General features: G+C 45.3%; 54 protein-coding genes, 2 tRNA genes, 1 pseudogene and 1 other annotated feature (2 of these 58 cut by a window edge). Of the genes and pseudogenes, 38 read left to right on the forward strand and 19 right to left on the reverse strand.

Features of this window, described 5'->3' with window-relative positions:
* The 4 genes from ABEW32_RS15360 to ABEW32_RS15375 all read left to right on the forward strand — a co-directional run.
* Positions 1 to 3: the final stretch of an ABC transporter permease gene (locus tag ABEW32_RS15360; RefSeq protein ID WP_016822416.1), read on the forward strand. 888 nt of this gene lie to the left of the window's left edge; 3 of the gene's 891 nt are visible here — the last part of the coding sequence; its start codon lies off the left edge, out of view; it ends in the stop codon at positions 1 to 3.
* Positions 4 to 30: 27 nt separating this feature from the next.
* Positions 31 to 909, forward strand: coding sequence for a carbohydrate ABC transporter permease (locus ABEW32_RS15365; protein WP_430188929.1), 879 nt, complete (start codon positions 31 to 33; stop codon positions 907 to 909).
* Between the two features lie 28 nt (positions 910 to 937).
* Entirely contained in the window at positions 938 to 3025 is a 2088-nt protein-coding gene (locus tag ABEW32_RS15370; protein ID WP_430188932.1) for a beta-galactosidase, read from the forward strand.
* 96 nt (positions 3026 to 3121) lie between these two features.
* Positions 3122 to 4174, forward strand: coding sequence for a glycoside hydrolase family 53 protein (locus ABEW32_RS15375; RefSeq protein WP_430188935.1), 1053 nt, complete (start codon positions 3122 to 3124; stop codon positions 4172 to 4174).
* A 94-nt stretch (positions 4175 to 4268) separates the two neighbouring features.
* On the opposite strand, the gene ABEW32_RS15380 is transcribed toward ABEW32_RS15375, so the two are convergent.
* The 4 genes from ABEW32_RS15380 to ABEW32_RS15395 form a co-directional block, all read right to left on the reverse strand.
* Positions 4269 to 6032 (reverse strand): methyl-accepting chemotaxis protein, encoded by a 1764-nt coding sequence (locus tag ABEW32_RS15380; protein ID WP_430188937.1) that lies wholly within the window; start codon positions 6030 to 6032, stop codon positions 4269 to 4271.
* A 362-nt stretch (positions 6033 to 6394) separates the two neighbouring features.
* Positions 6395 to 7348 (reverse strand): AEC family transporter, encoded by a 954-nt coding sequence (locus tag ABEW32_RS15385; RefSeq protein WP_430188940.1) that lies wholly within the window; start codon positions 7346 to 7348, stop codon positions 6395 to 6397.
* A 100-nt stretch (positions 7349 to 7448) separates the two neighbouring features.
* A complete protein-coding gene (locus tag ABEW32_RS15390) occupies positions 7449 to 9167 on the reverse strand; it encodes an NAD-dependent malic enzyme (protein WP_430188942.1) in 1719 nt (572 codons plus the stop codon).
* Between the two features lie 377 nt (positions 9168 to 9544).
* Entirely contained in the window at positions 9545 to 10786 is a 1242-nt protein-coding gene (locus ABEW32_RS15395) for a nitrate/nitrite transporter (RefSeq protein WP_430188944.1), read from the reverse strand.
* 433 nt (positions 10787 to 11219) lie between these two features.
* Here ABEW32_RS15395 and nirB (ABEW32_RS15400) point away from each other — a divergent pair, with 433 nt between their 5' ends.
* Both nirB (ABEW32_RS15400) and nasC read left to right on the forward strand, forming a co-directional pair.
* Positions 11220 to 13394 (forward strand): nitrite reductase large subunit NirB, encoded by a 2175-nt coding sequence (gene nirB / locus ABEW32_RS15400; RefSeq protein ID WP_430188946.1) that lies wholly within the window; start codon positions 11220 to 11222, stop codon positions 13392 to 13394.
* Between the two features lie 89 nt (positions 13395 to 13483).
* The gene (gene nasC, locus ABEW32_RS15405) at positions 13484 to 15664 is read left to right on the forward strand and encodes an assimilatory nitrate reductase catalytic subunit NasC (protein WP_430188949.1); all 2181 of its coding nucleotides are present in this window, start codon (positions 13484 to 13486) and stop codon (positions 15662 to 15664) included.
* A gap of 23 nt (positions 15665 to 15687) precedes the next feature.
* On the opposite strand, the gene ABEW32_RS15410 is transcribed toward nasC, so the two are convergent.
* Both ABEW32_RS15410 and ABEW32_RS15415 read right to left on the reverse strand, forming a co-directional pair.
* Entirely contained in the window at positions 15688 to 16761 is a 1074-nt protein-coding gene (locus ABEW32_RS15410; protein WP_430188952.1) for an anthranilate phosphoribosyltransferase, read from the reverse strand.
* A 19-nt stretch (positions 16762 to 16780) separates the two neighbouring features.
* Positions 16781 to 17383, reverse strand: coding sequence for an ANTAR domain-containing response regulator (locus tag ABEW32_RS15415; protein ID WP_430188955.1), 603 nt, complete (start codon positions 17381 to 17383; stop codon positions 16781 to 16783).
* A 444-nt stretch (positions 17384 to 17827) separates the two neighbouring features.
* On the opposite strand from ABEW32_RS15415, the gene nirB (ABEW32_RS15420) reads away from it, so the two are divergent.
* Both nirB (ABEW32_RS15420) and nirD read left to right on the forward strand, forming a co-directional pair.
* The gene (gene nirB / locus ABEW32_RS15420) at positions 17828 to 20260 is read left to right on the forward strand and encodes a nitrite reductase large subunit NirB (RefSeq protein WP_430188958.1); all 2433 of its coding nucleotides are present in this window, start codon (positions 17828 to 17830) and stop codon (positions 20258 to 20260) included.
* 12 nt (positions 20261 to 20272) lie between these two features.
* Entirely contained in the window at positions 20273 to 20602 is a 330-nt protein-coding gene (gene nirD / locus ABEW32_RS15425; RefSeq protein ID WP_430188961.1) for a nitrite reductase small subunit NirD, read from the forward strand.
* A 422-nt stretch (positions 20603 to 21024) separates the two neighbouring features.
* Here the strand turns inward: nirD and ABEW32_RS15430 are convergent.
* The 3 genes and pseudogenes from ABEW32_RS15430 to ABEW32_RS15440 form a co-directional block, all read right to left on the reverse strand.
* A pseudogene (locus ABEW32_RS15430) lies at positions 21025 to 21285 on the reverse strand (tyrosine-type recombinase/integrase); the annotation flags it as partial.
* 15 nt (positions 21286 to 21300) lie between these two features.
* Positions 21301 to 22167, reverse strand: coding sequence for a site-specific integrase (locus ABEW32_RS15435; RefSeq protein WP_430188963.1), 867 nt, complete (start codon positions 22165 to 22167; stop codon positions 21301 to 21303).
* On the reverse strand, positions 22164 to 22379 hold the full coding sequence (locus ABEW32_RS15440; protein ID WP_430188965.1) for a helix-turn-helix domain-containing protein: 216 nt from the start codon (positions 22377 to 22379) through the stop codon (positions 22164 to 22166). The genes ABEW32_RS15435 and ABEW32_RS15440 overlap by 4 nt, the downstream gene beginning before the upstream one ends.
* Positions 22380 to 23145: 766 nt before the next feature.
* Between ABEW32_RS15440 and ABEW32_RS15445 the strand changes: the two genes are divergently transcribed.
* From ABEW32_RS15445 to ABEW32_RS15465, 5 genes are all read left to right on the forward strand, one after another.
* Complete coding sequence (locus ABEW32_RS15445; protein ID WP_430188967.1) at positions 23146 to 23688, forward strand: hypothetical protein; 543 nt, start codon at positions 23146 to 23148, stop codon at positions 23686 to 23688.
* 238 nt (positions 23689 to 23926) lie between these two features.
* Positions 23927 to 24451 carry a hypothetical protein gene (locus ABEW32_RS15450; protein ID WP_430188969.1) on the forward strand — a complete coding sequence of 175 codons (525 nt, stop codon included), beginning with the start codon at positions 23927 to 23929 and terminating at the stop codon, positions 24449 to 24451.
* Between the two features lie 82 nt (positions 24452 to 24533).
* Positions 24534 to 24615: transfer RNA gene (locus ABEW32_RS15455), tRNA-OTHER, on the forward strand.
* Positions 24616 to 24697: 82 nt separating this feature from the next.
* Positions 24698 to 24982, forward strand: coding sequence for a hypothetical protein (locus ABEW32_RS15460; protein WP_430188972.1), 285 nt, complete (start codon positions 24698 to 24700; stop codon positions 24980 to 24982).
* 102 nt (positions 24983 to 25084) lie between these two features.
* Entirely contained in the window at positions 25085 to 25513 is a 429-nt protein-coding gene (locus ABEW32_RS15465; protein WP_430188974.1) for a hypothetical protein, read from the forward strand.
* Between the two features lie 142 nt (positions 25514 to 25655).
* Here ABEW32_RS15465 and ABEW32_RS15470 read toward each other — a convergent pair whose 3' ends face one another.
* The gene (locus ABEW32_RS15470) at positions 25656 to 25793 is read right to left on the reverse strand and encodes a hypothetical protein (protein ID WP_155742240.1); all 138 of its coding nucleotides are present in this window, start codon (positions 25791 to 25793) and stop codon (positions 25656 to 25658) included.
* A gap of 136 nt (positions 25794 to 25929) precedes the next feature.
* Between ABEW32_RS15470 and ABEW32_RS15475 the strand changes: the two genes are divergently transcribed.
* The 7 genes from ABEW32_RS15475 (at position 25930) to ABEW32_RS15505 (ending at position 28832) form a co-directional block, all read left to right on the forward strand.
* On the forward strand, positions 25930 to 26382 hold the full coding sequence (locus tag ABEW32_RS15475) for a YfbU family protein (protein ID WP_430190372.1): 453 nt from the start codon (positions 25930 to 25932) through the stop codon (positions 26380 to 26382).
* 55 nt (positions 26383 to 26437) lie between these two features.
* Complete coding sequence (locus tag ABEW32_RS15480; protein WP_430188976.1) at positions 26438 to 27079, forward strand: hypothetical protein; 642 nt, start codon at positions 26438 to 26440, stop codon at positions 27077 to 27079.
* A 25-nt stretch (positions 27080 to 27104) separates the two neighbouring features.
* Positions 27105 to 27404, forward strand: coding sequence for a hypothetical protein (locus ABEW32_RS15485; RefSeq protein ID WP_430188979.1), 300 nt, complete (start codon positions 27105 to 27107; stop codon positions 27402 to 27404).
* Positions 27405 to 27590: 186 nt separating this feature from the next.
* Positions 27591 to 27875 (forward strand): hypothetical protein, encoded by a 285-nt coding sequence (locus ABEW32_RS15490; RefSeq protein ID WP_430188982.1) that lies wholly within the window; start codon positions 27591 to 27593, stop codon positions 27873 to 27875.
* A complete protein-coding gene (locus ABEW32_RS15495; RefSeq protein WP_430188984.1) occupies positions 27844 to 28104 on the forward strand; it encodes a hypothetical protein in 261 nt (86 codons plus the stop codon). Before ABEW32_RS15490 ends, ABEW32_RS15495 begins: the two co-directional genes overlap by 32 nt.
* An 81-nt stretch (positions 28105 to 28185) precedes the next feature.
* On the forward strand, positions 28186 to 28503 hold the full coding sequence (locus tag ABEW32_RS15500) for an ArpU family phage packaging/lysis transcriptional regulator (protein WP_430188986.1): 318 nt from the start codon (positions 28186 to 28188) through the stop codon (positions 28501 to 28503).
* Positions 28504 to 28649: 146 nt separating this feature from the next.
* Positions 28650 to 28832: a helix-turn-helix domain-containing protein gene (locus ABEW32_RS15505; protein ID WP_430188989.1), complete on the forward strand. Its 183-nt coding sequence runs from the start codon at positions 28650 to 28652 to the stop codon at positions 28830 to 28832.
* Between the two features lie 138 nt (positions 28833 to 28970).
* On the opposite strand, the gene ABEW32_RS15510 is transcribed toward ABEW32_RS15505, so the two are convergent.
* A tRNA-Val gene (locus ABEW32_RS15510) sits at positions 28971 to 29042 on the reverse strand.
* Positions 29043 to 29182: 140 nt separating this feature from the next.
* Here ABEW32_RS15510 and ABEW32_RS15515 point away from each other — a divergent pair.
* Entirely contained in the window at positions 29183 to 29626 is a 444-nt protein-coding gene (locus ABEW32_RS15515) for a GNAT family N-acetyltransferase (protein WP_430190375.1), read from the forward strand.
* 86 nt (positions 29627 to 29712) lie between these two features.
* Entirely contained in the window at positions 29713 to 29949 is a 237-nt protein-coding gene (locus ABEW32_RS15520; RefSeq protein ID WP_016822393.1) for a DUF3892 domain-containing protein, read from the forward strand.
* Positions 29950 to 30077: 128 nt separating this feature from the next.
* On the opposite strand, the gene ABEW32_RS15525 is transcribed toward ABEW32_RS15520, so the two are convergent.
* Positions 30078 to 30836 (reverse strand): MBL fold metallo-hydrolase, encoded by a 759-nt coding sequence (locus ABEW32_RS15525; protein WP_430188992.1) that lies wholly within the window; start codon positions 30834 to 30836, stop codon positions 30078 to 30080.
* Between the two features lie 200 nt (positions 30837 to 31036).
* On the opposite strand from ABEW32_RS15525, the gene ABEW32_RS15530 reads away from it, so the two are divergent.
* Both ABEW32_RS15530 and ABEW32_RS15535 read left to right on the forward strand, forming a co-directional pair.
* Positions 31037 to 31594: a hypothetical protein gene (locus ABEW32_RS15530; RefSeq protein ID WP_013371897.1), complete on the forward strand. Its 558-nt coding sequence runs from the start codon at positions 31037 to 31039 to the stop codon at positions 31592 to 31594.
* A gap of 79 nt (positions 31595 to 31673) precedes the next feature.
* Positions 31674 to 31979: a DUF1292 domain-containing protein gene (locus ABEW32_RS15535; RefSeq protein ID WP_007431055.1), complete on the forward strand. Its 306-nt coding sequence runs from the start codon at positions 31674 to 31676 to the stop codon at positions 31977 to 31979.
* Positions 31980 to 32093: 114 nt separating this feature from the next.
* On the opposite strand, the gene ABEW32_RS15540 is transcribed toward ABEW32_RS15535, so the two are convergent.
* Positions 32094 to 33569 (reverse strand): aminotransferase class I/II-fold pyridoxal phosphate-dependent enzyme, encoded by a 1476-nt coding sequence (locus tag ABEW32_RS15540; protein ID WP_430188995.1) that lies wholly within the window; start codon positions 33567 to 33569, stop codon positions 32094 to 32096.
* Positions 33570 to 33755: 186 nt separating this feature from the next.
* Here ABEW32_RS15540 and ABEW32_RS15545 point away from each other — a divergent pair, with 186 nt between their 5' ends.
* Entirely contained in the window at positions 33756 to 35042 is a 1287-nt protein-coding gene (locus ABEW32_RS15545; protein ID WP_430190377.1) for an MFS transporter, read from the forward strand.
* Between the two features lie 55 nt (positions 35043 to 35097).
* Here the strand turns inward: ABEW32_RS15545 and ABEW32_RS15550 are convergent, their stop codons facing one another.
* Positions 35098 to 35730, reverse strand: a complete 633-nt coding sequence (locus tag ABEW32_RS15550; RefSeq protein ID WP_430188998.1) for a DUF1054 domain-containing protein — start codon at positions 35728 to 35730, stop codon at positions 35098 to 35100.
* 278 nt (positions 35731 to 36008) lie between these two features.
* Here ABEW32_RS15550 and ABEW32_RS15555 point away from each other — a divergent pair, with 278 nt between their 5' ends.
* Both ABEW32_RS15555 and gndA read left to right on the forward strand, forming a co-directional pair.
* On the forward strand, positions 36009 to 36608 hold the full coding sequence (locus tag ABEW32_RS15555; protein WP_430189000.1) for a hypothetical protein: 600 nt from the start codon (positions 36009 to 36011) through the stop codon (positions 36606 to 36608).
* A 173-nt stretch (positions 36609 to 36781) separates the two neighbouring features.
* Positions 36782 to 38188: an NADP-dependent phosphogluconate dehydrogenase gene (gene gndA / locus ABEW32_RS15560; RefSeq protein WP_013371891.1), complete on the forward strand. Its 1407-nt coding sequence runs from the start codon at positions 36782 to 36784 to the stop codon at positions 38186 to 38188.
* Between the two features lie 236 nt (positions 38189 to 38424).
* On the opposite strand, the gene ABEW32_RS15565 is transcribed toward gndA, so the two are convergent.
* On the reverse strand, positions 38425 to 38739 hold the full coding sequence (locus ABEW32_RS15565; protein ID WP_430189003.1) for a rhodanese-like domain-containing protein: 315 nt from the start codon (positions 38737 to 38739) through the stop codon (positions 38425 to 38427).
* A gap of 267 nt (positions 38740 to 39006) precedes the next feature.
* On the opposite strand from ABEW32_RS15565, the gene aroA reads away from it, so the two are divergent.
* The 4 genes from aroA to ptsP all read left to right on the forward strand — a co-directional run bounded on the left by aroA (position 39007) and on the right by ptsP (position 44690).
* Entirely contained in the window at positions 39007 to 40299 is a 1293-nt protein-coding gene (aroA, locus tag ABEW32_RS15570) for a 3-phosphoshikimate 1-carboxyvinyltransferase (protein ID WP_430189005.1), read from the forward strand.
* A 33-nt stretch (positions 40300 to 40332) separates the two neighbouring features.
* Positions 40333 to 40767: a CoA-binding protein gene (locus ABEW32_RS15575; protein ID WP_013310932.1), complete on the forward strand. Its 435-nt coding sequence runs from the start codon at positions 40333 to 40335 to the stop codon at positions 40765 to 40767.
* 297 nt (positions 40768 to 41064) lie between these two features.
* Positions 41065 to 42948, forward strand: a complete 1884-nt coding sequence (locus ABEW32_RS15580; protein ID WP_430189008.1) for a glucose PTS transporter subunit IIA — start codon at positions 41065 to 41067, stop codon at positions 42946 to 42948.
* Positions 42945 to 44690 (forward strand): phosphoenolpyruvate--protein phosphotransferase, encoded by a 1746-nt coding sequence (gene ptsP / locus ABEW32_RS15585; protein WP_430189010.1) that lies wholly within the window; start codon positions 42945 to 42947, stop codon positions 44688 to 44690. The genes ABEW32_RS15580 and ptsP overlap by 4 nt, the downstream gene beginning before the upstream one ends.
* Before the next feature lie 140 nt (positions 44691 to 44830).
* Here the strand turns inward: ptsP and ABEW32_RS15590 are convergent, their stop codons facing one another.
* Complete coding sequence (locus tag ABEW32_RS15590; RefSeq protein ID WP_430189013.1) at positions 44831 to 45367, reverse strand: type 1 glutamine amidotransferase domain-containing protein; 537 nt, start codon at positions 45365 to 45367, stop codon at positions 44831 to 44833.
* 337 nt (positions 45368 to 45704) lie between these two features.
* Between ABEW32_RS15590 and ABEW32_RS15595 the strand changes: the two genes are divergently transcribed.
* The 4 genes from ABEW32_RS15595 (at position 45705) to ABEW32_RS15610 (ending at position 48524) form a co-directional block, all read left to right on the forward strand.
* The gene (locus ABEW32_RS15595) at positions 45705 to 46151 is read left to right on the forward strand and encodes a hypothetical protein (protein WP_430189016.1); all 447 of its coding nucleotides are present in this window, start codon (positions 45705 to 45707) and stop codon (positions 46149 to 46151) included.
* Between the two features lie 101 nt (positions 46152 to 46252).
* A complete protein-coding gene (ytxJ, locus tag ABEW32_RS15600) occupies positions 46253 to 46594 on the forward strand; it encodes a bacillithiol system redox-active protein YtxJ (protein ID WP_430189018.1) in 342 nt (113 codons plus the stop codon).
* Between the two features lie 107 nt (positions 46595 to 46701).
* A complete protein-coding gene (ccpA, locus tag ABEW32_RS15605; RefSeq protein ID WP_013371881.1) occupies positions 46702 to 47709 on the forward strand; it encodes a catabolite control protein A in 1008 nt (335 codons plus the stop codon).
* Between the two features lie 116 nt (positions 47710 to 47825).
* Positions 47826 to 48524, forward strand: a complete 699-nt coding sequence (locus ABEW32_RS15610) for a 5'-methylthioadenosine/adenosylhomocysteine nucleosidase (protein ID WP_430189021.1) — start codon at positions 47826 to 47828, stop codon at positions 48522 to 48524.
* Positions 48525 to 48535: 11 nt separating this feature from the next.
* Here ABEW32_RS15610 and ABEW32_RS15615 read toward each other — a convergent pair whose 3' ends face one another.
* Positions 48536 to 49168, reverse strand: coding sequence for a GNAT family N-acetyltransferase (locus ABEW32_RS15615; protein WP_430189023.1), 633 nt, complete (start codon positions 49166 to 49168; stop codon positions 48536 to 48538).
* A 245-nt stretch (positions 49169 to 49413) separates the two neighbouring features.
* Between ABEW32_RS15615 and acsA the strand changes: the two genes are divergently transcribed.
* Complete coding sequence (gene acsA, locus ABEW32_RS15620) at positions 49414 to 51129, forward strand: acetate--CoA ligase (RefSeq protein WP_430189026.1); 1716 nt, start codon at positions 49414 to 49416, stop codon at positions 51127 to 51129.
* Positions 51130 to 51252: 123 nt separating this feature from the next.
* Here acsA and ABEW32_RS15625 read toward each other — a convergent pair whose 3' ends face one another.
* Entirely contained in the window at positions 51253 to 54276 is a 3024-nt protein-coding gene (locus ABEW32_RS15625; RefSeq protein ID WP_430189029.1) for a transglycosylase domain-containing protein, read from the reverse strand.
* A 135-nt stretch (positions 54277 to 54411) separates the two neighbouring features.
* Positions 54412 to 54680 (forward strand) — a binding site (T-box leader).
* A 77-nt stretch (positions 54681 to 54757) separates the two neighbouring features.
* Between ABEW32_RS15625 and tyrS the strand changes: the two genes are divergently transcribed.
* Together tyrS and ABEW32_RS15635 are read left to right on the forward strand one after the other, a co-directional pair.
* Positions 54758 to 56011 (forward strand): tyrosine--tRNA ligase, encoded by a 1254-nt coding sequence (tyrS, locus tag ABEW32_RS15630; RefSeq protein ID WP_430189031.1) that lies wholly within the window; start codon positions 54758 to 54760, stop codon positions 56009 to 56011.
* Positions 56012 to 56205: 194 nt separating this feature from the next.
* Positions 56206 to 57072, forward strand: coding sequence for an AraC family transcriptional regulator (locus tag ABEW32_RS15635; RefSeq protein WP_430189033.1), 867 nt, complete (start codon positions 56206 to 56208; stop codon positions 57070 to 57072).
* A 79-nt stretch (positions 57073 to 57151) separates the two neighbouring features.
* Here the strand turns inward: ABEW32_RS15635 and rpsD are convergent, their stop codons facing one another.
* On the reverse strand, positions 57152 to 57671 hold the 3' portion of the coding sequence (rpsD, locus tag ABEW32_RS15640; protein WP_013371873.1) for a 30S ribosomal protein S4. Its footprint extends 80 nt past the window's final position; 520 of the gene's 600 nt are visible here — the last part of the coding sequence; its start codon lies off the right edge, out of view; the stop codon is at positions 57152 to 57154.

A 57671-nucleotide genomic window follows, 5' to 3' on the forward strand; every position in this document is an offset into this window, starting at 1 on the left:
TGATTCCACAAGGCTGAAAGAGGGAGAGTCATGTATCATAAAACAACGACATACCGCATTTTTAATGTGTTCAATATTTGCTTGCTTGTGATTTTGTCTATCATGTGTATCGTTCCGCTGATTCATGTGTTGGCGGTGTCGTTTAGTGCTAAATCGGCAGCAGATGCTAATCTGGTTGGTCTGTGGCCAGTGCAGTTTTCATTAGAAGCCTATAAGAAAACGATGAATAACCCGATTTTTCTGCACTCCATCTGGATTTCTGTCTGTCGGACTGTATTGGGAACTGGCTTGACGCTGCTGATCACCTTTCTAGCTGCTTATCCGCTTTCAAAGGAAACCACAGTGTTCCGCAGTCGAAACGTGTATTCATGGCTATTCGTATTTAGTATGATTTTTAATGGTGGACTAGTTCCATTTTATATGGTGATTCAGAAGATACATCTTATGGACAGCTTCTGGGTACTTGTTTTGCCGGGAGCAGTCAATACATTTTTAGTCATTCTTATGCTGAACTTTTTTAGAGGTATTCCCAAAGAGATGGAAGAGGCCGCATTGATCGATGGAGCAGGACATTTTCGGACATTGTTTAGTATTTTCTTACCGATATCCATGCCTTCCATTGCGACGATCGCGCTGTTCAGTATGGTATTTCATTGGAACTCATGGTTCGATGGTTTGCTCTATTTGAGCAATGCAAAGGATTATCCGCTGGCGACGTTTCTGCAAACTGTAATTATACAGAAGGATATGAGTTCTATGAGCATGAGTCCCAAAGAGATGGAATTACTATCTCAGACGACGGTGAATGCAGCACAAATTTTCATTGGTGCAGCGCCTATTCTTATTGTATATCCATTTTTACAAAAGTATTTTGTTAAAGGTATGACGCTAGGTTCCGTCAAAGAGTAACAGAACTAATACAAGGAGATGATTTGCAATGACATATTCAAACATAACCAAGTACCCTCCCATTAGTGAGCGAGTTCCGCGTATGCTGCATGGAGCAGACTATAACCCGGAACAATGGCAGCAATATCCCGAGGTGTTAGCGGAGGATATCCGCTTAATGAAACTAGCCAAATGCAACGTGATGTCTGTCGGCATTTTCTCATGGGTATCCTTGGAGCCTGAGGAGGGTGTATTTACGTTTGAGTGGCTGGATCGTATTCTGGACTCGTTTGCTGAAAACGGAATTTATGCGTTCTTGGCTACTCCTAGCGGAGCAAGACCGGCCTGGATGTCACAAAAATATCCCGAGGTGCTGCGTGTAGGGGTTAACCGTGTCCGTAACTTGCACGGGTTTCGACATAACCACTGTTATACATCGCCGGTCTACCGGGAAAAAGTACGTATTATGAATACGAAGTTGGCTGAGCGTTACGCTAACCATCCTGCTGTTATTGGCTGGCACATTTCCAATGAATTTGGTGGAGACTGTCACTGTGATTATTGCCAGGAGGCATTTCGCGCTTGGGTGCAGGATAAATATGGTACGCTGGATCAGCTTAATCATTCATGGTGGACGACATTTTGGAGTCATACAGTTACAGATTGGAGCCAAGTCGAATCTCCAGCACCTCATGGTGAAACACAGGTTCATGCCATGAATTTGGACTGGAGACGGTTTGTAACCGAACAGACCGCAGATTTTATCAAGCATGAGATTGTGCCGCTTAAGGCTGCAAATCCGGACATTCCAGTTACAACCAATTTAATGGAATTTTTCGAAGGATTGAATTACTGGAAGTTTGCTGATCTGCTCGATGTTATATCCTGGGATAGTTATCCGACCTGGCATGACCGTGAAGGAGATGACAGCCGTCAGGCTGCAAGAGTAGCTATGATGCACGATATTATTCGCTCCATCAAAGGTGGTAAGCCTTGGATGCTTATGGAAAGTACGCCAAGTTTGACAAACTGGCAAGACGTTAGCAAGCTGAAGCGACCAGGTATGCATCTGCTATCATCTTTACAGGCTGTGGCGCACGGTTCAGACACTGTTCAATATTTTCAATGGCGGAAAAGCCGCGGTTCGAGTGAAAAGCTGCATGGTGCGGTCGTCGATCATGTTGGTCATGAGCATACTCGGGTATTCGGGGATGTGACAGATGTCGGTCATGCACTGGAGAAACTGGAGGAGGTGATTGGTACATCCGTACCGGCTGAGGCCGCAGTCATTTTTGACTGGGAGAACCGTTGGGGAATCAACGATTCACAGGGTCCGCGGAACAAAGGTGTGAAATATGAGGAGACAGCTGAAGCACATTATTTGGCTTTATGGGAGCAGGGAGTGCCAGTAGATGTCATTCATATGGATGCAGATTTCTCCAAATATAAACTTTTGGTCGCTCCAATGTTGTATATGGTTCGCAGCGGTGTAGGAGAGCGCATACAGAAGTTTGTTGAAAACGGGGGCACATTCGTAGCAACCTATTGGTCCGGCATTGTGGATGAACATGATTTGTGCTTCCTTGGAGGCTTTCCAGGACCGCTTCGTAAAACGCTGGGCATCTGGTCGGAAGAGATTGACGGGTTGCATGATCATGATCGTAACTACATTATACCGATTGAAGGCAATGAGCTGGATCTACGGGAGGAGTATGAAGCTGTAGAATTGTGCGATCTCATTCATACGGAGGGTGCAGAGGTACTGGCTGAGTATGGGGCAGACTTCTATGAAGGTCGCCCGGCCTTGACGGTGAACCGCTTGGGACAGGGAAAAGCTTATTACATTGCATCACGCAACACCGGGCAATTCCATAGTCACTTTTACAGAAGCTTGATTGATGATGCAGGGCTCAGTAAAGCACTCGATGTGCAATTACCACATGGGGTGAATACAGCGATTCGTACCGATGGAATTCATGATTATATTTTTATAATGAATTTTACGCATGAGTCGCAAGAGATTACACTGGATGGACGAACTTATAGGGATATGCTTGAAAATCATGGGGTAGCTGACAGCAGCATTCAATTGAGTGCCTATGCTGTTAAGGTTCTAAAGACTAAGCGCAATAACTAGAACACGTTATACATGATCGAAGCTGTTTCCAGAATCAGGGAGCGGACGGATTGGCCAGAGGCAATGTGAGTATACAATTAGGATAGGGGATGACTTATGAAAACAGGTAAACGTACTATGGTATTTGCGATGTTGATCTTGTTATCCAGCTTTTTGTACCCATTGGGCTCTGTCGGGGTGGGTGCGGCTTCGGCCGCCCCTGCTTTCGCCAAAGGAGCAGATATAAGCTGGGTTGCAGGGATGGAAGCCCAAGGTATGACCTGGAAGGATAAAAAAGGGGTTCGCCGCGATGTGCTACAAATTTTACGGGACGATTATCAAATCAATTCCGTTCGGATTCGTGTGTGGGTGAATCCTAACATGAAGGATTATGCAAGCGGATACATGAATGCCGAGAAGGCGGCAGAACTTGCGCAGCGTGCCCAAAAGTTAGGCATGAGTGTTATGCTGACCTTGCATTATAGTGATTCTTGGGCTGATCCGGGACAGCAGAATAAGCCTTATGCATGGCGCAATTTTACATTTACACAACTTATGGATGCAGTCTGGTCCCATACTGTCTATGTTATGAACACGATGAAAAGCAAGGGTGTGACACCGGATTGGGTGCAAATCGGTAATGAGACAAACAATGGTATGCTATGGGATGACGGTAAAGCCTCAGTGAATATGAAAAATTATGCGTGGCTCGTCAATACAGGAAATAACGCTGTTAAATCCGTAAGCAGCAGCACCAAGACGATCGTACATTTAGCTAACGGGGATAACAGCTCCGTTCTAAACTGGAACATTGGTGGACTGATTGAAAACGGAGCTCAGTTTGACCTTATTGGATTGTCTCTATACCCGTCCTCTTCTGATTGGCAGGGCAAGGTAGATCAGACGATGACCAATGCCAATAGCCTCATTGCAAAGTACGGTAAAGGCATTGTCATCAGTGAAATTGGGATGGAATATAATGAGCCTGCTGCTTCCAAGGCATTTATTTCGGCCATCAAAACAAAGGTTCGGAGTATTGGAGGCGGCAAAGGCGTGGGCTTATTTTATTGGGAGCCAGCTGCAACCCCAGGTTATAATCAAGGTTATAACAAAGGTGCTTGGCAGGCTGACGGTAAGCCAACCTCAGCGTTGGAAGGCTTTTTAAACTAAACAAAGTACTTAAGAGTATATCAAAGAACCTCTAATGCGCATTCTATGCAGATTAGAGGTTCTTTATTGTTATGGGGATGGGATAGTTATACTTTTAGACTTCCCGGTTTACTTTAAAGAAGGAGATGAGCTCTTCCAGCTCACCGGACATCGATGTAAGCTTGTCCGAAGCTTGGACAATTGAAGCCATAGACTCAGTTTGCTCTCCAATAGTTCGCTCAATTTGTTTGCTACTGTTGACTGTTTTGCTAACGGTGGAAGACAACTCGTCAGAGGTAGCTGACATTTCCTGCGTGCTGGCCGAGATTTGCTCAGTTGCACTGGATACCTCCTGGATTTGCGACGACACTTTATTGGACGCTTCTAAAATTTCAGAGAACATTTCGCCTGTCTGCTTTGTAACTTCCAGTCCGACGTGAACTTCTTTTGTACCAAGGCTGATGCCTTTTACAGTTTGTTCAATCTCTTTTTGAATTTCATCAATAAGCTCTGCAATTTGTTTGGCAGACTCTTGAGACTGCTCAGCCAAATTACGCACTTCTCCTGCTACTACTGCAAAACCCTTGCCTTCTTCACCGACTCTGGCAGCTTCAATTGAAGCGTTGAGGGCCAGCAGATTCGTTTGGCTGGCAATGCCGGTAATGATGCTTACAATATTACTGATTTCATTAGAACGGTTCTGTAGTGCATTAACGGAATCAACTGTACTTTCCATGGTAGTGGAGATGGAGTCCATTTGAGTGGATAGCTTTTGGGCTACCTGATTGCCCTCAACGGAGCGTTTTTCCATGGAATAAGCTTGATCAGCTACAGAAGAGGAGCTTTCAGCAATGTTCTGGATCACTGTAGACATTTCATTCATAGCCCTGGAGCTTTCAAGTGCTGCATGATCCTGAGCTTCAAGCCCCTGGGTGATTTCCTGAATATTGCTGTTAATAATGTTTGTATTCGTACTATTTTTCTCGCTGATGCTTAACAATTCCTGAGCTGATCCTGTTACTTCTTGCGTCGTATCCTGTACTTTTACCATTGTATCGTTAAGGCGTTTGATCATGGAATTAAATTTTTGATTGATAATACCAAGATCATCTTGACCAGTCTTGATTTTTACATTCAGATTACCCTCGCTGACTTCTTCAATCCCCCTCATCAAGGAACGAATTGGAGAGAGCGTGCGTTTTACCAGCAAGTATTGAATTGTCAAGAAGATAGCCAGAAACAGAATGAGCAGCGAAACACCATATAGAAGCAACTTATGAAGACCCGTAGGTACAGAGCTCGCATCTACGTCAAAGTAAATTGCACTTGTGACTTTACCGCTTGCATCTGTGATCGGATAAACAATAGTAGTCCATGTGCCATATTCGTCCGTATAAAAGCTGCTCAATGCTGATTCATTGGATTGAAGCATTTTATTTACGGCTTCTGCATTTTCGTCAGGTAGAGTGTACATATCCCCAATATTCATCTTCGAGTTTTGGAAAGCTTGAACCAAATTAGTGGGAACGCCAATAATGGAGGTTTGATTTCCTTCTTTTAGTTCTGTCCCAAATATGTAGGCTTGGGCAACATTAGGATAAAATGTGTGAATAGAATCTAGAAATTTGCGTAATTCCTGTTGAACAGAACCGTTATAATCTTTTTCGCTTAATGCTTGTTGTACTTTTGTTTTGTCAACATCTTCTGCCCATTTTTTGGTCAGTACTTTTACCTGATCTTGCAGTTGCGTGGTGAGAATGTTCTTTTGAAGTATATAGCTAGATGTGATAAGAATAGCACCTATTAATACGATGTTAAGAAAAGCTATTAATAGATTTTTACCAAAAAAGGACATAGTGCTCCACTTCAAGTTTTTCACAAGTTTCTTCTCCTTTAAATTTTAGTTTAATGCTACAGTACAGCTATCCCTTATATATTTCGTCAATTACCTTTATAAATGTTAGCTATTTATTACAATACTTACTGCTTGATACTAAAATGATGATAAGGATTGACCAATGGTATGGGAATTAACAAACATAAAAAGCGGCAACCCACATTTATACATGTAGGTCACCGCTGGTTGGCGAGACAGGATGTAGCACTAATCTTCAATCCAAATACAACTAAATCACTTTATTGTTTCGACAATATTTAAAAAATAAGATAAATGAGGGCGAACGGATGCCCTTCATCTTTATATATACCCGTCTTTCGCTGAGTGTTAAAAGCTTCCTGTCATTATACAAGTAGTGAAATGAGCAGAGGGATCGTAATAAGCGATAATACTGAGCTTATAACAAATGCAGATGCTGCTTCTGTTTCCAGTGATTCATACCGGGTCGCGATCATAGCGGCTACAGCCGATCCGGGAAATGCGACAAGCAGAACAGCTTTGGTTACATCCTCATGGGTCAGTCCGATTAGAAGAGCAATACCCAGCATAACCATAGGCATCAAGATGGCTTTCAGTACAGCGATACTAAGTGCTTTTGGACTGAACGTAATCTTTTTAATCCCGATCGTTACCCCGATGGCAAAAAGAGCGGTACCAGCAGTGATATTGCCGATTTGATCAAACATGGATTGCAACAGTTTCGGTGCCTGGAATCCGCATAAAGTCAGTACAACACCAATCAAGGGTACGCAGGCCAGCGGCTCGCTGAGTCCATGCAGAACAGATTTTATAGTGAATTTAAATAAGTTGCCTTTAGTGTCGTCGGATTGTTTACGCTGACCGACCGTTCCCAAAATACTTGCAAGCGGATCGAGAATCGCATTAACCACAATGCCGGTAATCGCAATAGGAATGGCGACAACTGCACTTCCGAACAAGCTTCCCAAAACTGGAATCCCCATGAATGCAAAAGAGGGCTGGGTTGAATTCAATGCAAACATGGAGGATTCCGTCAGACCTTTTTTGGCGATTAAGCGATATACGACGAGCAATACGATATAAAAACCGATTATGCCAAGCATCAAAGCAACAAGAAAGGGCCACTTTTGGATTAACGTTTCTCTTGGTGTCGTCGTAATACCAATAAACAAGTGTGCAGGTAAAGCAAATTTGGTTACCAATGTATTTAATCCCTTAGAAGAAGCTGGGTTAAAGGCCTTGAATAAACCTGCGAAATAACCAATTAAAATGACAAAGAAAATAGGAATTAAGATAATAAAGATATGACCTGTAGCCATGATGTCGCCTCCAATTAAAGATGTCCGCCAAAAATGGCGGACATCAGTTAAATAATCACTATGTTAACAGTAAGTGTGATCGTGATGTTGTTCGCTATTTTTAAACCAGAACGGCTTCCTGTCCATACTGTTTGATGGGCTTGTATTTGCATTCCCACATTGCATCCCGAACCGCTTGTACGATATCTTCTGGCAGATGACGCGCCACTCCATCTTGAACTGCTGCCTTGGCGACTGCCACTGCTACAGCTTCAGATACCTCACGTAGTTCGTTGATTTTCGGCAGCAGGGAAGCACCAGGCTGTGACAAATCAACCATTTGCGCTACTGCATGGGCAGCTGCTGCAAACATGCTATCTGTTATAATTTTGGATTTTACTACGATTGCTCCAAGACCAAGCCCTGGGAATACGAAGGCATTGTTAGATTGCCCAATTTCAAACTTAATATTGTTGTAGATTACTGGCTCAAAAGGACTTCCTGTTGCGATAAGGGCTTTTCCTTCCGTCCAGTGGATCAGATCTTGAGGAGTCGCCTCCGCCAGTGGAGTGGGATTGGACATAGGCATAATAATCGGGCGTTCAGTATGCTTAGCCATCTCTTTAACAATTTCCTCGCTAAATGCTCCTGCTACTCCGGATGTTCCGATCATAATCGTCGGTTTCACACGGCGAATGACTTCAAGCAGAGGGATTTTGCCATCTTCAGCATGCTCCCAGTCACGACACTCGGCAGCATCACGTACATAAGGGACTTGGAATGGCAAAAGTCCTTCCGTTTCATTGGTAAGCAGGCCACGGTAATCATAAGCCCAGAAGTTACGTCTTGCTTCAGTTTCTGACAATCCTTCCAGCATCATAGCCGCACTAATTTGGTCTGCATTACCGATGCCGGCAGCTCCAGGACCAAATACTAGAACACGGTGCTTGCTCAGAGGGATTCCGGACAATTGGACACCAGACATCACGCCAGCGAGCGTAACCGCACCAGTACCTTGAATATCATCATTAAACGTTAAAATATTATTTCCGTACTTATTAATAATATTCCGCGCATTGACGTTACCCAGATCTTCCCAGTGCAGCAGTGCGTTCGGGAAAGAAGAAAGTGCAGCTTTCACGTAAGTGTCAATAAATTGATCATATTGTTCTCCACGTACACGTTTGTGGCGATTTCCCATGTATAATGGATCTTCTAACAGCTTTTCGTTGTTTGTACCTGCATCAAGCACTACTGCTAGCACCCGGCTAGGATCAATACCAGCAGCGGCTGTATAGACAGCAAGCTTACCAATAGAGATGTTAATACCGCCAACTCCCCAGTCCCCAATACCCAAAATACTTTCGGAATCTGTGGCTACGATCAGGTCGATATCATCAGGGCCCAAGTTCAAATTTTTAAAAGCTTCTTGGATGCCAGCAAGATTATCAATAGATAGATACATACCGCCTGGTTTATGATATTCATGACTGTATTCCTGAATAGCCTGACCGACTGTAGGAGTATAAACAATCGGAAGCATCTCGCTTAGGTGCTCGGAAAGCAAACGATAATAAAGGACAGTATTCCGATTAAAAAGATCATTTAATGCAACGTTTTTACGTAAATTATCCGGTTGACTTTGAAATTGCTCGTATACCCGTTGAACCTGTTCCTCAATAGTTAATATGGTAGGAGGAAGGAGACCATCAAGTCCGAGCTGTTGACGTTCTTCCAGCGAAAAAGCCACTCCTTTGTTCAGCAGTGGGTTAGCAAGAAGATCCTTTCCGGTTAATTTGGTTTCAATAGTTCCGTTTTCCGTAACATGAAAAGCACGCATTTCCAATTCCTTCTTTCTAAAAAAATACATTTGGTTAATCCTTGAACAATTCGTGAACAAGTATACGCCTTATTTTAAACCAAGTGAACAAGTATGTTGTGTGAAAAATGGTTATATAAGTGTTTACATAAGAAAAAATATGAAAATGAAAGCGATTTTCAATGATTTTCACCTGAAAAATTCATTAAATTTTCATAATGTTTTCGGTAAATATTCATTAGATGTGACTTTTTTTATAGATTTCATAATGCATTAAATATGTTTAGTGTAATAGCTTAACTTCATTTCTATAAATGAAGTTAAGCTATTATTATTGAGTATAAGCGATAAGTGAGGCTTAAAATCCAAACGTTTGGTGACTGTCTATATAGTAGACATCAGATCTTAATTTCTCCCATTCGGTTGATGGCTTCATCAGCAATTGGAGCAGAGCGCCGCATCCAGCTGTTACGCCATTTTAACTGCATGATGATGACGAGGATAAAGGCACAGAATGTGATTAGACTTAGACAGAGGAAACCGGGCATGTAAGAACCTGTTAATTTGTACAGATGGCCCAGAATTAGAGGAAGAAAGTACCCGCCTATGCCGCCAGCAGCACCGACGATGCCAGTCATGAGCCCGATTTCGTTGCCAAATCGCTGCGGCACGAGCTGGAATACGGAGCCGTTGCCAGCACCAAGGCACATCATACCTACAAACAGCAGGACTACGACCATGGCAAGTGGTGGTAAAAATGCAATGCTGGCGAGCATAGCCCCGGCTCCGGCATACAAGTACATTAACATACGCGAACCACCAATCCGGTCGGACAAAAAGCCGCCTACAGGACGAAAGAAGCTACCGGCAATGACACAAACGGTCGCAAAATCAGCCGCGTGTACGGCGGAGAGCCCGTATTGGGTATTGAAGAAAATGGTCAAATAATTGGATAGACCAACGAACCCGCCGAACGTCACGCAATAAAAGGCACAGAACACCCAGGCATCCTTTTGTTTGAGCACTGAAGCATATTGTGACAGACTTTTTGGTGCCGGGCGATGAGGGCTGTTGCGGGCAAACATACTGAACAGAACAAAGACGATGGAAATCGGGATAATGGCTAATCCAAAAACGACTTCCCAGCTGCCAAAATGTTGGGCAATGCGGTTGGCGAACAAGGTTGCGAGGACGGTTCCGCTGTTACCAGCACCAGCAATTCCCATGGCTAGACCTTGATGCTCTTTGGGGTACCATTGGCCAGCCAATGGTAGTGCAGCTGCAAATGAGGCTCCAGCCACGCCCAGAAGCAGAGCGACAGCGTACAACTGCTCCAGCGAATCAACCCACAGCCAGCCAAGCAGGAGAGGAATGATCGTGACAAGCATACCGATCTGTCCCGTGAGCTTTGGACCGATATAATCTGACATGAATCCAAGCACGAGCCGTAGCAGGGAACCACTAAGTATCGGGAGAGCGACCAGGTTGGCTTTTTGTACAGGGTCCATTGGATAATCATGTGCAATGACAACGACCAACGGTCCGATCATACCCCATATCATAAAGCTAATATCAAAATACAGAAAGGAGCCAAATAGGGTAGGCTTGTGTCCGCTGTGCCAGAAACTTTTTTTCTTCATTCTTGATCTCTCCTCTTCTTATTGTGGTTTGTAGAGCTCAGACTTCACACCTCAGACTCTGTTAAACATAAAAAAGCCGCAAATCGTCCCGTCATAGATATCCAGGAACGTTTTGCGGCTTCATTGCCGTGTTTGACACACCTCATTGTGTATCGCTTGGTATGAACACTTTGTAGTGATTTTAATTCAAATTATAAAAAGACATTCTAATTGTGTCAATATACATAACATTAAAATTATAATGAATTAGAAAATTAGATTAAAATACAGAATGTATGTATTGAATGTTGACATAATACTCACAATTCAGTAATCTTAAGTGCATATCGGCACAACGATGTGTCGGCATTTGCGGCAACGATGCCCTTTTCCATTGAATGGAGAAGGGCTTTTTCTGTCTTATTTTAGTTCGGAGAATGGGGCTGGATTCATTATGATACAAAGACTGGTCGTCATCGGTAATGGTATGGCAGGCATCAAATGTGTGGAGGAGATTCTCAGTCTGGAGCCTGAACGATTCCAAATCACAATATTCGGTGCAGAACCGAGGCCCGGGTACAACCGTGTTCTCTTGTCCAAAATGCTTCAGGAGGAGAGCTCATTTGAACATATCGTCACTCACAGCTGGGACTGGTATGAAGAAAATGGGGTGAAGTTGCAAGCTGGTGAACGCGTGTGTCGTATTGATGTGGCAACCGGTATGGTGGAAACGGAATCCGGCATTCGTGAGCCCTATGACATTCTTATACTGGCAACTGGCTCATTACCCTTCATACCTCCCATTTCTGGAGCCCGAAAAGAGGGAGTAATCGCTTTTCGTGATGTGGATGACTGTGAAACCATGGCGAGGTATGCCAAAACGTACGGCAAGGCTACCGTTATCGGAGGAGGGCTATTAGGGCTTGAGGCTGCTCAAGGCTTGCTGAATCTAGGGATGGAAACGGATGTTGTTCATAATGCGCAGTATCTGATGAATCGTCAGCTTGACCGTACTGCGGCTGTACTTTTACAACGGAGGTTGGAGCAACAGGGCATGCGTTTTCATTTGGCGAAGAATACAGTCAACATTATAGGCCGTAACCGAGCACAAGGTTTGATGTTTGCGGACGGGAACAGATTGGAAACAGATTTGGTTGTGCTGGCGGTTGGTATTCGGCCCAATATCGGATTGGCTCAGGACATTGGTCTGACAGTGAACCGTGCTATTGCCGTGGACGATTATATGCGCACGAGTATTCCCGGTATTTATGCAGTCGGCGAATGTGCTGAGCACCGCGGGATTTCATACGGGCTGGTGGCTCCGCTATATGAGCAGGCCAAAGTGCTGGCAAAGGTGATTTGTGGTCGTGAAACGGCTCCCTATAAAGGGACGGTCCCGTATGCACAGCTCAAGGTGGCGGGGATTCATGTGTTTTCTGCTGGCGACATTCGTGAAGAGGGAAACGACATCGCGATCATGGAGTATAACGGTATGCAGCAAATTTACAAAAAAGTGATGATGCGCGCCGGCGCTATCACTGGAGCTATTTTGTTCGGTGATACGGCAGAAAGCACCTCGCTGCTTGGTATGGTACAGCGCGGCGCGCCAGTTACTGAACTTGTACCTCAGGATCACAGCAAAAGCAGAGCAGAGGATGCAGCGGAAGCACTGCCTGAAGGAGAGATGGTATGTGCGTGCAACGGTGTGAGCAAGGGGGATATTTTGCGAGCGATCGCCACAGATAAGCTGAAAACGGTCGACGAGGTGAAGAGCCGAACCAAAGCATCCAGCTCCTGTGGAGGCTGCCGACCTCTAGTGGCCGCACTCGTCAAAAATGGGTTGTCCCAAGTGACAGCCTCCAAGCCTGTGGTTACTTCGACTGCCCAGGAAGTTGTTCCTGTGTGTAGTTGTACGCATTACGATCATGATTCGTTAAAGATAGCGATGGTGGATGAAGTCTGTCGAACTTTGGAGGAGGTGGTGTCCCGTCTTGGTTGGACCAGACAGCGGGGGTGTAAATTATGTCGTCCGGCTGTACTTTATTATTTGGAATCTCTAGGGTTACAGGGCAGATCAGCGCCAAAACAACTGAGCGCAGGCGATGCGATTCAGTCCACCGCGCTATACGAAGGGGTAGCGGGTTCTGTTGGCCTGAGTTTTACAAATTTGAATGCTGAACGTCATGATTTTGTTGATCCAGCCCCACTGGATCAGGCATTTGGTGGAGTGATCTGGCTAAGAGAGCAGCTGGCGGCGGTATGGGGAAGCCTTTCATTACCGTCACGGGTTACGGTTGCTGTTAGCCCGGGGGCGGAGTATCCCGGTGGCGTGCTTGTCCATGACATTGGAATCTCTCGATCACCAGCAGGCTGGGAAATTTATGTCGGTGGACATGCGGAGCATCCGGTTCGCCAGGGTTTACTGCTTGGATTAGAGGAGAATCCGGTAGAAGTGGTGTTAATGGCTGTAACCTGCTTGCAAATATACAGGCATAGTGCTCGGTATGGGGAGAAGATATGGGAATGGATTGAGCGGACTGGCATTCTAGCGCTGCGGGAAAGTGTACTGGATGCTGCTTTGCGAAAAGAGCTGACGAGTAGCCTGCGATCCACAATGCTGACAGGTTAACGGAGTGGGTAGGGATTGTAGCGAAAGATTCGTATGCGAAGAAAATGACATTGAACATTGCGCCGTAGGGAGAGGGGAAGGTGGCTTTTATGTGTCAGTCAGGAGATAGCAAGCTGAAAGCCGGTCAATACGTTGCCCCTATAGTGGAGACGCAGTGTCCATTTTGCAGCGTGCAATGTAAGATGACCGTTAGTTCGGAAACGGAGGCACTCGCAGGTATCGTTCGAACGGTGTATAAAGCGAAAGGAAAACCCAATGCAGCCTCGCAAGGAAGGTTGTGCATCAAGGGTATGAATGCGCATCAGCATGCAACTCATGCAGAAAGGCTGACACAGCCTCTCATACGCAAAGAGGGCAGGCTTGTGCCCGTCCAATGGGGAGAAGCACTGAATGCTGTAGCTAGCAGTTTCTCTTTGCTGTTGTCCACGCAGGGGCCTGACGGAATCGGCATTTACGGCGGAGGATCGCTATCGAACGAAACGGCATATTTACTTGGGAAATTTGCCAGAGTGGCGATAGGTACGCGCTATATTGACTATAACGGGCGCTTTTGCATGTCGGCAGCAGCATCTGCTGGCAGCAAAGTGTTTGGCATGGATCGCGGACTGACCTGCAGGCTGGCTGATATTCCGTTAGCTCGTTGCATAGTGCTTGCAGGCACGAATATCGCTGAATGTCAGCCGACGTTGATGCCTTATTTTCATCAGGCGAAGGAAAATGGCGCATTTGTCATCGTAATTGACCCACGCGCGACACCTACAGCGTCAATCGCTGATTTGCATTTGCAAATCAGACCGGGTACAGATGCTGTGCTGGCCAATGCCATGCTAAAGGTCATTGTGGATGAGGGCTTGGTAAATGAAGACTTTATCCACCAGCGGACCAATGGTTTTGATCAGCTGTTAACTTATTTGAATGAGGTGGACCTGAACGAATCGGCCGCGCTGTGCGGAATTGAAGCACAAATGATCCGGCAAGCAGCACGTGCCTTTGGCAGTGTGGAGACAGGCATCGTTTTTACGGCCAGGGGTGTCGAGCAGCAGATCGATGGACATATGGCGGTACGAGCATTTCTTAATCTCGTGCTAGCCACCGGAAAGATTGGAAGAGAAGGGTGTGGGTATGGGGCCATCACAGGTCAAGGAAACGGGCAAGGGGGGCGAGAGCATGGCCAAAAGGCTGATCAGCTTCCTGGCTACAGATCGATTGAGAATGAAGAAGACCGAGCTTATGTTGCGTCCGTATGGGGCGTTGAACCAAGCAGTTTGCCGGGAAAAGGAGTATCGGCCTATGAAATGATGGAGCTGGCTCATCGGAGAGAAATTCAAGCTCTGTTCGTGATGGGCTCTAATCCTGTTGTATCTAATCCGAATGCCCGGTTGGTCGAGGATGCGCTGAAAGAGCTGAATTTGCTGGTTGTGGCGGATATGTTTCTCACTGAAACAGCGCGGATGGCCGACGTTGTTTTGCCTGTGACGTCCTATTTGGAGAATACGGGGACAATGACTAATCTGGAAGGCCGCGTTTTGCTGCGGGAAGCGGTGCGCCTAGCACCGGGCGAAGCTAGAGATGATTGGAGCATTTTATGCCAGATAGCTGCAAGACTGAATAAGGGTAGCTACTTCGTGTATAAGGATGCAGAGGCTATCTTTGAAGAACTGCGCCTCGCTAGTCGGGGTGGTCTTGCTGATTATTACGGGATCACTTACGACAGGCTGCGTCGTGAGGAAGGGTTATATTGGCCATGCCCATCTACGGATAAAGCTGGTACGGATATGATATTTCGGGAAAGCTTTGCTCTTTCCGACCGCAGGGCTGTTTTTACAGTGGTTGAAAGCTGTGGAGCAGGAGAGGGAATATCCGAGGAATACCCGCTTACTTTGACGAATGGCCGCGTGCTGGCTCACTATTTGACTGGTGCGCAAACACGCAGAAGTCCTTCGCTGGCTGCGCGTGAGATTGAGAATTATGTAGAAATTCATCCGCGTACAGCGCGGCGCTGGTATATCAGGGACGGGGAGTGGGTAGAAATAACATCCCAGCGCGGGAGCTTTACTGTTCGTAGCCGCATCAAGCCACATATTCGCGAAGACACTCTTTTCGTACCGATGCATTGGGGCGGGGCTCAAAATGTAAATCGGGCGACCCGCCCCGATCTTGATCCGTTCTGCCGGATGCCTGGCTTCAAAACGGCTGCTGTACGCATTCGTCCCCTTCGCCTAGCTGTATCTGTAACGAGTGAACTTGACGGGGAAGGGCCTCAAATCTAGGGTGCGACTGTATGAAGCTGATTTTATGAATGCGAACGGGTTTCGGATGTACCGACTCCCGTGTTTATTTCTTTACTCAGCATAGCTTTACGCCAGCGGCAATACAAATTCCAGGCGTTCCTGTTTTCTAGCAGTGGTTTACAGGTGTACAGACCTTCCTCAATGGAATCGACTCGCCCTGCAACGAACAGTCGGACCGCTCCGTTGAGCAACACTTGGTTCAAGAAGGCTATAGGAGCTGTGCCTTGCAGCACTTGCTCTGATATACGCAGCTGTTCAGCGGGGGTCCAATTATGTTCCGGTACCACCGAATCCAGCCCGTACATTTCGGGATCTATAACCTGGAGCGACACCTCGCCGTCAGCAAACAGGTACGTTCGGGTCGGTCGATCGATGAACAGATCCTCCGATCCTTCGCTCCCCTGAACGATCAAAGCCCTGCGGTAATTCAGATTTTGCATGACTTTCGCCGTCTTGTCGAACACGGTGTTGTGGAAAACACCAAATACAATGTACGGGGAAGCGCCGTAATCGATCAGTTTCTCGGTTGTATTCAGTACTGTACGAAGGCCCAACTCTTCGCGAATAGGCCGCAGATCCCGCAGGGGCGTGCACCATTGCTCGGAAACGACGAAAAGCACGCCTGTTTGCCTTGCAGCATGAATCGCAGTCTCGTAGGTTATATTCGCAGACGCTGCCCCCATCTCTTGCAACAATAAGGGGAGTGTAACTCCCCATTTAGGAGGGAGAGGTGTGCTGCCGTGCATCGTTACAGGTATTCCGTATGAGGCAAGTAGAAAGGCGGTGGCGAAGGTGGCAATAAATGATGACTTCCTACCGTCGTACGGACCGGCGAAATCAATACCTTCCTGCATGGGAAAGCGATGAGAATATTTACGACAGACGTTAACGAATGCTTCCAGCTCGGCAACACTCTCCATTTTGATGCGTTCCGCAGTAAAGAAAGCTCCGATTTGAGCAGGGGTTGCTGAGCGGGTCATAATTAGTTCAGCAGCGGCTTCGGCTTCGGCATAATTCAGATCACGGGCGCCTCTTTTGCCGCGCCCAACTTCTTTTAATAGTTCAATCATATTCATGTTCAGGCCCCTTTCAGATTTATGCTTTTAGCATTTGGTGTGCTTTCACAATGGAGATGGCCACATCAACGATTCGTTTGCGCTCATTCATCGCTTTTTTACGCAGCAGATCATAAGCCGCCGCTTCCTGAATGCCGTTTACTTCGCCAAGGATCCCCTTCGCCATATCAATCCATTTGCGTTCTTCCAGCCGAGCGGTCAGTTGTTTGCGTTCACTTTGCCAGTGCTGGCGTTCAAAAAAGCGTTTGGCGCTAAAATGAAGAGCCCAATTCAGCTCATGAGCTGCCATGGTAGGGATTAAAATGCCGTCGACAGTAATGTCTGCTTCGCAAGCCTCCGTCGATGTCTGCGCTGATATCGCGCTACACCACCATAGCAACGGAATTGCTTTGGTTTGCTCCAATCTACTAGTCCACAGCCTGATTGTGCCGACCGGTATGTTCAGTACCGCCGCATCAGCATCATCGATGAGCTGTTTGATTTCAGATTCATTGCGGCAGGGCAAAGGCAGATATCCGTTGGACTCTAAAAGGTGCTCAGGTCCAGTCTGACATGAGGGAATGGCGTCTGTCTGCTTGGATGCAGGATTAGCATGTGAGTGAATTACCAACAAGGAACGCAAGCGGGCTCCTCCTCTCTTTAACATGAAGGATAATTAGCAATGGGGATTATAATGCTTGATAAGAAATGTGACATACAACTTTGTGTGATTGTTGTTCTTTTCCATCATCATGAGGTAGAAACAGACTTTTAAACCATTTTGGCGTGTTTTGAACTGAAAATCAATCTTAATTTTGTAGCGGAGTGATGTTTTATACGTCATAAATATGTAACTTAGTGATAAAATATAATTTTTACGAATTAATACGTAAGGAATATTGACATGTAATTTGAATCGTTATATATTGGCTACAGTACTTTTAAATTCATACTCGGATGGATACAACGGCGTATTCGATGAACCGGCAATGAAGCCTGTTTTTACATGTGAGGGATGTTTTGCATTCCTGTATGTAGAGCAGGCTTTTTATGTTTTAAGGATCAATATGGGAGAGGGAGTGACCTAATGAACTACATTCAAAAATTAGTGCTGGTCGGCAACGGCATGGCGGGGATACGCACTCTCGAACATCTGCTAAAGATTGCGCCAGGTGCTTATGAGATTACGGTATTCGGGGCCGAGCCCCATCCAAACTATAATCGGATCATGCTGTCCTCTGTTTTGGCCGGAGGAGCTGGTCTGCAGGATATTATCATCAACGATTGGAGTTGGTATGAAGACAATAATATCCGATTATATACTGATGATCCTGTCACAGCGATCGATACGAAGAAGCAGCAGGTGACCTCACGTTCAGGTGTATGTGTCTCTTATGATTTATTATTGTTGGCAACAGGTTCCAAAGCCTTCATCTTGCCGCTTCCAGGAGCTGACAAGGATGGTGTGATCGGGTTCCGGGATATTCGTGACTGCAAGACGATGATGGAGACGGCGAAGACACACAAAAAAGCAGCTGTGATCGGCGGCGGATTGCTTGGGCTTGAGGCAGCCAGGGGGCTGCTCAATTTGGGGATGGATGTTACCGTGATTCATATTAACGACTATATTATGGATCGGCAGCTGGATGAGACTGCTTCCCTTATGTTACGGCGCGAGCTGGAGGAACAGGGAATGACTTTTCTGGTCAATAAGCGGACGGCGGCTATCACCGGGCGTCGCCGCGTAGAAGGATTGAAATTTGCTGACGGCAGTGAGCTGGAGGCGGATTTGATCGTTATGGCAGTAGGTATCAAACCAGATATTGAACTAGCGATGTCGGCTGGGATTCCCGTAAACCGTGGCATCATCGTAAATGATCACATGGAAACGAATATTCCCGGCATATATGCCGTTGGAGAATGTGCAGAACACCGGGGAATCACATACGGACTGGTTGCCCCATTATATGAGCAGGGTGGTGTACTGGCCCAGCGACTTGCGGGAATAGAGACTCCCGGCTATAGTGGTTCCGTTACCTCGACAAGATTGAAGGTATCGGGCGTCGATGTGTTTTCAGCAGGGAATTACAAGGATGAGCCGGGAACACGATCTCTGCGATATCAGGATGATATTAGTGGTGTCTACAAAAAAATCGTCATCAAGGAAGAAAAATTGATAGGAGCTGTCCTGTTTGGCAATACGTCAGACGGAGCCATGTTGTTTTCTCTGATCAAAAGTGGCGAGTCGGTGATTGGTCGAGAGAAAGAACTGTTGCTGGGATACAGCCCTGGTCAACCGGAAGGTAGCGGCGCCATGACGCTGGAACAGATGCCTGAAGACGAAATTGTATGCGGCTGTAACGGTGTTACCAAGCATGACATCAGAGAGGCGATTGCGGCTGGATGTGGGAGTCTCGGGGAGATTAAGGCCTGTACGAAAGCATCGGCATCATGCGGCGGCTGCAAGCCAGTAGTGGAAGGGCTCTTACAACTGTATGCAGGCGCAGAAACCAGGGAAGGGATTAAAGAGGGGATATGTGGTTGTACGACACTTGATCGGGAAGCCATTATTGATGGGATCCGCGACATGGGGTTGAAGAGCGTCAAAGAAGTGATGAACGTGCTAGACTGGAACGAACCTGAAGGATGTACCAAATGCCGCCCGGCCCTCAATTATTATCTGGGTATGTTGTGGCCACAGGATTATGAGGATGAAAAGGAATCCAGATTCACGAATGAAAGGTACCATGCCAATATCCAGAAAGACGGTACCTACTCTGTGGTGCCCCGCATTTATGGAGGCGTTACTTCACCTGCCGACCTGAAGAAGATTGCTGCTGTCGCGGAAAAATACAACGTGCCTCTGGTTAAATTTACAGGTGGCCAACGTCTTGATCTGCTTGGTGTAAGAAAGGAAGATTTACCGGGAATCTGGTCTGAGTTGGATATGCCGTCAGGATATGCATATGGAAAGACGCTGCGAACGGTCAAGACGTGTGTTGGCAACACTTTTTGCCGCTTCGGCACTCAGGATGCTATGGGCATGGGTATCCGGTTGGAAAAGGCATTCGAACGTCTGAATGCGCCATCCAAAGTCAAATTGGCTGTGTCGGGTTGTCCGCGTAACTGTGCAGAAGCGACGATCAAGGATTTGGGTGTTGTCGCTATCGATGGTGGCTGGGGGATCTACATTGGTGGTAACGGTGGTATTAAGGTGCGGACGGCAGAATTGCTTTGTACCGTTAAAACTGAGGACGAAGTGATGGAATGGACTGGCGCCTATCTGCAGTATTACCGTGAGCAGGCGAATTGGAACGAACGCACAGCTCATTGGGTGGATCGGGTAGGCGTGGACTCGATCAAACAGGTACTAGCAGATGCGGAGACGAGGCGGCAACTGGTAACCAGAATTGAGGAGACGCTAAGCACAACGACTGATCCGTGGCACGAAATCATTCATAACGAAGAGCTGCGCAAAAATTTTGTGCAGCTGCCAGAGCTTAATGCAGCAATGGAATAGGGGGCGGACCAAATGGAGAGCAATACGACAACCAGTAGAATCAGGATAGCAGACCTGAACGAAATTGACCGACGTGGAGCAAGGACCGTTCGCATTCATAACACAGAGATAGCCATATTCCGTCTAAGTGACGGCAGTGTGCGTGCGCTTGAGAATCGTTGTCCACACAAAGGGGGACGGCTATCCGAAGGGATGATATGCGGATCGGTGGTCCATTGTCCGCTTCATGATTGGAGAGTCGACCTGCCCACCGGCCAGGTGCGAGAGCCGGATACAGGATGTGTGACCACTTACCCGACGGAGATTGACAGTGAGAGTGGAGCTGTTTATATCGTAATCTAGGGGGCATTGGGTTTATTGTGCTTGGGGTGCTGGGCTTAGTTGTTCTTCTATATAATAGAAGAGATACGTATTGCCTATTGATTTTGCTGTAATTCAATCTGACTGAAAAAAAGAGATATTGCTGCTTAAGTGTAGTGTATATAAAAAGTCAACCTTATTTCAGGTTGGCTTTTTTGTCGCTTAAATCTTGAACAAAAAACCAGTTTCTCTTCTCAGCACCATTCGCTCTATCTTTAGACAAAAAAAACCTTGAAAATCAAGGCCTCTGACGAATAGGACGGATGGGGATCGAACCCATGACCCTTACCCTTACCCTGTCAAGATACAGGCGCGAGTTTCCGATAGACTCCGATAACCTCCAATCCCTTACGGAACAAGGGTTTTGTGAAATTTTATTTTTCCCGTTGCTTCCTGTAAAAACCTCAATTTACCCCTTTTTCGGCACCAATTTCGGCACCAGTTTTATAGAACATATCTCCAAATAAATCAGCTGTTTCTTGCTGCATGCTTGGCATGATGTGAGCGTACCGATCAATCAATTTTACACTGGCCCAACCAAGGCGATCAGCAATGCGTTTATTGTTTTCTCGCGCTTTCAACAACACGACAACGTGGGTATGGCGCAGATCATGCAGTCTGATTTTTAGTACCTTTGCTTTATCTACGAGCCGTGTAAAACTACGATTTAGATTACGGGGTCAAACGGGGGTCCCTATGCTTGTGCATATTACAAGATCATTGTCTTGGTAAATACTTGGATCGCTAATTTTTTCTTCATTGCAACGTTTTTTTAATTTTCGTAATTCAGCAGCAGTGTTACTATCAATTCCGATCATTCTTGTCCCCGCATCTGTTTTTGCTCCTATTTGAAATGTTCCATCTAACAAAAGCGTTTGTACTATAGAAATGGTTCTTTTTTCAAGATCAACATCTTTCCAGCGAAGCCCCAGTATTTCGCCACGCCGCATGCCTGTGGTAAGAGCTAAGAGAAAAGCATAATAATAGCGATCTTCTTTTGAAGCATTCAAAAATTTGTGAGCCTCATCATCAGACCAATATAGCATTTCCTTTTTCTCTGCTTTTGGCCTTTTTACGGCTAGAGCGGGATTCTTAACGATCATATCGTGTGCTGCAGCCTTATTTAATGATTCATTTATAATGGAATGAACTTTTTGGATATTTTCGCCCGATAATTTACCGGACTCAAATAGTGAATTGTACAAGTTTTGTATATGCCGTGGTTTAATCTCGGCAAGTTCAAGACCACCAAGAACAGGCAGGATATGATTATTGACCAATGCGGTGTACATTTTGAGAGTTCCTGCTTTAACACTTGTGAGCTTGTCTCGGAGGTGTTCTTTCATATAGTCACGGTACAAAGTTTTGGAAGCTTCAAGATTGAGACCTCCTTTTAATTGATTTTTCAATTCCAACTCTGCCGCTTCGGCTTCTTTCTTAGTTTTAAACCCCCGCCGTTTAATTCGCTTACGGTTTTTTCCTTCCCCATCTTCAATTACAAAATACCATTTGTTCTTTTTTAAGTTGTCGTCTTTAAATGCGGTCATTCCGAAGCCTCCCGTTGATACTCTATTATGTCGTTCAAACTTACACACTCTAAAGCTGTACATATTTTGTTAAGTGTTTCAAAATCAACCCGCTTGGCTCGGTCATGATAAAGCTCTGAAACGGTATTACGAGCTAATCCAGTCATTTCAACTACATCAGAGATTTTAAGTCGTTTACGTCCCATAACCTCACTTAGTTTATTTACAATCATCTAATCACCTTCCTAATGACTATAATGATAAACAAGTGACTCTAAATAATCAATATGTTGATCATAATGAAGTGTCTTGATTTGTTGATGTCAAAAACGTACGAAAGAAATAGCGAAAAAATTCTAAGATAATAGCAATATCCTATCAGTCATTAGGTTTTCTATAGTGTATTCTTATAACATGGAAAACAAAGAGAGCAGCACCCGACACAAACACATTCCTGTTTGACGGTGGTAGGCGTAAGACGAGCGGCACCAGTTAGCCCCTTGCTATAAGACCTACAGAGAGCCGCAAAGGTAGGACAAGCGGGCATGTTGCTCTTTCTATTTTCACTACTCCACTCTTGCTAAATGTGCGTCTGACAAGCGCATTCCCCACGGTGATCCTAGCTGCTAAAGAGTGGATCAGGAGCGCAACTGGTCGCGTAAACAAGTACCGGATTCCAACAAAGCTTATATCATTACCTGTAAGCCCAGGCTGTACGTGACGCGTTCGTGCGGTCTGGCGGGGTTTCATGCAGAATGCGAGGTGCGCTACGTGGGTCAGTTCCCCACAGTCCCGGTTCAAATCCGGGCTTCTGCTAACATGGAATCAAAACCCATTTTTTTGTTGAATAATTACAATAAAAGACTTATAATGTAAATGTTCATAAATACCTGTAAAAACGTTATCGATCATGAATGCTCTAATAGATTCTATACATAATGATTTGATTGATAAAGTTGTGCAGGTACAAAAAAATTAAAAGAAAGAAGGCATCTGAATATGAAAAACATCAAAAAAGCTTCTGTAGTATCCGTTTTGTCTTTAGCTCTTGCAATTCCATTAACTGCTTCTGCCGCAGTTACTACGGATGTTGCACCAGCTACAACTGACTCAACAGCAGTTTCCCAATCTGCAAACACATCGACTGATGTGAATACACCAACACCAGGAGATCATGTTATTACTCCTCAACACCAGCAGGATAAATTCGGGAGTACTGTGAAAAGCTTACCTGGCGAAGGTAGTGCGACAGCTCCCTTTAAAGTGACTGGTGGATATGGGTATGTTAAAATTAACTTTAAGAACAATTCTAGTGATCCAGTAAAAATAATTGTGACACATAATGACACTAATAAAAATTATTATGAAGAAGTCTTGAGCGGAAAAAGTTCGGACAGTTGGAAGAGTTATCCCGGAGTTAAGCAAGGTGTGCGATCTGGTGACTATACAGTGACCTTCAGAGGTGGAAAGAATGGAGATGGAACTAAACCAGTAGATGTAACATTTAGTGGTTTTACAACAGATAATACATCTGAACTTTAATAAGCTATAAGGATACACACATAAAATACGTGAGAAGAGCCGTAGATTCATTGTACGGCTCTATTTTCATACGTGCGTATGCAGAAACCAACTCAACACAAACACAGGGCAAACCGTCATGGTCTGCCCTCTTTGCTTTACCTTAATATGATCTTATTGTAAGAAAAATTAAAAAAACATGGAATCTTTTAGTAGTCCGAGGTGGTAGTTAAATATACAAATATAGGAGGAATAAGCTTTGAAGAAAAAACATTTTATTGCACCAGCCTTGGCACTAGGTCTAATTGGGGGAGCTATTGCCGTACCCAATGCGATTTTTGCAGATTCAAATGCTGTAACTGATTCTACACCAGCTACAACTGGCTCAACAGCAGTTTCCCAGTCTGCAAACACATTGACCGATGTGAATACACCAAAAGCGGGAGATCATGTTATTACTCCTTATGCTACCAAATCGGTGGTTGATAGAACTCTCCGCAACACAGAACTTACAGAGAGTTTCGATATACCTGCAGGTTATGGCTATGTTAAAGTATGGATACGTAATGACGGTAAGCAGCCAATTAAATTTTCGGTGAACAGAGGCTCAGAAACAGGTTCACAAATGATGTCTGGAACTGTAGAACCTGGTCGCACTTACAGTGAAATTAGTTCAAGCGCTTGGCCTGGTGCTAATAAGTATTATGTATCTCTTTCCTCGGGTAAAGCATATATGGAGGGCGAGATGTCAGTTCGTATAGGCTCTTCACGAGGGGAACTGTAATAATCAAATTATTGTTATTTAAATGCAGTAAGGAGGTCTGCCAACGTGCCGGCCTTTTTAGTATCTTCAATATCACTAGTATGCACGGTTAGCTTAATGGTAGAGCATAGGCGGGCCCGAGTAAAACAGACCTAAAGGCGTGGGTTCGATTCCCACACCGTGCACCTAAATAAATGGATCAATGAGAGTGGCGTATATGCGCTGCTCTTTTTGTTTTCACAATAATAGAAAAGGAAGTGTTTTGTAATGAGTACAGAGGCAAGCGCAGTACGTAACGGCGGATTTGGGTATCTTGGTTCGGATAATATCTTTAAGGTGGTAAATACCGAGGCTGAGGCTCGTAAGTATAGCCCTACTGGTAGAGTAATAAGCTTTGCAGGTCCACACGCATATGGTAACCCTGTTGTCCCTACAGGCACGGAAGAATACGACCAACTGGCTATCAAGCTGCATGCAGATGGTAGTCTGACCGAGAGCGAAGGGTTCACTATCCCGTCTCATATCGCTAAGGTAGTCAAAGAGCTGCAGTAGTGATGTGAAAAGCGAAGGAGTGAAATAGTTTTATTCTCGACCTAATAGCTCAAAAAAGTTAGAATCTTGGTGATAAATAAATTACATCAAGGGGATGTCTTCATGTTTATTAGGCAACGAGATATTTTAACTCCCGAAGAAGTGCTATCAATTGATAAAGAAATATTAGACCCATTATGTGAAAAGACGTGGTTTGATTATAAGCCCGGTGATCAGTTTTTCATTATAGAACAACCAGAAACTCCATACGTGATTGAGAGCACCATGCTTGATGAAGATTATCACTACATTCTTATATATGGGAATGGGCAAAAAATCATCTATTCAGATGCATATCCGCTCTTTACAACCGGAATGTTGATTGAGTGTTTGTCTCTCCATCATGCTTTTATTCTTCATTCATTTGGTAACGGATGGATTGTTTTGTGGGACAGCATGATTTCCATTGAAAGCGAAAAAGGCGAGCTGCTAGTATCGTTCCTGTGGAGAGCTTTAATAGAGATTGAGAAGTCGGGGACGTTTTTTTGGTAGTCAAATAGTTGCAATAGTGTTTATCCCCGGATCAGCTCCGGGGACTTTAGTAGGCCATGTTCCTTGGTGGCGAAAGGCTTCAAAACCATTTGTGGCAGGTTCGATCCCTGCGCCTACTGATATAAGCGGACATGTAAATCATTTACTGTATACTATGCATAATCGCACCTACCATAATGAACGCAATACCAACAACAAGCGCTTTTACTAAAATCGGATAAATAACCCTGTCGTAGAATGCTTCCAATACGTCAAAAATGGAATCTACAAGCCTTTCCATACATCACACCTCCTTTCGAACTAATACTTTCGGCGCATAAAAAAGAATATCCTTCCTATGTGTCGAATTGTTGTGTCGAAGGAGATGATAGAATGTTAACAAAATCAGAACGAGTTATACTTTTAAATCAATTCGAATATTAAAGGAATTGAATCCGTCTGACCGAGATTATTACGATCCGAAAATAGAAATTTTAGAAAACGGATATACCCCTTACTATGATGAAATACTTGGTATGGTTCAAGAAGATTTGCCCGAACATGTTAGTAATGAAGTTTTCAGCATTCTCAACCTATATCGGGCTATTCATTCTTCTTACTCCGAACTAGACGATGTTGAAAAATCTGACTTCAAAGAAACGGACATTCGATTTAAGGGGTTTGACATGAATGAGGAGTATGATCATTATTCATTTGCAAAGTATGTAGTAGAGGGGTACCTCATCTATCAGGATTTACAAAATAAGTCCGGATATAATACTCACCGCAATACTCTTTATAAGTATGGTCAGATGCTTCAGGTATGGAATGAGTTGGACAAAAAAACCAATTTATCAAAAGATGAGATCAAGCGGATTTTGTCACAATAATTTTAAGCACCCTAACCGGTGCTTTTTTCTTTGCCCTTATTCCATAAGGAAGGAGGTGTTAACAATAGAAGAGAGCATTTTAATTTACATTGGCCCGCCGATCCCATCGCGCGGGTTATTTCAGTTTGGCAGTTTTGTCGGAGATATACCGGAGTTTCTTGAACCACTCATGCAAGTGGAAGAGATCCGGGAGTTGGTAGTTGATGTGAATCACTTGGTTGAAGCCAAGAAGGAAATGAGCATTATCGGTACTGAAAAGAACAAAGCATTTCAGTATCTCTCGAACCCAAACAATATAGAAGCGGAGTTGAGCAAATTGGATTATAAAAGCTTTTTAGGGAAGGGCCCAAATGACACACTCGATTTGATAGACTTACTCCAGCAGCAGGTAAAGGAATTACAGGAAGGCAACAAGGCTGCTTGTGAGTCACGCGAGGCGGCAGTCAGAAGCATGCGTGAAACCTGTGTAACCAGCAATCAGCATTATGCCAAGGTTGTCGATTTAGTGGACCAGTTGGCAGAGAAGGACCGGACAATAGCTGCGCTTGAACTCGAATCAAAAGGTCATAAGGCACTTAAAGGGTATGCAAAAATTCTATTATCTTTCATAAAACCTGACGGCACACCTGTAGATAGCTATAGCTTCCGAGAAATTGCCAAGGAACTGCGAACTACGGTTACAGCATTAGGGGAGTAACCACCATATTAGGGAGGTAAACGGAATGGTCAAACGTCAGTACCGCACAGGCGGTCAGGTGCAGAAGCGCCAACGCAGTATGGGTCCAAAATTGCCGGGCTCGACTGCTTGGGATATTCCAACTCCTGTGCCGGACTTACTGCTAGATAGCCTGAGTGATCCTATTCCTAAAAATACTGTCAAAGAAATTCACAGATTAGCCAAGGCGGGTGTATCTCGTTCAGATATCGCAAAGCAGGTCGGAGTCTCCAAAATGCGAGTGATTCACGAGCTGTCCAAAAAATATAAAAATAAATTCGCTCCTAAAGATCAGCGGAAGGAGTGACCGTCAAATATGTGGTTTAAGATCTTGCTGGGCTCAATTCTAGTAATCTCTTTCCTTTGTATCTTTGCTGATAGAGAACAAAATAAGGGATTTATCAGTGACATGTTCTATATATGTATTGCTTCTATCATTGCACTGTCGATACTAACTGTTTTTCAATAAATCAACTGAGAGGGGTAACCACCCATGAACGTAACTATTAAAGCTCATTTCAATAAACAGACAAAAGACTCCAAAAAGGAGCTTGTGCAGTTCTATGTAAAAGGAGAGGACGAGCGGCGCCCAGAGCTTAACCAGATGACTCGCGAGGTTGTCGTACTGTCGATTAAGGGACTGGATAAGGTGGAGTTAACAGCAGAATTCAAAAAGTCTGCGAAGGATGCTAAAAAGACGGTTTTAGAATTTGAAGTTAAAGGTGACTCTTCTGCTGCCCAAACCTTTGAATTTTACAAACTGGCTGGCACGGATTGAATTGAACATTACCGAGTCTCAAATGGACATTGACGAGTTTCAGGAGGGACAAAAGGCATATCGTGAAGGACTTAAAGGAACCATCGCCAAGGACGGTACAGTAGACGTTAATCGGGGAGACGATCCAAACCAAGCTGAATTGCCGCTGGATGATGAAGAGGCCGCAGCCGCTGAGATTGCCGCAAGTGCTGCAGGTGGAGATAACCCGGACGACGATTTGCCTTTCTAAGCAAACTGCACTTATACACTCCCCGGCTTCGGTCGGGGGATTTACTTAATACAGAATTACAGAGCATGAGGTGATTACAAGGTGGGTCAACAAAGCTTTCTTCCTGGAATTGATCAGGAGCGTACACAGTCGGAGGTAGAGGCGGCGTTCGAGAAGTACAGGCTATATAAATTCTTGACCTTTGAAGAACGGGAAGCAAAAACAACTGCAATCTGGAGTGATTCGCCAAGGAGCTTCACTGGAACTACTACTGACCAAACGGCAAGCATTGCTATTCATAATGTAGATACTCCAGCAGCTCGCCGGGAATATTGCGAAAGGATTGAACGGATCGTTCGCAGATTGCCCCGCATGGAGAAGTTTTTATATAGAAGAAAAGTATATGAACATCGAGCATGACTACATCACTCACGAGAATGTTTATTCATTTAAATTCCAGCCCCCAATAAGCTCAGGAACTTATAGCAAAATACGTTGGAAGGCATTTTACAAACTGGCGATGGATTTGAATTTAATTGTTGAAAGGACAGGGGATGATGACTACCATGGAATTCAAGAGTAAGGAAGATTATCCGTCCGTTCTTGATGCGAAGCACATACAAGCCATATTGGGGATCGGTGAAAGACAAACATACGAGTTGCTGAATTCGGATCAGTTCCATACAGTTCGTGTTGGAAGGATGATAAAAGTATCTAAGGAAGTATTCCTCAGGTGGCTTGAAGGATAAAAAAATGGTGCCGAATATGGCACCATTTTTGCTTTAGTATAATGAAGGGCACCAAACGGGCACCAAAAATGAATTTGATGTATATCTGACTGTTGAACGAAAACAAAAAAAGCCTTGATTTTCAAGGCTTTTGACGAATAGGACGGATGGGGATCGAACCCATGACCCTTACCCTGTCAAGATAATGCTCTCCCGCTGAGCTACCGTCCTGTAGTTACTAGATAATATCATGTATTAACCATATATGTAAAGTGAAAAAATAGAAATCAGCCTGTACTTCATGACTATTTATATATATAATTCAAATTTAGTGAGTTTACATTTGAAATTAAGGATAGGAGGAACAGATGATGGCCGCAGAAATTATAACTGTAACAACAGAAGAGCAACTGCAGAAGGCAATATTGATCCGTACCAAAGTGTTTGTCGAAGAGCAGAAGGTTCCTCTGGATCTTGAAATTGATCATTATGACAAGCTGGGAGATACCGCCCATCATTTGCTAATTTGTGAACATGGGGAAATGGTGGCTACTGGTCGGCTGACATATTACGATGAAGAGACAGCTAAAATGCAACGTATTGCCGTTCTCAAGGAGCATCGTGCAGCAGGTTATGGACGTGTATTACTGCTAGCACTGGAGGAACGTGCACGTGAACTTGGGCTGAGATACTCGTTGTTAGATGCTCAATGTCAAGCTGAGAAGTTTTACGAAAAGCTTGGCTATGAAACGATCTCCGATGAACCTTTTGACGATGCGGAAATACCGCATGTACGTATGCGTAAAAAGTTATAGTCGAGGCACAGGGTGTATACAAAGCTGTACAATGCGCATGCTAGTAAAAGTTCCTCCACTATACTATGGATAAGGAGCGATGCAGCATGGCTAATACAGAACGAGAACAAATTACGGCAGTACGTAAAAACGGGGATGGCGATCTTGCGTCATTTCAGACGTCTACTGGACGGATTTTGGATTATAGCCAAGCGTTGAACGAGATTGAAGCAGGTTCAATTGCAGGCGTCAACGTGTTCAAGGCCAAGGATGGAAGCAAACGAATTCGAGGGGATGCCGATGGAGATCCTTCTAATAACCTGGATCAACTGCCGTTGTTCTGACCTTGACTCGCAACATTAACGTCCAAGCTTATCATTGTATACAAAAAATATGCAGCAAGCCGCCTAGCTATCCTTTGTAGGAAAGTCGGGCGGCTTTTTGTTAATTGTTAATACTCCCTTTAGCTCGGTTACTCTGCACGTTCCAATTTTACTAGCGGATATACTCGTTGCTGCTCCAGAAAGGACATAATCCCTGCCTTATCTCTAAATTGTTCCATATCGTCACTATAGTGCATCAGATGAATTTGCTCTTGAAGAGGTGTTGGCAAGCTTAGCAGCTCATCTAACGTTGTATGGACTTCTCCGGCACCTTGTAATTGAACCTCATGTAAAATGCTCCGACATCCCCGTTCATGCACCAGATGATGAAGTAAATCGGGATCAAAAACCATGTCCGCACTATAAAAAAGACGATCATTAATGAACAAAGAGTAACTGTTTTTACCAGGAATATGCCGTGTAGGGATCAGCTCTACCTGGATACCCGGTACTAAGGTGGTGGGTACGCCAGGGGTTATGACATTTACCTCGAATACATCCTCAAGCTTGTCAATCATACCTTGCTGTGACATGCCGCCCTTGAGCGTATGCTCCCATAAAGGATGGATTAATGGTTCGGCGATATAAAGCAGAGGTTTGCGACGATGGAGGATATTCATTTGAAAACCGAATTCCTCTAGGCCTCCGACATGATCTGCGTGAATATGTGTGATTAAAATAGCGTCAATATCAGGCAAAGGGACACCCATCTGGTGTAATGCTAGAGATGCCGTTGTACCGCAATCGATCAGCAGCTTGCCTTCCCCGCTATCCAGCAGCGCGTTGTTGTTGTAATAATGCTTGGCAAAGGCGCTACCTGTACCAAGCATCTGTATCGTTAGGCCCATTATGGATTCACCCTCCAGACGATGTGTTATAAGACACTCTACAATCGTATTTTAACATCTAGGCTGCAGGAACTAAAGATTTGGCTCCTTATGTAAAAACTTTGGACAATTTGTGAAACACAGCGCAACTTGTGCGGCTGAGCTAGGTATAAATGTACGACAGATGGTTTTTAACAGATAACGATGGAGGGATATGTAGTATGAAATGGAGAAAAGTGATGGCCCTAGTGATGGCCTTTTCAATAATGGGAGGGACCGTCATTTCGGCGGAGTCCGCCAAGGACCAAGTGCAGTTGATTATTAACGGAGAAGTGTCAAAAGATGGCGCAGTTGTCATTGATGGGAAAACTTATGTGCCTATCCGTGACTTTAACGGGCTTGTAAATTTTGATCCCTCTGGTGGAAAAGTTGTCTTCGACCAGCCAAACGTGCATATGTTCCTGTTCAAGGGAGATACTGTGTTTGGTAACGTGAATAAAGGTAACAAAGTGAAGTTTAATGTTTTCAGCCAAATTGATACCCTGAAAACAGATATCTCCGGAGTGAAAGTAGCGATTACCGACCCTTCGGGCAATGTAAAGGATATTCAGTCCCAAGATATCAAAGGAGCGCAAAAGGATAACTTCTGGTTCCGTACGAACGACTTTACGTATGATTTCAAAACAGCAGGGAACTATCGAGTCGGTTTCTACATTAAAGAAAGTAAAGACGGTAGTTATACACTGGTATCCGAAAAAGTCATTACAGCGATAAATTAGGCATACCACAAATTGACCTGCACTCTTGATCATGTTACGATACGAGGGAAAATAAAACAATTTGAAGGTAGGTATTTCCATGAGTGATCACAAACATGAACACGGTGAAGCCTGCAACCACGATCATGACCACGAACATGAAGAAATGGTTCTTACGCTAACTGATGAAAATGGCAAAGATGTAGAAATGGTGCTGGTAGAGACCTTTGACGTAGAAGATCACGTGTATGCTCTGTTGCTTGAGCGTGGCAATCCCGAAGCGGATGGTATCATTCTTCGTATGGAAGAAGAAAACGAAGAAATGGTGCTTTACAATATTGAGGACGAAGATGAGTGGAAGCGTGTAGAAGCAGCTTATAGCGAGCTTGTTGCCCAATACGAATAAGATTGGATACAGCAGCTGTTCTTGCTCTTCAAAACACTAGAAAAGCCCCCAAATGGGGGCTTTTTTTGTTGACCATCAACATTTTTTTGCATGCAGATGCTAACAGATCATTGTTTAAGAAATAGCGTCAGTTTCAACGATAACCTTCACCTGATGTACCGTTCGATCCTCAGGTCCTTTAACAGGCAGGCCTACTTCCACATGATCAACAATATAATCAATATTGTCCTGCGAAATAACTTCGCCCGGCAATAGGATTGGGATGCCTGGTGGATATACATAAATGAATTCTGCAATGATACGGCCAGCAGATTCCTTGAAGGGTACGATTTCCGTATCTCCGTAAAAAGCGTCTCTCGGAATGAGGGATAGCTGCGGTATATCCGGTATCTTGACAACCAGCTCATGCTGCTGACCTGTGGAATAGTGCAGTGAAGCCAGCTCGCGCAAAGCTTTTAATAAAATGTCAATTTCCTCTTTGGTATCACCAGGAGTCACCAAACAGAGAATATTATACATATCGCTAAGCTCAACTTCGATATTGTAGTGATCTCTCAACCAATTTTCCACATCATATCCGGTAAGGCCTAAATGGCGAATATGAACCGTTACTTTGGTCGGATCATAATCATAGGTAGCTTCCGTGCCAAGAATTTCACTGCCAAAGCAATATAGCCCTTCGATTTTGTTGACCTCTGTGCGGCAATATTCAGCTAATTCCAGAGCACGTTGTGCGATTTCATGGCCATTAAGGGCCAAATTGCGTCGGGATGTGTCCAACGAAGCCAGCAGGATATACGAAGTGGACGTTGTTGTCAGCATACTGAAAATAGTTTGTACACGCTGCGGATTAACGAATCCGTTTTTCGTATTTACATTTAGTATCGAGCTTTGAGTCAAGGAACCACCCAGCTTGTGCACGCTTGTAGCAGACATGTCTGCCCCAGCTTCCATGGCGGACATCGGCAGATCAGGGTGAAAATGAATCAGTACTCCATGAGCCTCATCGACCAGGACCGGCACATTATAGCTGTGAGCGAGATCTACAATTTCCTTCAAATCGGCGCACACACCGTAATATGTCGGGTTGATGACAAGGACGCCCTTGGCGTCAGGGTGGCGTTCCAATGCCCGGCGTACGGACTTGGTTGTAACCCCGTGGTGAATACCGAGATTCTCATCACTGACCGGAGAAATAAATACCGGCTTCGCACCAGCGAAGATAATGGCAGACATTATGGATTTGTGTATATTTCGGGGTACAATAATTTTATCACCTGGCATGCAAATGGACATAATCATGGTGATAATGGCTCCGCTTGTTCCCTGTACACTGTAATAAGTATAATCTGCTCCGAAGGCTTCTGCTGCGAGCTTTTGAGCTTCTTCAATGACGCCTGACGGCTGATGTAGATCGTCCAATGGAGCGATGTTGATCATATCTATGGAAAAAGCATTATCCCCCATAAATTCGCGAAATTCCCGATCTGCTCCCACTCCCTTTTTATGACCTGGGATGTGAAATTGAACCGGGTTGCTCTGAGCATGCTTTTTTAAAGCAGTAAAAAGCGGGGTGGTGCTTTGATTCATTAGTGTTGTCACAACCTTTCATGCAGGATTCGACAATCCTGTGCAATTGATAATAGAACAAAATTGAGTATAGCAGTTTGAAGTAGGAATGCAAGCGATTGAGGATGCATTTATTTGCGAAAGAGCGGAGTAGGCGGAGAACCTGGAATGTATAGACAAAAAACGAAGGTGGAGGATGTGGGAAAGATGAAGCAATTAAGACGAAAAAAAGCTTCACAGCAGTTGTGGACTCCCTTTTTCGCTAAATTATGGATACTGGTATTTCTGGTCGAATTTATGAAGGGATCTCTTCTGGTATCCATCCTGCCAGTATATATGGGAGAAACGTTGGGGCTGTCTGCCGGAATTATCGGTTTAGCCTTTTCGCTTCAGTATTTCGGAGACAACGCATTCCGGGCGCCGGCGGGCTGGATCGCTGAACGACTTGGTTACCGTGGAACGATGTCAACCGCGTTGTTGTTTACCCTTGTAGCAATCATTATGCTAAGCGCTCTGACAGCGCCTGTGTGGCTCGTCATCGCATGTCTGCTACTAGGACTGGGGACATCTCCGCTCTGGCCGTGTGTAATGACTGGAACGACTGAAATGTCCGGGCCTAATAACAATAACGGTGCGGCGATGGGGACACTGGAAATTGCGTCCATGGGCGGAACGGGCTTAGGGCCACTCGTGATGAACTTCGCTATATCCCACTATGGGCACTCTTACAGTGTGGTGTTCATGATTTTGATAGGATGCAGCATTGTATTGCTACTGGTTGCTCTTATGCTGCCCGGAACGAACAGGTCTGCAGGCAAAGCTGGACCCGGACATAACGCTCTAATATCTGCGGATGGGAGCTTCAAACACAAGCAGCAAGTGCTGAGAGGTATTCAGGAGACGATCAGCACGCTCAAAACCAAGCTTAACGTGAATCCGCTAATTTACCCTGCGCTGTTTTTACAGTCTTTTGTCATCGGTTTGATCAGCCCTGTGTTAACGCTGTACGCGAGGACAGATCTCGGAATTTCACCGAACCTGTATAGCGTGCTTCTGATTGCCGGCGGTGGGGTGACTGTGCTGGCGTTAATACCTTGTGGCAAGCTGGTAGATCGCCTCGGAACCAAGTATTTTCTGCACATCGGTTTTTTGCTTGCCGGGATCACGCTATTTTTCTTTTCCACTGTACAAACCATTCCGCTTGTGTTTGCATCCGTAGCCATTATTGGTTTAGGATATGCGCTCATTTTGCCTGCATGGAACACATTTCTTGCCCAACTGATTCCAGAAAGCGAGCGTGCAACGGTATGGGGCTTTTTTTTAACACTCCAAGGCTCTGGTATGGTTATCGGCCCGCTCGTTTCAGGAGCCTTATGGGACCGTGCTGGACACACAGCTCCATTTATCATTAGTGGAATTGTGATGCTGCTCATGTTTGGTTGTCATCTGGTTTTGGCGCGCAATCCACGGAGAAAAACCGTTGCTAAGGCTTGAAAGGTGTTCACAAAAGGTGCTCACAAAAGCAGAGCAAGGCCGTATTTATCGGAAGCTACTCCTTTGGAAATGACATCCGATACAGTGGCAGCAAATGCTTAAAGGTAGATCGTACCGTTTGCAGTAAGGCTGCTCCGTCACCGACGAGAGGGTCATTACGATCAATACGGAGTCCACACATGACCTCGGCTTTTTTCACCTGCTGCAGCTTGTTAATGATGGTTTGAAACTCTTCCGTGTCCATGTGCTGGTGCTCTGTACCTTCTGGAGCCATATGATCCATGGACCAGTAGAAATGACCTGGAAGATTAGAGCGCACGTCGCTCAGGTTGGCTTCAAGTGACTGGGCAAACGTTATTTTATTCGGACTTTCATAAATGACTGCGAATATGATGAAAAGATGAGAAGCGAACATACCTACCTCAAAATGCGGTAACGCCTTATATCCGCGTTTATTGGCCGCCCAGGCTACCCATGTATCGATTGGGGGATTGACCTTGCGTCGTGCATGCTTGGCAACGTGAACGTGCATAGGTTCCCCGCATAAGTCCGTCAGGAAGGGGGCTAGCTCCTCGCCGATTGCCTCCAACTTGGGTCGAACCTGCTGAATCAGCACCTCCATGCGAGGTTCCAAGCCTGGTATTTCAAAAACATCAAAGTCCTCTGCAGTAAATCCACTAAATGTCATTCCTATTCCTCCTGTAACTGGGTTAAACCATATCGTTTGGCGTAATATGTCCGATTATAGCATAATGTCACGGGCTTGACCGACTTTAGACCGGGCTCGGTACAAGCATATAAGGCAAAAGTAGGATTGTGCGCTGTTACTCATAAAAATAGGTCAAATAACCAAGTACCCTTACATAAAATGAAGTATAAAATAGAGCAAGGGAAGATCAAGCGGGAAAGCCGCAGGCTTGCTGTAGCCGGACTTCTTGAATCGGACTTGAAGAAGGAGGGAATGCCGTGAACAAGGGCTGTGAGGTAGAATATTGCAATCTAGAGCTCCGGTTTAGCCGTCGGCATATCCATAATCTGATCAAGGATTTGATATCGGAAGGGTATTCGCTGTACTGGAGCGAGGATGAGTCGTATCTGGTTTTGTCGGTGAGAACCGGGCGCAAGCTGGTGAAGCTCCGTTTTCAACAATTGCGCACAGGACACTACAAGCTGGCTGGAGATTATGTAATCCGCGATGCCAAGCTGGCTGAGTGGTTGGAGAAGCTGATTGGAAGCACCCGAGGTCATGCCATTGTCAAAAGAGTCAAGGATCATCATATTCTGGTGGAAAATATTTTGTTCGGCGAGGTCATTCGTCTGGTCGAGGTGACTGGCTTTAAGCAGCGTGTTATTTATCAGAAAGGACCGGTGCTGTCCGCTCAGGAAATGGAGGATATGTACGCTTCCAATGAAGGGGAGACCCGGCTGCTGCTGCTCAAAATGGAAGTGGACGATGAATTGGAGAAGCTGTTCACAGCCATGACCGAGAAAGATACGACTAAAATCGAGAATTGCCACAAACGCCTGCAAACGCTATCTCACCAACTGCTGATGCTGGAAGCGTAGTACATCGGAACACCTCATGCAAATGGGGTGTTTTGATCTGTGATTAGACAGGGGTTCACTTCTGACACTAAAAACGTTAAAATAGAGGTGCACGTGTTCCGATTCACATAAAGTGTAATGCGGTAAAGCGGCGATATAGAATACAAAATATGTTGCAAAGGATGAGGAACCAGATGGCAAAACAGCAAATTGGTGTGATCGGCCTGGCGGTAATGGGTAAAAACTTGGCCCTTAATATTGAGAGCAGAGGCTTCACCGTTTCGGTTTTTAACCGCTCTCCAGAAAAAACGCACGATCTTATCAAAGAAGCAGAAGGTAAAAAACTGACGGGTACTTTCTCCATTGAAGAATTTGTGAATTCACTGGAATCACCCCGTAAAATCCTGATCATGGTTCAAGCTGGTAAAGCTACAGATGCCACGATTGAACAGCTTGTGCCTCATCTGGACAAGGGCGACATTATTATAGACGGAGGCAATGCCTACTTCCCTGATACACAGCGCCGCAGCAAGGAGCTGGAGGAAAAAGGACTTCGCTTTATTGGTACAGGCGTATCCGGTGGTGAAGAAGGTGCCTTGAATGGTCCCGCTATTATGCCAGGTGGACAAGAAAGTGCCTACAAACTGGTAGAGCCGATTCTGACTGCAATCTCTGCTAAAGTGGACGGCGACCCATGCTGTACATATATCGGTCCCGACGGTGCTGGTCACTATGTAAAAATGGTGCACAACGGCATCGAGTACGGCGACATGCAATTGATTGGTGAAGCATATCACTTGCTGAAATCTGTCCTGAATGTGAGTGCAGAAGAGCTTCATGAAATCTTTACAGAATGGAATAAAGGTGAACTGGACAGCTACCTGATCGAAATTACAGCTGACATCTTCTCCCAATATGATGCTGAAACAGGCAAGCCTATGGTAGATGTGATCTTGGACGCTGCAGGTCAAAAAGGTACTGGTAAATGGACGAGCCAAAGCGCGCTGGATCTGGGTGTGCCATTGTCCATGATTACCGAGTCCGTATTCTCCCGTTTCTTGTCTGCTATGAAAGACGAGCGCATTGCGGCAAGCAAAGTACTAAGCGGTCCTAAAGCTGAATCTTTCAGCGGTGACAAGAAAGAATTTATCGAAAGCGTACGTAAAGCATTGTTCGCAAGTAAAATTGTGTCTTATGCTCAAGGCTTCGCTCAAATGCGTGCAGCTTCCGATGAATATGATTGGGATTTGAAATATGGAAAAATTGCAATGATCTTCCGGGGTGGTTGCATTATCCGTTCACAATTCCTGCAAAATATCAAGGATGCGTATGACCGTGATCCTGCACTGAAAAATCTGTTGCTGGACTCTTATTTCAAAAATGTAGTAGAAACGTATCAAGATGCATGGCGTCAAGTAATTTCCGTAGCTGTATCCCAAGGTATTCCTGTGCCTGGTTTCTCCAGTGCGCTTGCATACTATGACAGCTATCGCACTGAGCGTTTGCCAGCAAACCTGCTGCAAGCGCAACGTGACTACTTTGGTGCACACACGTTCAAGCGTGTGGACAAAGAAGGCGTATTCCATCATCAATGGTTCTAATGGACTGACGATATGTAAGAATGAAGTATGTAACACAACGGAAGCTTTTTCGCCTCAAAGGGCAAAAAAGCTTCCGTTTTTTTGATTGTTCTTATAGATACGCTTTTGAGGGTACTAAAGGATTGTGTAATCTTTTGACGCTATGGTATGATAGAAACACAATATTTTAATGCTTTACCGCGTCTAAGCTTTGAGTATAAATAAAAGAGACAGAAAGTTTCCGTCTCTTTTATAAACTAGCTGTTTTGTTGCTCCTGGGACCATTGCAGCATGCCGCCAGTCATGTTGGTGCAGCCCTCGTAACCTAGCTGCTGCAAATATTCGCAGGCACGTTCACTGCGATAACCGCTCCGGCAAATAAAGATGATTTCGCCGGTGCGTTCGATTTCCTCAAGGCGACCCGGAATCTGTCCGAGCGGGATGTGCTTGGCACCTTCAATCATACCTTCCGCTACTTCTTCCGCCTCGCGGACGTCAATCAATTGCAATTGCTCTCCTGCTTGCAGGCGTGCGCGAAGCTCAGAAGGTTCAATCAGAGCGATTTGCGTCATGGCTGGACCTCTTTTCTAATGTATATGGGTACTACTTGTGTTGTTGTCGTGTGAGAAACGTCACACTCTCTATGTATGATAGCGAAGCGATCTCCAAGCTGTCAATTAGCCTAAATCTAAAAAATGAATAAAGATTAGTCAACCAGTTGCTAAGCCTAGACAGACCTAAATAAATATTCCTTATTTTTTGGGTGGAGAAATGAACGTTACAACTTGTATAATTAACGTAAACTAGGATGGTTTGAATCGAAAAGGAGCATGAATATTATGGATGTTATCGTTAGACCTACCCCTTCCTTGCAAGGAGAGATCGGGGCTTTGTCCTCCAAAAACTACACGACTCGTTATCTGCTCATGGCTGCACTTGCCGATGGACAAAGCACCATTTATTATCCAGCTCATAGTGAAGACAGTGACGCGATGCGTCGTTGTATTACCGATCTGGGAGCAGTGCTGGAAGAGGATGATGAAAAAATAGTGATTACAGGTTTTGGTAGCCATCCTCAAGCTGTGAAGGAACTGAATGTAGGCAATGCAGGAGCGGTGCTACGTTTTTTGATGGGAATTGCGTCCCTATGTCCGGATGTTACATTTGTGAATACATATCCCGACTCATTGGGAAAAAGACCACATGATGATTTAATCGATGCATTAGGGCAACTGGGGGTTAAAGTAGAGCATCGTGAAGGCAAGTTGCCAATACGCATCCAGGGTGGTCAGGCAAAGGGCGGTAAAATCCAGGTGTCCGGCTCGGTTAGCTCACAGTATTTAAGCGCTCTGTTGTTCCTGACACCTTTGCTGGAGGAAGATAGTGAGATTGAAGTGCTGCATGATTTGAAATCCAAAGTGGTCATTGGGCAGACTTTGGAGGTATTGCAAGAGGCTGGGATTACCATTCATGCAAGTGATGACTACATGTCTTTCCGCGTGCCAGGGCGGCAATCCTATCAGCCACGTACGTATACTGTACAGGGGGATTATCCAGGGAGTGCTGCGGTGCTAGCGGCGGCTGCAGTAACGAATTCAGATGTTACGATCCATCGTCTTAAAGAGCAGAGCAAACAGGGAGAACGTGCTATTGTAGATGTACTGCGTATGATGGAAGTGCCACTGACACATGAGAACGATACCGTTGTCGTAAAAGGGAACGGTCGGTTAAAAGCCATCGAGTTTGACGGTGATGCTGCGACAGACGCTGTGCTTGCCATGGTAGCTGCGGCTGTATTTGCCGAAGGTACGTCCCGTTTTTATAACGTAGAAAATTTACGGTATAAGGAATGTGACCGCATTACCGATTATTTGAATGAGTTGAGCAAGGCAGGGGCTAAGGTAGAAGAACGACAAGCGGAAATCATCGTGCATGGTAGACCTGAGGGGGTCGAAGGTGGTGTGGAAATTAACGCGCATTTTGATCACCGTGTCATTATGGCATTGACGGTTGTAGGTTTGCGTGCGCAGAAGCCGTTGGTGATCAAGGATGCACATCATGTCGCCAAATCGTACCCGCAGTATTTTGACCATCTGACAACGCTTGGTGCTTCTGTAGAATGGGTAAAATAAAGGTAAGTTAAGATGCAGGCAGGAGGAGATAGAATGGCTTTTGAAAATCCGTCCAGAGAAGAGATTAAGACTATTTTAGAACAAGTAGGCAATATCGCAGTTGTTGGTTTGTCTGATAAATCAGACCGCACCTCATACATGGTTTCTTATGCTATGCAAAAGCGGGGATACCGGATTATTCCGGTTAATCCTGCGGCTGCAGGGCAAACGATTCTTGGAGAGACTTGCTATGCCAGTCTTGCTGAGGTGCCAGAGCCCGTTGAATTGGTTAATGTATTCCGTCGCAGTGAATATTGCGCAGAGGTTGCGCGTGAAGCCGCTGCTATTGGAGCTAAGATACTGTGGCTGCAACAGGGAATAATAAGTCAGGAAGCCGCTGATATTGCGCAGGAGCATGGCATGACGGTTATTATGGATCGCTGCATTAAGGTGGAGGATTCAGTGACCCAGGCTGTACGTAAAGGATAATCACATCACTGATCTCTGCTATATGCACATGAAGAAAACCTTCTTCCCTTATTTCATAGGGTTGAAGGTTTTTGGTGTGAAATCAGAACTATGATACAGTATATTATACTTTCAGGAATCCATATAATGTATGTATGCTTGGAATATGAGAGAATCTATGAATTCATAGGGTTATTGTCGAGTAGTAAGTTATTTGACCTGTAGAAGCATAAATAAATATTTTTGGCAGACGTAACCATTACTTTGACAAAAGTATTTATTCGGCTTACCATCAGGGATAGAAGGGAGAGGAATGCCATGAATTGGCTCGGATCCTTACAACAGCTTGGTCGTGCTGTCATGCTCCCGACGATGGTGCTACCGGCAGCTGCAATATTGCTAAGTCTCGGCAGCCTTCCTTGGGCGACGTGGGGATTCCCTATGGTGTCTGATATGGCAAATGCGGCGGGACACGGGATATTTTATTTTTTGCCGTATTTGTTTGCGGTGGGTGTTGCACTGGGTATGTCGAATCAAGCAGGTCAGGCGGGACTGGCTGCATTGGCTGGTATGGCTATATATGATCAGGTCACATTGAGATTTGGAAACGGACTCATCCAGCCAGCGACGCTGATTGGTATCATTTTGGGGGTCATTTCAGGGTTGGCCTATAATCGTTTCAAAAGCATTAAGCTGCCTGAAGTGCTACAGTTTTTTGGGGGTACCCGATTTGTTCTGCTGCTTATTGGCCTGTTCTCTGCTGTATTTGCTGGGCTCATGTTGATTATTGCTCCGCTGATTCAACGAGGCTTGGAATTTATATTAGGGCTGGAATCAAGCTTGGGCGGCTTTGGACTACTTATTTACGGTATTCTATACCGACTGTTGGCAGCTTTTGGCCTTCACCATCTACTTAATAATATATTTTGGTTTCAACTGGGTACATATAAAACGCCGTCTGGGAACGTTGTGCAGGGGGATTTGCCCCGTTTTTTTGCTGGCGATCCGACAGCGGGCTATTTCATGTCCGGGTTGTTTCCCATTATGATGTTTGCGATCCCTGCTATTGCGTTAGCGATCATTCAGGAAGCTCGTGAAGATTTGAAGCCAAAGGTGCAAAAAACGTTCCTGACGGCTGCATTGGTCTGCTTTTTTACCGGAGTGTCAGAACAGATTGAGTTTGCCTTTTTGTTTGCAGCTCCTTATTTGTTCCTCGTTCATGCGGTTCTGTCTGGTCTGGCCATGTGGCTTACCTTTGAACTGGACATTCATCACGGCTTTTCATATTCGGCGGGCTTTATAGATTATGTCCTTAACTTCCATCTGTCACATAACGCCTGGTTACTAATTCCAGTCGGAGTGGCATATGGACTTGTGTATTATGTACTTTTTCGATGGGCGATCCGTCGGTTCCGTATTCCAACCCCTGGTCGCGAGGAAGGCTCAGTTCTGGAAGATTGGGCCGGTAATATTCCTTACAGTGCTCCGCTTATTTTGGAAGCACTCGGTGGGAAGGAGAATATTGTGCAGGTAGAGGCCTGCATCACCCGTTTACGGCTGACTGTCCACAATGACAGGTTGATTGATACTGGAGCGATGAAGGCTTTGGGATCGGCCGGGCTAATTAATCTGGGCGGGGGTAATTTACAAGTCGTATTTGGAACATATTCAGAACTGATCCGTGAGGAAATTGCGAAACTGATGGAACGTGATCTTCCTCAAATTCTGTTCAATGCTCCTGTACATGGAAAAATGCTACCGATTCATGAAGTGCCTGACAAAATTTTTGCGACGAAGCTGGTTGGAGACGGCGTTGCTTTTGTTCCTGAACGCGGTGAGCTTGTTTCTCCGGTGTATGGTACGGTAATGCATTTGTATCCGACCATGCACGCTTTAGGCATCTCCACACGAGAGGGACTTGAGGTTCTACTTCACATCGGGATTGATACTTCACAGCTAAAAGGGAATTTTACTGCTATGGTAGAAGCAGGCGATACGGTGGAACCGGGGCAATTGCTGATCAAATTTGATTTGCAGGCGCTGCGAGAGCAAGCTCCATCGCTGGTGACTCCTATGGTCATCACGAATCCGGATCGCGTCAAGTCGTGGAGCTTTGCTCCGTTTAAAACAGTGAAAAAAGGTCAGGCCTCGGTAATGTCCGTTGTGCTGCATGACAGGAATGTTGGAGGGGTAGAAACATGATAGAAGGCATCGGCGCCGCAGCAGGTGTGGCCATCGGGAAGGCATTTGTCCTGCCGAGCTGGGAGTGGGATTTACCTGATCAAAAAATGGATACAGTAGATCTTGCGAAAGAATTTGAACGATTGTATGAAGGAATACGTACATCCAAAAGTGAAATCCAGTTTATTAAGGATGAGTTCCGAGAGATGGTGGGTGTGGAGGAATCCAGCATTTTTGATGCTCATCTTGCCATATTGGAAGATCCGGAATTCATGAACGAAATTAGTGGCATTATTCAGCGCCAGTACAAAGCAGCCGAGGTGGCTGTGAAGGAAGCTATTGATCATTTTGTGACCATGTTTGATTTGCTGGATGATGAATATATGAAAGAACGGGCAATCGACATTAAGGATGTGGGGAACCGTCTACTCAAGCATTTGCTGGGCGCACCGGAGGTGACTCTTCCTGACGACACACAGCCCTATATCCTGGTAGCCAAGGAGCTCTCGCCATCTCAATCGGCACACCTGAATCCCAGCTATGTGTTGGGGATTGTGACTATGAATGGTGGTAAAACATCGCATTCTGCGATCATGGCCCGTGCGCTTGGTATTCCACTCGTTTCGGGATTGGAGAGCAATTTGAATTTGCCCGTTCAAACCGGAGATATGATGGTTGTGGACGGGGACCTGGGCAGGGTGTATGTGAATCCAGAAAAATCTGTAATAGACCACTATGTCATTTTGCGTGACGAGCAGCGACGCAGGAAGGAGCAGCTCCAGGTGCTCGCTTCTGTAGAAGCTGTGACCAAGGATGGAACCACGCTGAGGCTGGCCGCCAATATTAGCTCCGCCAAAGAGCTGGAGGCCGCTTTGAAGCATGGAGCTCAGGGTGTGGGGCTGTTCCGCACGGAATTTTTATATATGGATCGCAAATCTGCTCCTGATGAGGAGGAACAGTATCAAGTATACCGGCTAATAGCGGAAAAGGCTGGGAATCACTCTGTGGTTATCCGTACATTGGATATCGGCGGTGATAAGCCGTTGGATTATCTTGAACTTCCAGAGGAAGAAAATCCTTTTCTAGGTTATCGTGCGATACGGATTAGCCTGGATTGGAAGGAACTGTTTAAAACTCAGTTGACTGCAATTTTGCGTGCCAGTGCAATGGGGAATATCAAGGTCATGTATCCAATGATCTCATCCGTGGAAGAGATCCGCCAGGCAGATGCTCTTTTGAAGGAGGCTATGGCGGATTTGGATGCAAGAGGGCTTGCCTATAATCCCAAAATACAGCGAGGGATTATGATTGAGGTTCCGGCTGCGGCGATGATTGCAGATCTCTTAGCAGCTGAAACCGATTTTTTTAGTATCGGAACAAATGATCTAGTGCAGTATGTGCTGGCTGTGGACCGTATGAATGAGCAGATCGCGCATATGTACCATCCATACCATCCAGCTGTACTTCGAATGCTGCGCATGACTGCACAGGCGGCACATCAGGCGGGAATTGATGTGAGTGTCTGCGGTGAGATGGCTGGAGATGAACGATCCGTTCCACTTTGGCTGGAACTGGGAATACATCAGCTCAGTATGTCCCCCCAATCTTTATTGCGGGTCAAGCATCGTGTGCTGAATACGACTGCATCTGAAGCAACGGCAATCGCTCGTGCTTGCTTTGGCATGTCCACTGGTGCAGCGATCGAAGACAAGCTGACTGCAGCTAATATCAGCTGTACCCCAGCCGGACCTGGGCGGCAGTAACATTTTAATATCCGAAAAGCTTAGTATAGCTCGGACGAAAAAGCACCTTCAAGACCAGTGATTAAAGTGGTTTTGAAGGTGCTTTTTCGATATAGCTATACATAACTTTACTTAAGTTCTGAATGTGCGGACTACATATCTTATTTCCGAGTGTTATCAGCTAATACATCGCAGAACGCTTTTCCGTACGGCGGAAGATCGGGCGGCCGACGAGCGGATACAATGTGTCCGTCTGTGACCACAGCTTCATCCTTCCAGATCGCTCCTGCATTTTCCATGTCATCACGGATACCTGGTGTGGAGGTGACTGTAACACCGTCCAATATTTTAGCAGAAATCAGCACCCAGCCTGCATGGCAGATTTGTCCGATGGGTTTACGTGCGGCATGAAACTCCTGTACGAGTTGAATAACCTTGGGATAGCGGCGCAATTTATCAGGTGCCCAACCGCCAGGAACGAGAATTCCATCATAATCGCTACTATTCAGTTCCTCAAAGGCATATTCTGCTTCAGCAGGTACGCCGTATTTTCCAATATATTTTTTACCCTTTTCAGCACCGGCTAAATGTACTTCTGCGCCTTCCTCACGAACGCGGTACACCGGGTACCATAATTCCAAGTCCTCAAATTCCTCATCTACCAGGGCAATTACCTTTTTTCCGGTAAGTCTTGACATCCAACCATCCTTTCCTGCGCCATATATGACACCTTTGTTTTGTAATCTTTACATTTACATCTTAAGAAAAAGTACGTCCGAAGTCCATTTCTTCGCAAATTTTCAGGTTAGGAGTTGCTCTTTAACACCAATTATCGTCATTTTTTGACCCTCCAAAGCTTTGGTAATTTGTTCATTGCTGCAATCTGTGGAAGGATTTGAGGCCCCAAAGTCGAAATAAAAAAAGGTATGATAGATTTTATAGAGTTAACAAATTTTTTATAGACTAGTAGATAGATATATCTGGATTCTGATGAGATCCTCATATAGTTTGATCCTACGTAATGAGGTGGTTAAAGTGCATAAGCAATGTCAATGCGGTGAACCGATGGGACTGGAATTGCGGAAGGTAATATATGCGAGCAAGGTTGAAATTTTGCATGTGCCTGTATTCTCATGCCCATCATGCTTTTCCAGTGAGGTTTTGCAGCATGTGACGAAGGACATTAAGGAGCTTTTACAAAGTCTAGGGAGCAAACCTGCGCCCCGGAGAATATCTTTTGCTCGCAACAATGAACTGGCAGAAATTATTCGCAAGCTCGTACTGGAGGAAGCGGACAATCCCAATGTGGATTGGCAATCTGCTTTGGAGGAGCGAATGGAGCTTCGAATTAATCTCTTACTGGATCTTTATCGCTATGCGAGAAGCCTAGGAGATGAAGATTGGATGAATGATGTAGAGAAAAAATTGGTTCAATTATCCGGTTTTACCAGTAAATCGGTATTTACAAATACAAAAAACTAAAAAATATGAAAATTTTCATGGTCACCATTGGATTTTACATGTTCTTTTTGTTACGATGAGAATAGGCCATACGACAAGACACAGAAAGGAATGTATATCCAATGGCGACGATGACGAAAATGACTACTATTCAACAATTAAGTAAGGCTCTGGAAGCGTCATCAGAGAAGCCGTTGCTTCTCTTTAAGCATAGCACGCGTTGTCCGATAAGTGCAGGCGCATATCAGGAAGTGGAGTCTTATTTGAAAGGTGCTTCCAACGAAAATATTGAATACGGTATCATTTATGTAGTAGAAGATCGGCCAGTGTCCAATGAGGCCACGGACAAGCTTCAGGTGAAACATGAATCGCCGCAGGCCATTCTAATCAAGGACGGAAAGGCTGTCTGGCATACTTCCCATTCGAATATTACAGCCCGTGCGCTCCACGATCATCTCACTTAGATAGAATAAGTGCTGTCGTTGCATAAAGTAGTATTTTGTCGTATCATGGTTCTAATTAGTTGATCTAGGATTCGGTTGAAAATTTATTGGCAATGGAGAGAAGGAATGTGACGGTAACGATCTATGATGTAGCTCGCGAAGCTGGTGTGTCAATGGCCACGGTGTCCCGCGTAGTTAACAATAATCCTAATGTAAAACCTCAAACCCGCAAGAAGGTGTACGAAGCGATTGAACAATTGGGATATCGCCCAAATGCGGTAGCTAGAGGTTTGGCTAGCAAGAAGACGACGACTGTAGGCGTGGTTATTCCGGATATATCGAACTCAATTTTTGCAGAAATTGCGCGTGGTATTGAGGATATTGCGAATATGTATCACTATAACATTATTTTGTGTAATGCCGACAAGCGGAAAGAAAAAGAAATCCGTGTTATCAACACGTTACTTGAAAAGCAAGTCGATGGACTTCTGTTCATGGGCGGCACAGTAACGGACGAGCATATTCAGGCGTTCCATACAGCTGCTGTTCCTATTGTTCTATGTGCAACGAGTGATGAAAAAGGTAGCTATCCTTCGGTCGATATTGACCATGAAGCAGCTGCTTTCGATGCTGTTAACACGTTGATCCGCCATGGACACCGTCAAATCGCAATGATCAGTGGCACGCTTCAAGACCCGGCTAATGGTTATGCACGTTTTCAAGGTTACAAGAGAGCATTGGAAACGGCTGGAATCGATTATCAGGAGGATCTCGTGCGAATCGGGAACTATCGTTATGAATCCGGTGTTGAAGCCATGAAATACTTCCTGGGCCTGAAGAAGAAGCCAAGCGCGATTTTTGCTGCTACGGATGAAATGGCAATTGGAGCAATCCACAGCATTCAGGATGAGGGACTGAAAGTACCTGATGATTTCTCGGTAATCAGTGTTGATAATATTCGTATGGCCTCCATGGTTCGTCCTCAGCTGACAACTGTCGCGCAACCGATGTACGATTTGGGTGCGGTAGCGATGCGTTTGCTCACCAAGCTGATGAAGAAGGAGAACGTGGAGAATTCTCGCGTTATTTTGCCGCATGAAACCATCCTGCGGTTATCGGTTAATTATTTAGACTAGGCACAGTGCCCAATAGGATACACCTTCGATGAAAGCTCCTTTGACGGAGCTTTTTTCGTGAATACATAGCTTCTTGTGGTGACATCATCATCAATCTAAGAAACGAGGGATACGTAATGAGCCGACTTTATGGATTAATGGGTGCGATGGATGAAGAAATTGAATTGCTGCTCTCGGCAATGACGGAAGCAAGCAAGACGACCAAGGCTGGAATCACATACACTACTGGAATGATTCACGGGCAAAAAGTAGTCGTCTGCAAGTCCGGTGTAGGCAAAGTCAATGCTGCGGTAACCACACAAATCCTGATTGATCATTTTGGCGTAGAACAGATTATATTCACAGGAGTGGCAGGGGCGGTGCATCCGGATTTAAACATTGGGGACATTGTCATCTCATCAACATGTATGCAGCATGATATGGATGTAACGCCATTGGGTTATGCCAGAGGGGTCATTCCTGATCAGGACACCTCAGAGTTCGCAGCCGATCCCGAGCTTGTCCGTTTGGCTGAACGAGCCTGCAAATCATTTGATGATCGATACATTGTCGGAAAAGTACTTTCCGGCGATCAATTTGTCGCAAACCGTGAGATAGTAACAGCATTGCATCACGAAATGGGCGGTGCTTGTACCGAAATGGAGGGCGCCGCAGTGGCTCAGACAGCTCATATGAACGCTGTACCTTATGTTGTCCTACGATCTATGTCTGATAAGGCTGATGGATCGGCTCACGTGAATTATGCCGAGTTTACGGTTGAAGCTTCGCATCGTTCGCACCGTATTGTGGAGTTTATGCTCAAGCATTTGGATTAATAGTGTAATTCTTAATACATGAATCTTCGGACAAAACGAATACGGTCAAACTGTTCTCGTGATTCGAGGGGCACATCGTCTCCCATTCGTACCATCAGACAGTTCGCAGGATGTGAGCATATTTCAGGATCATCCGTGGCGTACCATACCATATTTACAGTTTTCATCAGGCGTTCCATCATGCGGCGGTATTCCCATACGGAAAGACCGCTGCCTTTTAAATCCCAATGCCAATAGTATTCGGTCGTAAAAATAATATAGGATTCGAGCTGTCCGTCCTCAAAGGCAATCCGAATCATTCGGCTACCCAGGTCCAGCCCGCGATAGTCATCGGCTACCTCGACAGCTCCGAGTTCTAGTAAATCCTTCATACCTGCTTCTGACCAGCGCTCCATCTCATCTGGATAGTGAAAAGTCACATATCCCAGAAGGGTTTCTCCATCATGGGCAATGATGATTCTGCCTTCTGGCAGTTCTGAAATTTCCACCAGCGCGTTGAATTGCTCCTTTGGTTTACGAAAGGCGTCCAATTGCGTATGCATTTGAAATGACCGCAGTCGATCAGCGGATACCGGTCCTTCGACATGAATGATTTGTCCGTTATGATCCAGTGTGTCCAAGTGGTACAGTTTTAAATGCTGCATGTGTGCGACCTCCTTGTTAGCCATCAGTAGCTCTTCATATCCCCTACTTATAACAAAAAAACAAATAAATGAAAAGGATGGTCGTCACATCCTAACCTATGATATACTGATTTAGACACGAAATGTTCACAAATAAATGTTTTAAATCAATCCTCAAATCCAAGGAATAATTTGCAACATTAATTTTGTAAGCGCTATTTTGTTCTGTGTAATTCTCATTATTACATTGTGAGGAGGCTGAACGCATGAAGATTGAAGAACTCCAGGCTGTAGTTCCCACATCCAACATGGGCTCTTATGAACAAGCTTACAACAACTTTCAGTGGGAAGATGTAGAACGTCATTTTACGTGGTATGACACAGGTAAAGTGAACATGGCACATGAAGCGATTGATCGACATGTAGAAGAAGGTCGGGGGGAGAAAGTAGCGCTTTTGTATTGTGACGCAAACCGTCATGAAACCTACACTTTCTCTCAGCTCCGTGCTAGTTCCAACAGATTCGGAAATGTGCTGCGCAAATACGGTATTGGTAAAGGGGAGCGGGTGTTTATATTCATGCCGCGTTCGCCTGAGCTGGTCATTAGTTTATTCGGTGTTTTAAAGGTAGGGGCTGTTGTCGGTCCACTGTTTGAGGCGTTTATGGAAACGGCAGTTAAGGATCGCTTGGAGGATAGCGGGGCGGTGGCATTAGTAACCACACCTGCGCTTCTTTCACGGGTAAAACGTGAGGAGCTTCCTGAGCTGCGACACATTTTTGTAGTTGGTAATATGGACAAACGGGAGCAGGGAGTTATTGATTTCGAAACGGAAATGCTTATGTCCTCAGAAGAGCTTGAGCCCGAATGGTTAAGTCGTGAAGACGGACTAATTATTCACTATACCTCAGGTTCAACGGGCAAGCCCAAGGGCGTGTATCATGTGCAAAATGCAATGATTCAGCATTACTATACGGGTAAAATGGTGCTGGATTTGCGGGAAGATGATGTGTATTGGTGTACTGCTGACCCTGGTTGGGTTACGGGAACATCATATGGCATTTTTGCTCCTTGGCTAAACGGAGCTACGAATGTCATTCGTGGAGGTCGTTTCAGTCCGGAGGATTGGTACCGCACAATTGAACGCCACGAAGTGACGATTTGGTATAGTGCTCCTACGGCGTTTCGGATGCTGATGAGCGCAGGCGAGCAGGTTGTTGCCAACTATGATCTCAGCAGCTTGCGGCATGTATTGTCCGTTGGGGAGCCACTGAATCCCGAGGTAGTCAGGTGGGGATGGCAAGTCTACGCACAGCGTATTCATGACACTTGGTGGATGACAGAGACAGGAGGACAGTTGATCTGTAATTACCCAGAGCTGCCGATTAAGCCAGGCTCGATGGGAAAGCCACTGCCAGGGATTCAGGCGGCTATTTTGGACGACAGAGGCCAGGTGCTGCCTCCCAACAGAATGGGACATTTGGCGATACGCACACCATGGCCATCCATGATGAACCGTATATGGAACAATCCCAACAAGTTTCAGGAATATTTCCGCTTTCCCAATTGGTATGTATCCGGTGATTCAGCTTACATGGATGAGGACGGATACTTCTGGTTTCAAGGAAGAATTGATGATGTTATTAACTCCTCTGGAGAGCGCATTGGTCCTTTTGAGGTGGAGAGCAAGCTCCTGGAGCATCCCGCTGTAGCGGAGGCTGGAGTTATTGGGAAACCAGATACGGTACGAGGAGAGATCATTAAGGCCTTTGTCGCCCTTCGTGATGGCTATACAGCGTCAGAGGCGTTACAACAGGACATTTACCGCTTCGTCAAGGAAGGGTTGTCTGCTCATGCTGCTCCGCGTGAAATTGAATTTAAGGAAAGGTTACCTAAAACTCGCTCCGGTAAAATTATGAGACGTGTGCTGAAAGCCTGGGAGCTTAACCTTCCCACAGGTGACTTGTCTACTATTGAGGATTAATGGATACATGTTTGCACTAAAAAAGGGAGTCTCCATAGCCATTATAGCTATGGAGACTCCCTTTTTGTTAGGGTGATCTCATTCATCTTCACCCAACCTATCGTTTCCTGCGCTCTTCTTCAATTAAGGGCGAACTGCCCCAGAAGGAGCCGATTCTCCCATGGCGTTCATAGAAGTAACACGAAACCAGCCTTTGGGCTTGCTGCTTGGTTTATACTCAAAGCTGGTAGATGCGGTAGAGCCTATGTTTTTAAAAGGCTCCGCACCGCTTTCACTGTAATATACGTTATAGCCTGTTATAGCGTCCGCAGGCTTTCCCGCGCTCCATTGGAGTGCTACAGACGAGCCTGTCGCTTTAGCCTGGGGCTGCCCAGGTGCAGTAGGAACTTCCGTAGGCTGCGTCCCTGTTCCATCTCCCTCGCCCGAAGCGTCCGGTGACTCAGAATCTGCGGGTGGTATTTCAGGCGCTGCACTTGCTTTGGTGCTTGGCCCAGACTCATGTCCACCTACATCAACGGCGGTTACATAGTAGCTTGCGCTGCTTCCACCAGGGCTGTCAGTGAATACCTTGGAGCTGTCAGCCATGACGACCTTGCCAAGCCGTTGGAAGGTGCCTCCGTCTGTGGAACGATATAGACGGTAACCGACAACATCGCTGTTCCCGCTTGGACTAAAGCTGATTATGGCCTTGCTGTCACTATAACTTACGCTGACACTAGATGGAGCATTAGGAGCGGCTCCGTCGTCCTTGCGTGGATCAATCTGAGTAGGTGCTTCTTTATCTGCATCTTGAGGCAGATAGTAGGACAACGAGTTGTGTCGTTTCATCACTGTGAAGGCCTGCTGAAGCTCTTTAATCAATTCAGAGATTGGCTTTTCCCGTTTTCTAACGGTCCGTTCATACAACATATCATCTGGTGTACCATCACGTGGAATATAATTTACACCTTGATACGTGATATATTTCGCACGGGTGACACCATTTTCACTGTTTTTGGGTAGATATTTACTGTTATAAATGTCTGAACCATAAGCGGACGCTGTACGGCTTACAATACCGTCAGGTCTCTTGAAACTATCCGTTTCGAATAACTGAGAATCTTTAGCCGTTACTTCATTCATGATTATAGCCCATAGACGACGAGCCCGCTCTTTTTGTGCTTTCGTTTCAAGCTTATTGACAGGTTGCTTGTAACCAACCCACACCCCTAGCGTGACATCAGGCGTAAAACCCTCGAACCACACATCGGTATAGGATTGTGTAGTGCCTGTCTTGCCGGCAATTGGAATCTTGCTGGATTGGTTAAAGTTACGCTTCACCAGTTTGCCTGTGCCTTCTGACACGGCTGTACGTAGCATATCCGTCATCAGGTAGGCAGTTTGAGGTGTAAAGGCCTGCACAGGATTAGGCTGATGTTTATATACAATATTGCCTTGTGAATCCACGATCTTTTCGATCATATAGGCATCATTGAACACACCGCCATTAGGGATGGCTCCATATGCATTGGTGAGTTCCTCAACGGTTACCCCATGGGCCAAGCCGCCCAGTACACCTGTTTGGGCGTTGTTATCACTTGGTTCCAAGGTGGTGATTCCTAGTTTTTTGGCGAAATCCCAAGCTTTACTAATTCCTACTTTTTCGTTAAATAGCTTGAGTGCTACCGTATTTAACGATTGATTCAGTGCATAACGAGCTGTGACCAATCCTTGGTAGCGGTTGTTGGAATTTTTCGGGATGTGATATCCATTACTGCCATCTTTCAAAATAATAGGAGCATCATCTACAATCGTACCAGGCTGTACGAGTCCGCTGTCCAAAGCAGGCAGATAAGCGGCAATCGGTTTCATGGCAGAACCCGGCTGACGTACCATCTGGGTAGCATAATTCATTTGCTCCTTTTGGAAATCCCGACCTTCCATCATGCCAAGAATGGCGCCGGTTTTATGCTGAATCAGGATGGCTGCCGCTTGTTCGTCACCCTTGGTTTTACTAGTAGCAGAGAAATTGTCCTTGTTTTCTGCAATTTGACGCATGGACTTATACACGCTCTTATCAATGGTGGTATATACCATATAGCCGCCTGTGCGAAGCTGCTGCTCAGCTTCTTTGAGCAAGTCGTTATCATCCTTCGTTTTGGTATCTGCACTGGCGTTAGCTGCTTGGTTCGGATTGGTGACAGACATAAGTGCCTGTGCCGCTTGCCGCTCCGTTTCCATCATAAGATATGGATAAGTGTTGTAAGCTTTAACAGTGCGTGGTGCAAGAGATTTTTTGATATCAAAAGCCATTGCTTCATCATACTGGGCTTTATTGATTTTATTCTCCTCCAGCATTCGGCTGAGCACCAGATGCTGACGGTTCATCGCCCTTTTAAAGCCTGTTTCATTAAATTCGCCTTTACCGTTGTATGCAGAATAAGAAGAAGGGAGCTGCGGCAGACCTGCCAGATAGGCAGCTTGGGCCACATTAAGCTTGTTCAAATCATTCTCATTAAAAATACCTTTGGCCGCTGCCTTAATACCAAAGACGTTGTAACCGCTTGATCCATTACCATAAGGTACCTTATTGAGATAAGCGGTAATAATTTGCTGCTTGCTCAGGAAGCGCTCAAGGCGCAGAGATAGCAAAATTTCTTTGACCTTGCGGTCATCCGTGCGATCAAGATTCAAAAAGACACGACGCGCAAGCTGCTGGGTAAGAGTACTCCCTCCAGTTTGTACGGATTCATGTAGTGCCTTTTGCTTCACAGCACGCAGCGTTCCCGACAAATCGACACCTTTATGCTCGTAAAAATGGTTATCTTCAATGGCAATGACTGCGTCAATGACGAGTTGGGGGATTTCCTTAAACGTAACAGGTCTTCGATCCTCCTCAGTCCGGAGTTGCCCGATGGGAGAGCCATCATTGAAATAAGCGAATCCTGTTATGGCATTCTTATCTACTTCCTGTAGAATCATAGATCTGGAACGCACGGGCTCGTTTTTTACAATAGAAGCAACATAGCCGGCGGCGGTTCCTCCTGCGAACAGTGCTCCCATAAAACCGATGATAACGACCCACTTTATGACACGGCCGAGCCTTCGCATGGTTCTCCGTAAGCGGGAAGGCTTTGGCTCTGATACATTATTTTTTTCTTCAACCATTAAGTCTTCCTCCTTTATAACAGCCATTATTATAGCATAAAATTACAAAATGAACCCATATGCTAAAAAGCCTGTCTTTTGGTGTCGTTGACTACACAAAAACTGTGTGTTATAAATAGGTCAAAGTAAATATCGTGAAAAGCAGAGAAAGACTTCAGTAGAAGGCGGAATCACGTTGTGCAGAGAGCCGATGGGTGGTGTGAATCGGTAGCGTCCCTCCTTTGAATTACCGTCTGGAGCTGTCTGGATGAACGGAAAGCTTTTGCAGGTTTGCGAAGCGCCTATAGTAATCCGGTACCGGGTGTAGACCCGTTATAAGAATGAAGTGAAAGAAGCGTCTGTGTTTTTGGCATACGTTTCTTTAATTAGGGTGGTAACGCGAGCAGCTCCTTCTCGTCCCTTGGGATGAAAGGGGCTTTTTGTTTTGTTTATTTGTTTTTTTAATAGTAATTTTTGGAATGAAGAATAGGAGGTATTCAGGATGAAATGGGAAGAATTGAAGCCTGAGCAAAAAGCAGAGGTAGAACGACAACTAGAAGTGATCCGTCGTGGAGTGGCGGAAATTGTACCTGAGGATGAGCTGAAGCGTAAGGTGATCAAATCGGTTGTTAGCGGCGAGCCGCTCAAAATTAAGCTGGGCCTGGACCCGTCTGCGCCCGACATTCATATCGGACATACGGTTGTTATGCACAAACTGCGCCAGTTCCAGGAGCTAGGTCATCAAGTGCAGCTGATTATCGGGGATTTTACAGGCAGAATTGGTGATCCAACAGGCAAATCGGAGACCCGCAAGCAACTGACTGAGGAAGATGTTCAGCGCAACGCACAAACGTACAAGGAGCAGATTTTTAAGATTCTCGATCCTGAAAAGACCAAGGTATACTACAATTCCGAGTGGTTAGGACCGATGTCTTTTGCGGATGTAGTAACCCTGTCTGCCAAAGTAACGGTTGCCCGTATGTTGGAACGGGATGATTTTACAAAACGGTACCAAAATGGCTTGCCGATCAGCATCCATGAGTTCTTTTACCCGCTGATGCAGGGCATGGACTCTGTAGCTCTCCAAAGCGATATAGAACTGGGAGGGACAGATCAGAAGTTTAATCTGCTGATGGGTAGAACGCTGCAAAAAGAATACGGAGTGGAGCCGCAGGCAACTATTACATTACCACTGCTTGAGGGGCTTGACGGCGTTCAAAAGATGAGTAAAAGTTTGGGGAACTACATTGGTGTGGATGAGGAGCCAAACGAAATTTACGGTAAATCCATGTCTGTTCCTGACGAGCTAATGCTAAAATATTTTGAGCTTGCAACAGATATTAGCAATGAAGAGCTGGCAGAGCTGGCGAAAGGTGTTAAAGAGGGCTCAGTGCATCCGCGTGATGCAAAAATGAAGCTGGCCGGAACATTAGTGCGCATGTACCACGGTGAAGAGGCGGCAGATACGGCTAAACAACATTTTGTGACCGTATTCCAACAACGCGCGCTTCCTGACGATATTGAAGAATTCACGTTAACAGCTGATCAGCTAGAAGAAGGCGGCATTCGTGTCATCCAGTTGCTGACTCATCTAGGCTTTGCAGCATCTAACGGTGAGGCCAAGCGTAGTATTCAGCAGGGTTCGGTTAAAATTAACGAAGAGAAGTGGACCGATGTGAACGAAGCGTACAAGCCGCAAGAAGGCGATATTGTACAGGTAGGTAAACGTAAATTTGCTAAAATTAAGCTTGGATAATTAAAATACATTCAAAAGCAGCGTTGAGATTGGTCTTGAATCTCAGTGCTGCTTTTTTATTTCTGAAAGTGAAAAGCCGTGGTAAACTTAGCACAAATAATCAAACAAGTAGGTAAAGAGTTTTACATAATGAATACGTGGGTTACTCAATGTGGGTGTAGGCTAGATAAATTACAAGTACGGGGAAGGGTTATATGGACTACTTTAAACGAATTCAGTATGCAATTGAGTTTATTGAATTGAATCTCCGCGAGGATTTAAAGATTGCCGAGATTGCTGCACAGGCATATTTTTCAGCTTTTCATTTCCAACGGGTTTTTCAGGCCATTTCAGGTTTTACAGTTCAACAATATATAAGAAGGAGAAGATTGTCCGAGGCAGCTGGGCGGCTAAAACAATCCAATCAAAAGGTATTGGACATTGCTATTGAGTATCAGTATAACTCACAAGAAGCTTTTACTCGCGCTTTTGAAAAAAGTTTTGGGATTACCCCTGGGAAATATCGTAACTGCAATATTGAGCTTTCTGTTCAAAGCAAAATCAATTTTCTGGATTACCAAAAAAACGCAACGGAGGAATTAGAGGTGAACAAGCCTGTGATATTGCAACTCGAAACGACCAAAATTGTAGGATATGAATATAAAACAAATCTGAATAATGAGCAGCATTACAAAGAGATTCCAGGATTTTATGAACACTTTGGGGCACATGAATATTTTATGTGTATTCCGAATAAAATCGCACCAGGAATGTCCTATGGGATTGCCTGTCGATTTGAAGACAACGGTGCATTTTCATTTGTAGTAGGTGAGGCAGTTGAAACAGAGTCGAAAGAATTGGCAGAAGGCTTCATATATATGGAGATTCCAGCTGGGAAGTATGCTGAGTTTGACGCTTCAGGTTCAAATGGACGGGTTCAGAATATACGAGACTTTATCTACGGTACATGGCTTCCTAATTCTAACTTTGAACGGAGGGAGGGGCCTGATTTTGAAATTACGGACGTGATGAATTCCTATCCTGATCATTTGAATATGAAGGTATACATTCCCATTGAGTAAACCCCCTCAAGCTTAATGCGTGGAGAACGTAAAAAAGCACCCGAATAAATTCGGGTGCTTTTCGGTGCTAATGCAAGGATTAGCGGTTGTAGAATTCGACGATTTGTTTTTCATCGATATCTTGAGACAATTCAGCACGCTCAGGCAAACGAATGTATTTACCTTCCAGAGCTGCGTCATTGTACTCCAGGTAAGCTACCAAGTGGTTGCGGTTTTCCAAAGCTTCTTTGATGGAAGACAGGGAACGGCTTCTTTCACGAAGACCGATCACGTCACCAGGGCTTACTTGGTAAGAAGCGATGTCAACTTTTTTGCCGTTCACAGTAACGTGACCATGAGCTACCAATTGACGTGCGCCTGCACGGGAATTAGCAAAGCCAAGACGGAATACAAGGTTGTCCAGGCGGCTTTCCAGCAAGAACATAAAGTTTTCACCAGCGATACCGTGCATGTGTTGAGCTTTGTTGAACAGGGTACGGAATTGTTTTTCACCCAAACCGTACATGTGGCGCAGCTTTTGTTTTTCTTGAAGCTGCATACCGTAGTTACTGATTTTTCTCCGTTGGTTTGCACCATGTTGTCCCGGAGGGAAAGGGCGT

Origin of the sequence: Paenibacillus jamilae, from assembly GCF_050482105.1 — a bacterium.
GTDB classification, from domain to species: domain Bacteria; phylum Bacillota; class Bacilli; order Paenibacillales; family Paenibacillaceae; genus Paenibacillus; species Paenibacillus jamilae_B.

What these genes read in the sequence shown, in the direction of transcription:
- ABEW32_RS15375 (WP_430188935.1), top strand. Translation starts at nt 3,122, where the DNA reads ATGAAAACAGGTAAACGTACTATGGTATTTGCGATGTTGATCTTGTTA.
- ABEW32_RS15615 (WP_430189023.1), bottom strand. Translation starts at nt 49,168, where the DNA reads ATGCAGCATTTAAAACTGTACCACTTGGACACACTGGATCATAACGGA.
- ABEW32_RS15440 (WP_430188965.1), bottom strand. Translation starts at nt 22,379, where the DNA reads ATGATTGTAAATAAACTAAGTGAGGTTATGGGACGTAAACGACTTAAA.
- ABEW32_RS15470 (WP_155742240.1), bottom strand. Translation starts at nt 25,793, where the DNA reads ATGGAAAGGCTTGTAGATTCCATTTTTGACGTATTGGAAGCATTCTAC.
- ABEW32_RS15535 (WP_007431055.1), top strand. Translation starts at nt 31,674, where the DNA reads ATGAGTGATCACAAACATGAACACGGTGAAGCCTGCAACCACGATCAT.
- ABEW32_RS15445 (WP_430188967.1), top strand. Translation starts at nt 23,146, where the DNA reads ATGAAAAACATCAAAAAAGCTTCTGTAGTATCCGTTTTGTCTTTAGCT.
- nirB (WP_430188946.1), top strand. Translation starts at nt 11,220, where the DNA reads ATGATACAAAGACTGGTCGTCATCGGTAATGGTATGGCAGGCATCAAA.
- ABEW32_RS15580 (WP_430189008.1), top strand. Translation starts at nt 41,065, where the DNA reads ATGAATTGGCTCGGATCCTTACAACAGCTTGGTCGTGCTGTCATGCTC.
- ABEW32_RS15460 (WP_430188972.1), top strand. Translation starts at nt 24,698, where the DNA reads ATGAGTACAGAGGCAAGCGCAGTACGTAACGGCGGATTTGGGTATCTT.
- ABEW32_RS15540 (WP_430188995.1), bottom strand. Translation starts at nt 33,569, where the DNA reads ATGAATCAAAGCACCACCCCGCTTTTTACTGCTTTAAAAAAGCATGCT.
- ABEW32_RS15610 (WP_430189021.1), top strand. Translation starts at nt 47,826, where the DNA reads ATGAGCCGACTTTATGGATTAATGGGTGCGATGGATGAAGAAATTGAA.
- ABEW32_RS15530 (WP_013371897.1), top strand. Translation starts at nt 31,037, where the DNA reads ATGAAATGGAGAAAAGTGATGGCCCTAGTGATGGCCTTTTCAATAATG.
- ptsP (WP_430189010.1), top strand. Translation starts at nt 42,945, where the DNA reads ATGATAGAAGGCATCGGCGCCGCAGCAGGTGTGGCCATCGGGAAGGCA.
- ABEW32_RS15385 (WP_430188940.1), bottom strand. Translation starts at nt 7,348, where the DNA reads ATGGCTACAGGTCATATCTTTATTATCTTAATTCCTATTTTCTTTGTC.
- ABEW32_RS15370 (WP_430188932.1), top strand. Translation starts at nt 938, where the DNA reads ATGACATATTCAAACATAACCAAGTACCCTCCCATTAGTGAGCGAGTT.
- ABEW32_RS15485 (WP_430188979.1), top strand. Translation starts at nt 27,105, where the DNA reads ATGGTCAAACGTCAGTACCGCACAGGCGGTCAGGTGCAGAAGCGCCAA.
- tyrS (WP_430189031.1), top strand. Translation starts at nt 54,758, where the DNA reads ATGAAATGGGAAGAATTGAAGCCTGAGCAAAAAGCAGAGGTAGAACGA.
- ABEW32_RS15435 (WP_430188963.1), bottom strand. Translation starts at nt 22,167, where the DNA reads ATGACCGCATTTAAAGACGACAACTTAAAAAAGAACAAATGGTATTTT.
- ABEW32_RS15520 (WP_016822393.1), top strand. Translation starts at nt 29,713, where the DNA reads ATGGCTAATACAGAACGAGAACAAATTACGGCAGTACGTAAAAACGGG.
- ABEW32_RS15505 (WP_430188989.1), top strand. Translation starts at nt 28,650, where the DNA reads ATGGAATTCAAGAGTAAGGAAGATTATCCGTCCGTTCTTGATGCGAAG.
- ABEW32_RS15525 (WP_430188992.1), bottom strand. Translation starts at nt 30,836, where the DNA reads ATGGGCCTAACGATACAGATGCTTGGTACAGGTAGCGCCTTTGCCAAG.
- gndA (WP_013371891.1), top strand. Translation starts at nt 36,782, where the DNA reads ATGGCAAAACAGCAAATTGGTGTGATCGGCCTGGCGGTAATGGGTAAA.
- ABEW32_RS15515 (WP_430190375.1), top strand. Translation starts at nt 29,183, where the DNA reads ATGGCCGCAGAAATTATAACTGTAACAACAGAAGAGCAACTGCAGAAG.
- ABEW32_RS15590 (WP_430189013.1), bottom strand. Translation starts at nt 45,367, where the DNA reads ATGTCAAGACTTACCGGAAAAAAGGTAATTGCCCTGGTAGATGAGGAA.
- ABEW32_RS15575 (WP_013310932.1), top strand. Translation starts at nt 40,333, where the DNA reads ATGGCTTTTGAAAATCCGTCCAGAGAAGAGATTAAGACTATTTTAGAA.
- ABEW32_RS15490 (WP_430188982.1), top strand. Translation starts at nt 27,591, where the DNA reads ATGAACGTAACTATTAAAGCTCATTTCAATAAACAGACAAAAGACTCC.
- ABEW32_RS15545 (WP_430190377.1), top strand. Translation starts at nt 33,756, where the DNA reads ATGAAGCAATTAAGACGAAAAAAAGCTTCACAGCAGTTGTGGACTCCC.
- ABEW32_RS15625 (WP_430189029.1), bottom strand. Translation starts at nt 54,276, where the DNA reads ATGGTTGAAGAAAAAAATAATGTATCAGAGCCAAAGCCTTCCCGCTTA.
- ytxJ (WP_430189018.1), top strand. Translation starts at nt 46,253, where the DNA reads ATGGCGACGATGACGAAAATGACTACTATTCAACAATTAAGTAAGGCT.
- nirD (WP_430188961.1), top strand. Translation starts at nt 20,273, where the DNA reads ATGGAGAGCAATACGACAACCAGTAGAATCAGGATAGCAGACCTGAAC.
- ABEW32_RS15565 (WP_430189003.1), bottom strand. Translation starts at nt 38,739, where the DNA reads ATGACGCAAATCGCTCTGATTGAACCTTCTGAGCTTCGCGCACGCCTG.
- ABEW32_RS15395 (WP_430188944.1), bottom strand. Translation starts at nt 10,786, where the DNA reads ATGAAGAAAAAAAGTTTCTGGCACAGCGGACACAAGCCTACCCTATTT.
- aroA (WP_430189005.1), top strand. Translation starts at nt 39,007, where the DNA reads ATGGATGTTATCGTTAGACCTACCCCTTCCTTGCAAGGAGAGATCGGG.
- ABEW32_RS15550 (WP_430188998.1), bottom strand. Translation starts at nt 35,730, where the DNA reads ATGACATTTAGTGGATTTACTGCAGAGGACTTTGATGTTTTTGAAATA.
- nasC (WP_430188949.1), top strand. Translation starts at nt 13,484, where the DNA reads ATGTGTCAGTCAGGAGATAGCAAGCTGAAAGCCGGTCAATACGTTGCC.
- ABEW32_RS15365 (WP_430188929.1), top strand. Translation starts at nt 31, where the DNA reads ATGTATCATAAAACAACGACATACCGCATTTTTAATGTGTTCAATATT.
- acsA (WP_430189026.1), top strand. Translation starts at nt 49,414, where the DNA reads ATGAAGATTGAAGAACTCCAGGCTGTAGTTCCCACATCCAACATGGGC.
- ABEW32_RS15635 (WP_430189033.1), top strand. Translation starts at nt 56,206, where the DNA reads ATGGACTACTTTAAACGAATTCAGTATGCAATTGAGTTTATTGAATTG.
- ABEW32_RS15410 (WP_430188952.1), bottom strand. Translation starts at nt 16,761, where the DNA reads ATGAATATGATTGAACTATTAAAAGAAGTTGGGCGCGGCAAAAGAGGC.
- ABEW32_RS15465 (WP_430188974.1), top strand. Translation starts at nt 25,085, where the DNA reads ATGTTTATTAGGCAACGAGATATTTTAACTCCCGAAGAAGTGCTATCA.
- nirB (WP_430188958.1), top strand. Translation starts at nt 17,828, where the DNA reads ATGAACTACATTCAAAAATTAGTGCTGGTCGGCAACGGCATGGCGGGG.
- ABEW32_RS15390 (WP_430188942.1), bottom strand. Translation starts at nt 9,167, where the DNA reads ATGCGTGCTTTTCATGTTACGGAAAACGGAACTATTGAAACCAAATTA.